Consider the following 57,340-nt stretch of genomic DNA (forward strand, 5'->3'; position numbering starts at 1 on the left):
ACAGCCATGCTGGCAGTCAGTTTGTCGCACGTATGATGACCACCGTTACCAGCTTAAAGGCTCAGAAACGCTCGATCTTTGACTTCCTGACCGATGCGTTAAAAGCCTCTCGACATGGTTCTCCTGCACCTTCATTGATCCCTGAAGGAGACTGACCCCCCTGAATCTTTACCAAAACCCTGAGCTACTTCTTTTGCCAGCTTGCCCTGCATCGCTAACTCATCCAACCCATCAAAAATCACCAGCAACCTCAGTGTTTGATCATCGGGGTCAATCGGGTTTTCCTTTAGGTATTCGTCATAGCGAACAAACTCCCCCACCGCTTTGACCAAATCCCCCGTGGGGTCAAACTGATGCAGCGGAATAAACAAAACAGGAAAGCTACCATGGTGAGCCTGATGGTCAGCAAAAATCTTCGCAAATGAGGACTTTCCCGATCCTGGCCCACCACTGATCACCCGAATCGCATCTTTGTTGTCAGCTGCACGCACCCACCGCTCTAGTTCTGTTTTTAGATCAACGACAACCCGTTCCAACTTATCGCTGTGATCGCTAGCCCCTGTGGTGGTGAAATTTTCGTCGCTGTCTTTACCTGCTTTCTTGCGCTTAAAATAAGCCCGCAGTGGTATGTAAATATCTTCTAGCCCAAATGCCTCGAACATCATGGGCTCTTGAATCTGTTTTTGTAGCCAGGAATTATAGAGTCGCCAACCCTGCTCCCGTTCAGCTGCCTGGGTAAACGGTGTGTTTACTTGAGTAGCCATGCGGCCATAGTCCTGGGGTCGCTGCCGCCATTCATGGTTGAGGGCAAATACAAAATAGGTGGGTAGCCGAGCACTGAGGGTTTCTGCTTGAAACGATGTCAGTCCAAAGCCCTCAAACCATTGCTTCAACGGTATTTGAATTTCTTGCAGCAGTGGCAGCTGCGCTGGATGCTCAAAGAATCTATCGGTAATTTCCAGTTCGCTATTTTCTAACGATAGATCCAGCGTATTAGCCAATTCGTTTATATTTTGATCCACATACCGAATCAAGAACTCGCTGGCTGCCATCAGGTCTGCAATGGCTTTGGTCAAGGCGTTATAGATCAGCGTCCAGACTAATTCAGCTGGTTCATTACTATCTAATCCGATGGCGGCCAGGGCATCCACAGCATCTTTGCCCAAGCCAATCCACTGCCCCGTGGCCCCGTCAACGCCAGCTTTGCCCAAGGCTTTAAAAAATTCCTTAAAGTTTGTTTTGAGTGGCTTATTCCAAACAGCAATGGGCTTCTTGACGGACAGACCAGATTCAGGAGGCATAAACGCTAGCGTTCAATACGTTTTATTGACTCCTAGTGTGGTCAGAGTTGTATATTACGTGGCATAAACCTCTGAATATCTTCAGAATTCTTAATTGTCCCCGTAGGGACATCCCCTAGTCAGTAGGGCGGGCATTGCCCACCGACACTTTTGCAGATTTCCAAACCGTCTGGTCATCAATCTTTTCAGCCATTCATTGTGTAAATGCGCTCATACGCACAGCTGCTGTGCGTATGAGCGCATCACCTTCAGTTCTTGTAACACATGATCTGACTAAGCGTTCGATATTACATTAAACTAGTGGTCCGTCAAGACTAAGATTTGGGATCGATGAGAGTCGCTTACAACGTGCCTGAACCTTATCAGAACTGATGATTAACGATTTATGACTCACCGAGTCAATCCTAATTTTTAGCTTTGACGCTGCACTAGCCGCAATAATCGTGACTACACATTTATCCTGCTTCTCAGCAGCTAATGATTCATAATCCTCAACTAGCGTGAGATAGTGCTGAGCGATGGGTTCATCTGAAAAGCATGCAATAAAGCCAACACTATTATCTGTAATAGTTCCACCAAGACCAATAGCAACGGCTCTAGCTTCTTGTAGTTCAGTCATTAAACTTGATTGCAAAGGGGAATAACATCGTTCCTTCAGATACTAATTGTCCCATGCTCTAGGTAACCGTGAAAAACGAGGTTTATACTGGCTATTATCGTTAATGGTTACAGCTAGAAGTGGTTATGGCTGCATTGTCAGATCATCCCAAAGACTTACATCGATATATTTTGCAAGATCAGCAACCTGTCGTCTGTAATGATGAATTAACCTGGCGAACCTTCATGAATGACGGTGGCAACCTATTAGTTGCAAATGATCCAGCCGGTATGTTTCAAGTAATCACCGTATTTTTAGGCTTTAATTACGGCACCACTGAGCGACCAAAATTTTTCCAAACCACCTGCTTGGGGGCAGATAGCGAAAACAATCCCCACTACTCAGCAACCTGGCAAAAAGCCATCCTACGCCACCGATGCTCCATCAAATGCGGTGAAATTTTAACTAATTTTGAAGCAGAACGAGCAGCAGGGATTGATCGATCTTGGGAGTTTATCGATTGCAATATTGTTCCAGGTGAGATGCAATTCATTCTTAAATCAGAGGCTGATGCATTAAAAGCGATGCCCCAAGACAAGAAACACTGGAAGCGCCGAGGACGAGTGATAGTATTTTGCTTTGATGTGTAGTCTAACCAGGCAGCAGACAGTAAAGCCAAGTAATGCAAGCGCTACCCACAGAAACGTTTGCTTGAGAATTTATTGCGTTTTTACAATCTATACTCGCTGTAGTGAAATGCATTATCCCAAAGATAATCGAGGACTTCTGCCGCTGCTTGCAAGGGTAGGACACGACACGGCGCTATGGGCAGCGATTAAATTGAAACGCCGCCCTCTACAACTATGAACTCAACCTGGCCTGAAAGAGTTAGAAAAGCCTTTCAGACTAACACATAATCATTTTTGCAAGAGGTCTATTGCTATCCTTGGGAAAACGTCCCGCTTTGAGTTGGTACCCGAATGTACTTTTGTTTGGCGGCGAGTCTGCCAACGAGCGCATGGCGAAGCGATTATGGAAAGGGTCTTTCCTTCTGCCCTGAGGATTTGTTTTGCAGCGATTGTATGGGCTTGAAGGGCGATTCGATATGTTAGTAGACATCTACGCTGTCGCTCAATGCATAGTTGTCTCCCCCCTTTTCTATGGCCATCTCCCCATAAATTTGTTCAAGCCGACCCCGCATCGTTGCGTCGGCCACGTGCCTGCGCTACGCTAGCACGCGTCCGCCATCCGGCTGCGGGCGGCTCTCAGGCGTTAGAACGCATCTCTCTAGCGGGCATTGCCCGTGTGACCCAGGTCTCTGAGCAATCGAGTGATTCAACAATACTTTGAGACAACGGATGTCTCGATTAGTCCGAAAAACCTTGTCCTTCTCAAAATCGGTGGAGAATCACATTGGTGCGATCTGGTATTTCATCTAGCATTGCAATGCGCCATTACTTGTCTAGCACTACCTGTGAGACTTCACCCTAGCCCCTCGCCAACTCCGTCGGTGCCATTAGCTGTAACTGCTCCTGACTAACCCAGCGGCTCTGTTGCCCCTGGGCAACTTTGCAGAGGTAATAGTTACCATCATTCAGCAACACCTCCACCGCTTGCACCGACCACTGTTGGTCGAGATAGCGGACGGTGTCCCCCACGGCGGGCACCCAACTGGGTGTGGCCAGGGCGGGTTTGCGAGCTAACAGATAGTCTATGTCTTGCCACAGACGGACCAGGGCTCTTTGCAGTAGCGGGGTAACGGCATCGGCGCTGGCGGCCAGGACTAGGGTGCTGAGGATCATCAAGGGAAGTGCGATCGCACTGCCTACCAGCAATTCCAAATTCGGAACGAGTTTGCCTCATTTCAGACGATGAAGCCTCCTCTATAGAGCTTGATCTGAACGAGAAATCAATGGTTTCAGGTGTTTGTAAGTTTGAATTTGAAATTGCTGCGCCTACTGCCTAATCTCTCAAGACGCTCCATAACCTGCTGGCTTCTCAAGAGAGAGCCTGTTTTTCAACGGGGCCTCGTCCATCTACAAGGGGATGTTTTCGGATAAAACCATCCCCTTGACAATTTTGGATATTTCGATAATTATCAAAATATGACAGGCCACCACCCTAGATCCGTTAAAGAAATCGCCGCTACATTTGCAGCCCTTGGGCAGCCCTCACGACTCAGCATCGTTCGGCTCCTCTTATCGGCCTATCCCAAAGGCCTACCCGCAGGAGAAATTCAGCGCGAGCTCGGCATTACGGCATCTACCCTGTCCCACCACCTAGACAAACTTCGTCAAGTAGGTGTTGTCCAGGCAGTAAAGGACCGCCAGTGGATTTGGTACAGTGTCCAGTCTGATACCCTAAAGCATCTGATTGACTTCCTCTTTGAGGAATGCTGTACCCGCAACCAGGTTGTTAACCCCGAAATGTATGAGTTAACTGACATCCCTGCCCCGATCCCCTGCCAAAATTGTCCTGATTAACTCGAAATACAGAAATGTCCCATGGCTGTCTCTTTAACACTCATTGCCATATCCTTTATTTTGATTATTCTCGAAATACCGAAGGACTTCTACCATGATCTCAGCTGGTTTAACTTACAGTGTGTTGTTTTAGGAGAACTTTGCCGTGCATCCCATCCGTGTTTTACCCAATGTCGAACTGCAGTCCGGGGATCCAATTGCTGAGCAATGTATTCAGCGAGGGTTAACGACATTCCACCAGGCGTGTCAATGGGTTAAGGATTTGCCCTATGGTGCCAACTCCAGCAGTGAGGACTCGGTGATTTTATTTGAAGAGGGGTATGGTAACTGCACCACTAAGCATGGTGCGATCGCACGCCTCGCCGCCGCCCATAATCTCCCCATCTCCAAACATCTAGGCTTCTACCGTCTCAACGACGACATCGTCACTGGTGTGAGCGCCATCCTCCAACCCCACGGTCTCGACTTTATCCCCCAGAGCCATTGTTTTTTGGTTTATGGAGATTACTGGGTAGACCTCACCGAGGGCAACTGCAACGGTAAAAACAAAACTATCGAAGACTATGACTTTGTTGCCCAAGTACAACCTGATCTCACCGAAGCTGAGCATGAAGCCATCTATCGTGAGTATCTGAGACATTACTACAGTATCCAACCCCAGTTGGCGACCCTAGGAGAAGACATGATATTTGATCTACTGATTAGCTGCGACCAACAACTCAGTTACCAATGCTCCATCATGGCTAGTTCCCTGGCCAAGGCCAATACCCTGGTAACGGGTTAAACGCGATGTCGGCCCAGCGCTCCAATCAAAATCGCATGGGAACGGGCCCAGCGCTCCCACAAACGGCGTAGTCATTCAAACGGCGGCGGTCAACCGGTATGGCAACTGGAACTATGGCGGTCGCTTAGGCTAACGCATCAGGCTCCGGTCGCAACAACTTTCTGGCCATCGGAGAACCGATAGGGACCGTCAAAGTCTCCGACAAAGATGGTGTGGGAAACCAGGGTGTCATTGGCCCACACATGAAACTGGTAGGCGGGAGGCTCCATGGTAAATAAACTTGTGGACTCGCGGTCAAACACCAGTTTTCCCTGGTGCACCAAACTTGGCTGGGCACTGGCGATGGTGCCCGCCCATCGCCGGTACATATTCCGGTGGAGATGGCCACAGCTCACCCGTTCCACCTGGGAATGTTGGCCAATCAGGTCTGCCAAAGCCTCTCGTCCCTCCATTTCATTTTTATCCAGCCTGGGAATTCCCGTCTTAAACGGGGGATGGTGCATAAAAATCAGAGTGGGGGTATGGGGTGCAGCGGTCAGTTGTGCATCCAGCCAGCTCAACCGCTCCCCGTCTATTCTGCCTCCGCCCTGCCCAGGAATGGTGGTGTCTAGCATAAGCATCCGTACGGGGTAGCTATCCACCCCATAGCTCAGGTGGCCAGTGGTCGTCGGTAGATAGGCATGATCCGCCAAGATCTGGCGCAGGTTCTCCCGGTTATCATGGTTTCCCGGCATCACATAAACAGGGCAAGGGAGGGCCGCCAGCATTTCCTTGAGGATGATGTATTCTTCTGCTGTTCCCCGCTGAACCAAATCCCCAGAGGCGACCACCACATCGGGGGATGGTGAAAAATTAGCGAGATGATTAAACGCTTTTTGCACTAGGGGATGGGTGTCCACCACACCGTAGGCCAGTTGCCCAGCAGCCTGGACGTGGAGGTCGGAGATTTGGGCAATGATGGTCATGGAGGGTGAAGGGTAGGGGGCATGGTTAAAAGAGCCGTCGGTCATGGGCGCAAGACATTATGGGGCTAGTCCTGGAGACTGGGGCATCTAAATGACACAAAGATACGGTTGTCTGTCAGTTTAAATGAAACAAAGATGAAACTAAAGATACGGTGTCTGTCAGTTTAATGGAGAACTCAAGGGAGAACTTCGTTCCCACAAGCATCCAGCAAAATGGGCAAGAAGTGATCGAGATCGGGGGTTTTGAGCTCGGCAACTTTCGCCAAATCATCCCAGCGGCGAAGTTCCACCGCATCTTCGGCATAGGACTGTTGAATAAAGGCCTTGGCCGCCTCTGGCGTAAAAACCCCTCCCTGTAGTTCAAGGCTCCGCTTGGACGCATGGGACAGGGATGCCCAGTAGCTGTCCTCCACGGCGCAAAGATAGCGTTTAGCGGCCACGTGGAGCCGAATGGGCGTGGTCACCGCCGCCGGAAACAGGGTTTCTAACACAGGCACGGCGCGATCTTCATGACGATCGTCAATCCCTTGCAGGGCGGGCTCCTCACCCAGATGGTGAACCAAATGGCCTAGGTCGTGGAGTAGGCTAGCGGCAATTAGCGAAGAGGATTTGCCTGCTTCTTCGGCCAGGGTAGCGCATTGGAGGGCATGCTCTAGCTGGCTGACGGCTTCGCCACCATATTGGGATTGGCCACGGTTTCGATAGAGATCGATAATTTCAGTGAGGGTAATCATGGTGTTGTCAGTGGGTAGGGAATAGGAAATTGTTCAGGGAGCTGCTAAAAGATAAAGTCTCTGAATTGGGTGGGTAAAAGGTAAGGGAAAAAGAAAAAGATCTGTGGTATTTTGGTTATCTTCAAGCCCCGAATAGAAGAAAATCTCTAAAAATCTCTTAGATGGAGCTGGGGCAGATGGAGCGGTGGCCGGGAAAGGGCATGGGAAATGGTTTAATTTAACAACTACGAACTATCAACGGATGCCTTGGCGGTTTTTACATCGTTTGGCTAACCCGTTGGCCCTTGATGAAAATACTACGAATCGCGCTGGGTAAGTTATTGTCAGTGGCTATTAGCAAACAATCTGCATCATAGCCGGGGGCAATTTTACCTTTTTTATCTCCGATCCGGGCCGCATGGGCGGGATATTCGGACACACATTTCCAAGCCTGTTCAAAGGGCATTAATCCTTTATTGGCTAACAGAAAAGGCGCATGGAATAGGGACGGATAGTGGTAGTCGGAACAGAGACAGTCCAAGACTCCCGCTTGGGCCGCTTCCGCTACCCCCATATAGCCCACATGGGAACCGCCCCGCACTAGATTGGGAGCCCCCATGAGCACAGCGGCACCATAGGCTCGAGATTGTTCCGCTAGGGGAATGGCGGCGGGAAATTCTGCGATCGCAACTCCCCGTTCCTGACTCTTTGCCACATCCTCCTCCGTTTCATCATCATGGGAGGCCAACGGAGTTCCCAATTGATGACACCGTTCCACCAGCACCTCGAATTGTGAGAGACCGATGGCTTGGCGATCCCAGGCAGATTCGATCAGGGCTCGGATGGCCGTTTCCGATAGTTTGATGCGCTGGCGCAGACCTTTGGTATAGCGCTGCAGGGTTTCATCATCCAGGGTAGGCGGCAGATGATTATTCAACGACAGTAACGTAACTTGGCGGGTCTCTAGCCAGTCGCACAGCTCATCAAAGTTGTCTGTGTTCGCCTGCTCATGGCGAATATGAACCCGACTATCCACGGTCAGGGAATGCTTGTTGCCATCGTTTAGTCGGGATACCAACCTGCGGGCTATCTCCCGACTGCGTAGTCCCGGCTCAAAGGAGTCCGTAATCGAGTAGAAGAAAGTGGTGATGCCTGCGGCCAACAGCGCCCTGTCGTTTTCCACCAGGGCCATCTCCAATGGCAATGAAATCCCAGGGCGGGGGCAAATCATCCGCTCAAAGGCATCACCGTGGATATCCACCATGCCGGGCAGCAGCTGCAGTCCCCTGACTGCTAAAATCCCATATCCTGGAGGCACGGTATCTTGATTAACCGCCACAAACTGACCGTCTTCAATCAGTACCGTGGCGTCCGCTAACCATCCCCCAGGAGTGAGTACCGTGGCACCCTGGAGAGCGTATTTGTGAGGGGTGGGGAGAGACATAACAATTCACCTAGGCGATGCGCTTACCCTGGTTGTACACAGCGGTGAGTTTGGGCACAACACCATCGTGGTGCAGGGTGAGGATATCCGCCCGCTTGCCCACTTCTAGACTGCCGCGGTCGATATCTAAACCGATGGCCTTGGCCGGATTAATGGTAAATAACTTCATTGCCTGGTGCAGGGGTGTCTCTCGCCCTTCAGCAATCACGAACATTGCCTGCACAAGACTTTGGGGCACATAATCCGACGAGATAATATCCACCAGATCATGTTCCACCAATGCCATGGCGGACACATTGCCAGAGTGGGATTTACCCAGGATCAGGTTGGGGGCCCCCATGAGCACCTGCAAACCATGGGTATGGGCTTCTTTGGCCGCATCGAGGGTGGTGGGAAATTCTGCAATTTTAGCGCCGTCAGCCAACGCTTCCTGTACATGTTCAGGGGTGGCATCATCATGACTGGCCAGACAAATATCATGGTTTCGGGCCATGTTCACCAATTGGCGACGATTATCTTCGGCATGTTGGTGTTGGGCTGCGATGCGATGGCGGATGAAATCTTCCATCTCCCCTTCACTGACGCCGTGCTTGCCCTGGTAGTATTCCTTGTACTTTTCGATTTTGACAAACTGTCGCTGGCCGGGGGTGTGGTCCATCAAAGAAATCAGCGACAGCATAGGGTGGTTGGCATAGGGTTCAGTGGTCTCGTGGACTTTGTCGTACCCTAGCTCACACCTCAGGTGTAGCCGATGATCCACCGTAAAACGACCGGCCATTTTCCCCTGGTATAGGGTATCGATCATGGGGCTAAACTGGGTCATGCGCATGGAGTTGGGGGTGATGTCCCCAATGGAGATGGCATCGCACACCGTCGTAATGCCTGCCGCCGCCAAATCCCGATCGTGATAGACCGCCGCCGCATCCAGGGGCCAGTTCACCTTAGGGCGAGGAGACATGCGTTGCTCTAGATTATCGGTGTGGAGTTCCACCAACCCCGGCAACAAATAATCTCCATCGCCGTTGTGTCCCTGGTTCACAATTCCGGGTTGAATATCGGCAATTTTGCCATCTTGAACCACTAGGGTGCCCACCAACTCCCCATCCGGTAGCTGCAGGCGATAATTGGTAAAAACGTGTTCTTTCATCGTTCAAATGTGGGTAGAGGTTGTGGGAAGGTTAAAGCACGATTACAGACCCGTTCTCGCACTTCATCGTCATGAAAAATGCCCACCATGGCACATCCCTGGGCTTTACGATCGGCAATCAGCTGCATCACCACCTCCCGATTCGCTGCGTCCAGGGCCGATGTGGGTTCATCCAGCAACAAAATGGGGTAGTCCACAGAAAACGCCCGGGCAATGTTAACTCGCTGTTTCTCTCCACCGGAAAAGGTGGTGGGGGACAGATCCCACAGTCTCTCCGGTAAATTTAAGCGGCTGAACAAATCCCGAATTTTGTTGTAGGCGATTTCAGGGTCCACCCCTAACTCCATCAGAGGTTCCGCCGCTACCTCCAGAGCGGGCACCCGGGGAATTACCCGCAGAAACTGACTCACGTACCCCAAGGTGTGCCGCCGCAGGTCCATGACCTGGTGGGGCTGAAGTTGGGGCAGGTTGACCCATGTCCCTTGGTGCCGTAGCCAAATGTCTCCTTGATCAATGCGATAGTTGGCATAGAGCGCCCGCATGAAGGTGGACTTGCCAGAGCCGGAGGGTCCCTGGAGGGCTACACATTCCCCCGGCTCAAGGGTGAGGGATACCCCCTCTAACACCGATAACTGGACACCTCCTTGGTGATGGAGGACGAAGCTTTTATGGAGCTGATGGGCGTGGACAACGGCTCGAGTATCTGTGGGCGCGATGGAAGAGAGGGGGAAATGGGTTGAGGTGCTCATGCCAGACATATGCTAAGGGATTTGCTAAGGGGTCTGCAAACGGTAACGTCGCCGAATTTGGCAGGAGAAAGAGCAGGGGATCGAAGTAGGCCATATCCTGCGGACAAGCCTCCGGATTGGCGGCAAAATCATCGCGACAATCCGGAGGACAAAATCCAACGGTGTGTCCCTGATCGGTGGTCAACAAATCTGACTGCACCGGCTTGCCGGAGCGGGGGCAAAACTTGTTCAGGAAGGGTTGAACCAGTTTGATTACTTGGGGTTATGGGATGGAATAACATACTCTTTCCAAAATAAATTCATTAGGGAATTAATGTGGCATTTACTAACTGCTGGGTATAGGGATGGTGGGGGTCGTCCAACACCTGATCCGTCAGTCCCGCCTCCACCACCTGACCGTTTTGCATCACCATCAGTCGATGGGCCAGCAGTCTCACCACCCCAATATCATGGGTGACGAGAATGACGCTGAGGTTAAGGGTCCGCACCAAAGAGCGCATGAGATCCAACAGCCGAGCCTGCACCGACACATCCAGACCGCCCGTGGGTTCATCCATCAGCACCAACCGGGGACGGGTGACCAAAATGCGGGCAAGCTGTAAGCGCTGCTGCATGCCGCCGGAAAAGGTGGTGGGAAAGTGGTCGATGCGATCCCCAGGAATTTCCACTTCCTTGAGCCATGCCAACGCTTCATGGCGAATATGGCCGTAGTGGCGATCGCCAATATCTAACAACCGTTCACCAATGTTTGCCCCGGCGGTGACGGTCATCCGCAGCCCATCCCGAGGATTCTGTTGGACAAAGCCCCATTCGGTTTTCATCAACCGACGACGGCGGGGCTCTGCTAGGGTGCGTAGGTCAATGCATCGATCCTCCCGATCCCGATAGGTAATCTCTCCCCCATCCAGGGGCACATGGCTTACCAATCCATGGAGCAGGGTACTTTTACCCGATCCGGATTCACCGATGATGCCCAGCACCTGCCCCGGATACAGGTCAAAGGAAATGCGATCGCAAGCCCGCAAATCCCCATAATATTTTGTTAACTGATGAACCGTTAATAATGGCTCCATCCCATGTCACCTCCCTATTCACCTAGCTTTTGTGTCATCCCCAACTGCGATTTTTGTCGCTGTTTACAGCTTTTGTATCGTCCCCGACTGCGATTTTTGTCGCTGTTCGCAATAGTCCGTATCCGAACAAATCCACAGGCGCCCCCCCTGATCGTCCATCACCACCTCGTCTAAATAGCTGTCGGTGGCCCCACAAAACCCACAGGCATGCTCCCAGTTCTCCACGGAAAAGGGATGATCCTCAAAATCCAAACTCTTCACCTTGGTGTAGGGGGGAATCGCATAAATCCGTTTCTCCCGCCCTGCCCCAAACAGCTGAAGGGCTGGATTCATATGCATTTTAGGATTGTCAAACCGGGGGATGGGACTGGGATTCATCAGGTGCCGATCGTTCACCATCACCGGATAGTCATAGGCCAAAGAGATCCGACCAAACCGGGTGATGTCCTCATAGAGCTTGACGTACATGGGGCCATACTCTTCTAGGGCATGCATTTTGTTGGCTTCGGTGAGGGAGGGTTCTATAAAATATAGTGGCTCCGGCATGGGCACCTGATATACAAATATCTGGCCTTCCTGCAGCGGGGTTTCTGGAATCCGGTGACGGGTTTGGATGAGGGTGGCGGCTTCTGTTTTTTCCGTCGTATCCACACCACAAACCTTTTTGAAAAAGCGCCGAATATTGACAGCGTTGGTGGTATCGTCCGCCCCCTGGTCAATGACCTTGAGGACATCATCTTGGCCGATCACCGAGGCGGTAACCTGGATTCCCCCCGTCCCCCAACCGTAGGACATGGGCATTTCTCGGGAGCTAAAGGGAATCTGGTGGCCAGGAATCGCCACCGCTTTGAGGAGGGCACGGCGGATGGATCGCTTGGTTTGTTCATCTAGGTAGGCAAAATTAAACCCCGACTCAGGAGAACTTTCCGAGGAATTTGGTGGAGAAGAATTTGGAGCAGGGGACGTTTGGAGGGGCATGATGGCAATTGGTGAGGAGGGTTATGTAATGTTTTTAATGTCGCCAACAGGTAGTCGCAGGCGGTGTTAATTTCAACCGAGGGGGCTGCGGCACAAACCAGTTGGCACAAACCAGTTGACACAAACAAAATTTTCACGACATTCCCCCCCTGGCAACGTCATGGGCCAAGGCATTAGGTGATTTATCTTGAAGACTTGACGGAGAGTGTTCTCGGTCCCCAGCAGATGCACCGTTTGTCCCCACCGTCTCCGCTGGAGAAGTCTGAATGCCGTGGGCTCGATCATAATCCTGACGCAGTTTGCGAATCAGGTTAAGCTCCGCCTGGAAGTCAATGTAGTGGGGCAACTTCAGGTGCTGGACAAACCCTTGAGCCTCAATGTTATCGGAGTGATACAGCACAAATTCTTCATCCTGGGCAGGGCCATCGACGGATTCTCCCAAATCCTTTGCTTGCAATGCCCGATCTACGAGGGCCATGGCCATGGCCTTGCGTTCGTTGTAGCCAAAGGTTAAGCCATAGCCCTTCGTGAATTGGGGCGGCATCTCTTTGCTACCCTTGAACTGGTTTACCATCTGTACTTCCGTGACGGTGATGTCGGCGATGGAGATTTCAAATCCGAGCTCTTCTGGACAAATCACCATCTCCACATCCCCCATGCGGATCTCGCCAGCAAAGGGATGGTTCTTACCGTAACCCCGCTGGGTGGAGTAGGCCATGGACAACAAAAAGCCTTCGTCTCCTCGGGCTAGAGTCTGCAATCGGGCATCGCGTTCCGTAGGGGTTGTCAACGATTGGCGGGTAATGTCGAAGGGAGGTGTCGACGGCGAGGAAGAGGGGCGAGTCTCCCCAGGAAATGGTAAGGGAGCATTGGTCGGAATTGCTGTCGCCGACAGATCATGATCAGGGCGAGGCGCCTTTCCCGATACATCGTTGGGGGCAAGGTCAGAAGACACCGACATTAGCCCCTCCCGTTGCAGCAGTGCCATCACCCGAGGCACCCATTCGTTTGGGCTGCCCGCCTCATGGGAGGGGGCTTTAAACTGGTTGTTTTCCGCTGCCAGATTAAAGTCCAACAACCGATGAATATAGTCAAAGGTGGGGCCGAGCTTTTGACCACCAGGGGCTTCTTTGAAAACGGCAGAAATGCGTCGCTGTAGCTGAATTCGGCCAGTGTCCAATGGTTCGCTATAGTACAGCCGGGGTAGGGTGGTGCGATAGGCCCGCACTAAAAAAGCAGCCTCCACCAGATCTCCCCAGGATTGTTTAATGGCAAGGGCCGCCAGGTCCGGATCATAAAGGCTACCCTCCGCCATCACCCGATTCACCGCCAGCTGCATTTGTTGCTTAATCTGTTCTAGGGACAGTTCTGGCACATTCAGATCTCCTCGCCGTTTCGCCTTTAATAGGGCTTCGGCGTTTTGAATGGCCTGTTCTCCACCTTTAACGGCTACATAGGGCATGGATGTTTATCTCTCTACTCTTGAGGAACGCAATAAAAATTCAACAATTCAAAAAAAACTAAAACTCAACTCGATAGCTATAGCCGTGTTTCTCAAACCCCAAGGACTCGTAAAACCCATGGGCTGCTTTGCGGCGCAAATTTGTAGAGAGGGTGAGTTTGTAACAGCCTGCTGCGCGACAGGTTGCGATCGCAAATTCCATCATCCGCCGACCAATTCCCTGCCCCTGGAGGTGAGGCGTCACCGCCACCCCTTCCACTACCCCTGCGGGACTGCAGTGGTGGACCAAGTTATCCACCATCAGCAACGAAAACGTGCCCACAATCACCCCAGCCCCCTCTATGGCTTGAGAAGAGTTCTGACCTATTCGATCCCCTAGGGCATCTACAGCTACCCATAGTTTGTAGTTAGGATAGAGCTGGATTGTTTGGAACCATTGCTCAGCCTCCTGCAACGCGGGAGCCGCACCTTGGTCCAATCCAGACTCTTCGTAGAGAGCCACCACGGCGGGAAGATCCGCTAGAGTACCGGGGCGAATGGTTAAGGCCATGACCATTGTTCTATCCCATCCCAGCTAACGTTCGAGGTGGTGTCGAGACAATCTGGGCCGTACGGGGCAGTCCCACCACTCGGTTCCCAGCAAAACACCAACAATCCAACCCGAGGGGATAGTCCAGGGAAATGTCCTGCCACTGTGACCAGAATGTATGGGAGAGGGGAAGACTCACCGATATCTCATCTAAAATGCCAGGCCCCCGCAGGGAAACCTCCTCTCCCCCCTCCAGGCTAGGCACCTGAATGAGTAAAGAGGTGGATGCCTCGGGATACTCTGATGTGCCGAGACTAAATGTCGCCAAATCAGGCGCCCTGGACACATCCCAAATCACCGCGAAGTCAGCAGCCTGGGGATCTTCGGTGAAGTAACACCCCGCATGGAAAACTAGCCAGTCCCTCACTTCTTCTGGAAACCCTGGCTGGAGCCATACGGTAGTCTCTAAATCCAGTAAGGTCAGGCACGCTGCCCCACATGCCCCATTCAACCCGTCCGGTGGGGTGACGTCAGCCGTTACCTGGGGAATGCCCGGTCGGCTCAAGCTATTCAACAACCCTCGAAAGGTTTTCTGGGCCGCCTGCACCGGATTTTCAAAACCCGCCAGTTGGGTCAACATTAGACTAACTCTCCCCCCGCCGCATCGTAAAGAAATTCACCCGAGTCGCCTCCACTTCCGCCGCGTTTTGTTCCCGCCGCCGTTGGGCCAGGTCTTTCAATGGGCCAAGCACCTGGGTATGCACCCGATCATGCCAGCGGGCATCCTGCAGCAGGGCATCACACACCGCCGCCAACTCCGCATGGCGCTGAGACCGCCCCGCCACGTAGCCAAATCCAGCTAAGGGCTTTTCATGCTCGGCCAGACCGTCTTGATTTCCTAACTGGATAACACAGCGAGTGATCGTCATCTCACCCAAATTAAACGGTTGGCCGGAGCCCTCCGCCCGTCCTCGCACCATGGCCAACCCAATTTCCGGAGAACGGAGAAATTGATACTTCGGCAGATCTCCCAGGGCCGCGACCTGCTCCTCTAAAACCGTGGGGACCGCCTTGGATAACAACGCCATCCATTGCTGTCGAGCTGACTGATCGAGCACATTCGCCCCTTGTTCTGAACCAGATTTAAATTGGCCATTCATGATCGTCACGATTAATTACCGAATTCACCAGCCTTTAATCCTTCTTTAAGGAGATATTAACTTAATATAGATGTCTAGACAAATTATGGAGTAGTTTCATGATAAAAACAACCCTATCTTTGTAAGCCGCTATACTTTCCCTAGAAGAATATGGAGTGGTGGTCTTGTGCACTATATATGGTGATAGGCCCGTGGTTTTGAGCTATCATCCCTCTCCCTCCCCCCAAGTTAACCACCAAACCCTTAGCATTTTTATAGGTTCCCCACGGCCCATGTCCTCAGAGTCATCCGAATCGTTGCCTCTCTATCTACAAATTGCAGCTAAACTGCGACAGAATATCCAGGAAGCGGTGTTTCAAGTGGGGGATCAGCTCCCCACGGAGATGGAACTCAGCGCTCAGTTTGAGGTTAATCGCCACACCCTGCGACGGGCGATGGAGGTCTTGCGTCAAGAAGGGGTAGTCGGGGTGGAACGGGGGCGCGGCACCTTTGTCATGGCGGCCTCGATTGCAGTTCCCATCGGTAAACGCGTACGTTATAACGAAGCCCTCAAAGCCCAATCCATCACCCCCCGATGGAAGTTGTTGCGGGTGATGGAGCTAAAGGCAGACTCCAAGTTATCGAAACACCTAGAAATCGATCTGGGGGATTCGGTGGTGTTGTTTGAGCGGGTAAGTCTCACAGAGGATATTCCCATTAGTTTATCCAGCAGCTATTTTCCGGGTCACCGATTCCCTGAGCTGGCCAACCATTGCCAAACCTATCGCTCCGTCTCAGCCATGCTGTTCCAGGAATATGGCTGTGATCACATTCGCCGTAGTACCCGTATCTCTGCCCGCAGTGCTCGCCCGAGGGATGCCCGTCTCTTGCGAATGCCCGCTACGGTCCCTATCTTGTTGTCGGAATCCATCAATGTTGATCAAACTGGAGCGGTGATCGAATACGGTGTGGCTCGGTTTCGAGGAGACCGCATGGAACTGGTGATGGACAATACTTCAGACTAGTTCAGCCCAGTTAAGTCGGGTTGCCGGATCAATTGGGTAGGTTGTCGTTGCAGAACGTAGACGTTGTCTTCCCGTAGAGTGACTCAATTGGGGCAGCTCAGTTAGGTTAAGACGGATCAATTCCACGGAAAAGCTTGTCCAACAGAAATTTCAACCAAATCGGAGACGTAAAAAGCGAGCTATTTTTTAACCTCCAGACAACAAAACTTTAATCTTCTGTGGGTCACCCCTTAAGCTTTCTCTAGAATTATAAGGTCACGTCCTGGGTCTTAGATTTGTCTAGACATCTATCCACTATGGATGGCTGGACATGCTCTCAGATGGTCCGGCTATCGCTAACGTTCCCGCAAGGGCAGGAGTTCTATCCTTAATGGCAGAAACAGCATTGTTAGAGTCATCATTGACCCAACCCGCCGTTCAGGTAAATGGTCTTTTCAAAGCATTCAAGGGGCAACCCGCCCTGAAGAATGTGGAGATGACGATTCAGACGGGTGAAATGGTGGCTCTAGTGGGGGCTTCCGGGTCCGGAAAGTCCACGCTGTTGCGCAACCTCAATGGCTTGCAACAGGCCGATCAGGGGCGAGTGGAAATCTTCGGGAATGTCCTGCAGTCCGATGGTAAATTCCACTCTAAGGTGCGTTACCTGCGCAGTCAGATGGGGTTTATCTTCCAGCAGTTCAACCTGGTAAACCGCCTAACCGCCCTGGAAAATGTGCTGGTGGGAAATCTTTCCCGCATGTCTCCTTGGCGCTCCTTGATCCGCAACTTTAGTCAGGAGGAGAAGCTGAGGGCCTTAGCAGCTCTAGAGCGGGTGGGCATTCTAGAGCAGGCCTATAAACGGGCTTCGGCGTTGTCTGGTGGGCAACAACAGCGAGTCGCCATCGCCCGCTGCTTGATGCAGGGGGCGAAGATTATCCTGGCGGACGAACCCATTGCCTCTTTAGACCCGGACTCTGCCCGCAAGGTAATGGAATTGCTCACCACATTGAACCAAGAACAGGGCATCACCATTGCCACTTCCCTCCACCAGGTGCAAGTGGTGCGGCGTTATTTTACCCGTTCCGTTGCCCTACGACAGGGGGAAGTTTGCTTCGATGGTCATACGGCGGACCTTGATGACTCTCGCCTTGATCACATCTATGGTTCGGCCGCTGAAGAATTGGTCTTGAGGGGACATGCTGAGCTGTTTGCCAGCTAGTTTTTCCCGAGGTCAATGGTTTCCCACACACAACCTCCCATACAGAAAACACAGGTAAAATCACGAGGAACGCGATTATGTCGAACTTTTCCTGGCGTCGGTTATCTTCTTTGATGACAGTATCTGCCCTAACCCTTTCCACATTGGTCGCTTGCAGCGGCGTCCCCACCGCAGATACCGCAGCAGATACCGCCACAGACACCACTGCTGAAAGCGCTGACGCTGATGCGACCACAGAAGGGGGTGTCTGCGCCCCCGAAATTACAGAAATTGAATTTGGTATTCTTTCTACGGAGTCCGCCGAAAACCTTAAGCCCCAATGGGAACCCCTCTTGGCTGACATGACCGAGGCGGTGGGACGTCCTGTCAAGGGGTTCTACGCCACTGACTATGCCGCTGTCATCGAAGGCATGGGCGCTGGTAAAGTTCAGGTTGCTTGGTATGGCGGCAAGTCTTACGTTGAAGCCGCTGAGCGTTCTGACGCTGAAGCCTTTGCCCAGACCGTGGCGTTAGATGGTTCTAAGGGGTACTATGCTTATCTCATCACGAATAAGGAAAACCCCATTGTTGCTAACATTGATCTGGAAAAGGGGAACGGCGACAAGTACATTGTTGAAAACGCGGGTAACCTGACTTTTGCCTTCAACGACCCCAACTCCACCTCTGGTTTCTTGGTGCCCACTTACTACGTATTTTCTCAGCAGGGTGTCAATGCGGACAAGATTTTTAAAGAGCTTGTTTTTGCTGGTAGCCATGAAGCTACTGCACTGGCGGTCGCTGAGAACCAGGTAGACGTTGCCACGAACAACAGCGAGAACCTAGCTAGCCTTAAGGAATCGGCTCCCGATGCCTTAGAGAAAATTCAAATCATCTGGACTTCCCCTGAGATTCCTAGCGATCCCATAGCCTATCGTAAGGATTTGCCCGAGTGCTTGAAAACTTCCGTCAAGGATTTCTTCGTTGGCTATGACAACAAAGAGATTATGGAGGGCTTACAGTGGTCCGGTCTTGATCCGGCAAAGGATGAGGATTGGAATACCATCCGTGAGCTAGAAATTGCGAATAGTATGCTTGAAGTTCAAAACGACAAGAACCTCAGCGATGCTGATAAGCAGAAGCAGCTGGATGAGCTAAACAAGGCGCTAGAAGCGTTCAAGTAGAAAGCTTCTGGCCATTTCACCTGCGATTTCAGGATATTGGCGACGATGGTGTTGCCAATATCCTTTCTTGGTTTAGTGAATGGTGAATAGCTGGTCATTTTCTTCTCACTATTCACGATTGACCCTGTACCTCAAACAGCTACCCTAGCCACTTCCCTGTTTTTTCTTTTTCCCTTGTGCCATGCCTAAGTCTACGGTTGACCTATCCTATGCTCCGACTGATTCTTTGAATGAATCAGTATCCCCTGAGGTGCGCGATCTCCTGGCCCAGGAGAAGCCAGTCATGACGCCACTGCGAATTTTTTCTGGGGTGGTTGCGATCGCAATCCTGATCTACGCCGGACAAAAAAGCGACTTGAGCTTTGTGGAATTGATCCAGGGTAGCGGCAACATGGCGGAATACATCAGTCGTTACTTTCCTCCGGATTTTACAGATTGGAAATTTTATCTCTCAGATATTCTTGAAACCATTGGCATGGGCCTCTGGGGAACTCTGATGGCCGCCATTGTGGCCGTTCCCCTATCAATTGTGGCAGCAGAGAATGTGGCCCCCGTTTGGCTCGTGTTTATCACCCGTCGGTTCCTGGACGGCATGCGGGCCATCAACGAAGTGGTCTTCGCCCTAATTTTTGTGGTGGCGGTGGGGTTAGGTCCCTTTGCCGGTGTTTTGGCGTTGTTTGTTCACACCGCTGGCACCCTAGCTAAATTGTTCTCTGAAGCCATTGAAGCCATCGAACCGGGGCCGGTGGAAGGCATTCGTTCCACCGGCGCGTCTAAACTACAGGAAGTTATTTTTGGTGTCATTCCCCAGGTGATTCCCCTATGGACCTCCTTTACCCTCTACCGCTTTGAGGCCAACGTGCGGGCGGCGTCGGTGCTCGGCATCGTCGGAGCCGGTGGGATCGGGGTTTCTCTATATCAAAGCTTTCGGTCCTTCCAATACGGCAAGGTGGCCGCTATTTTGATTATCCTCATCGTATCGGTCTCCATCATTGATACGGTGTCTGCGAAGATTCGCCAGCGGCTAGTCTAGGACTTCCACAGGATCTGTTAGGCCTATGGGTTGTTGGCTTCGAAGATGAGTTTAGTGCCCAGTAATGACAGGATGGTGCCGGCGGTGCGATCCAACCATTTTTTGGAAGCGAGATAGCGAGCGCGGGGTGCGGTGGCAGAAAGGGCCAAGGCAACAAGGGAATACCAGCCAGTTTCGACCATGAATACAACAATGGGAAGGACAATAATGGCGAACGTTGGCACGTCGCTGGGGAGCAGTGAGGCAAAGACACTGGTATAGACAACGGCGGTTTTGGGGTTACTGATTTGGGTGGTGAGCCCTAGAAAGAATGAGTGCCAGACAGGGGTGGTGGAAGTTTGTGCTTGGGTGGAGCTGAGGGAAATGGGCTGGGCGGCTCCTTGCCAAATTTGGTAACCCAGGTAAAGGAGGTAGGCACCGCCTAGGACTTTGAGTGAAATGTAGAGCATGGGAACGGCGGTGAGGAGGGTTAACAGGCCGAGGAGGGCAATGGCAGAGAACAGTACACCGCCCACTCCCATGCCGATAGCGGCAGCAAGACCATCTTTGCGGGAGAGGGCTAGGGCAGTACGGGCTACCATGACAAAGCTGGGACCTGGACTCATGGCTCCGATGGTGAGGGCAACGGCGATGCTAACAATTGCGGCGAATAGTTCCATGGTGGGCTCCGTAGGTTAGCTGGTAGATTATCACAGCCTTGTGAAGTGTGCGATTGAAGCGCTTGGACACGGACTTATTGCTGACGCTGGCATCATTTTGTGCGGGGGAATGTCAAAAACGATCACACAAGAATTTCAGACGACAAAATAGCATCCCCCTGGAACGACCCAATCGCCATGCCCACATAGGCAGACATCAACCTAAAGTGATTGGCAATCTCCACCCCAATAAATGTCTTACTAAACAAAATCACCGCAAACCACTCATTGGACGGCAACATCCCCCCAAACCCCACCACCGACTTCAACCGATAGGGCTCCACAAACTCTTTCTGTGCCGGTATATAGGGACTCTTTAAAACAGTGGGAATGTGAAACACATTAAACGCCCGCTGGGGCGGTCCCCCCGCCACAGAAGTATTGGACTTCAGTACTGTAGTGATCGGGAGACCAAACTGCTGAATCATCTGGGCAATCATCGGAGCACCCTGCACAAACTCTGGATCGATCAAAGGAATCGCCTGATGGTGCCGAGACTCTTGCCTCACATTCCAATGGGGGTCATCCCCCATGGTGGCCAACAACAGTAAACACCGGGTGCTAGGGGAAATGTACCGCCCCGGCACCATGGCTTGAGCCTCGGCCTGTAAACGTCGATTCAGATCCTGGTAGGGATGGGTTTTGAAAAAACGTACCAGGGCCAATTCCCGTTGGCCTGTGCGGGGGGTCAAAAAATTTTCATAGAAATAGCGGACCATCCGATTCGCCGCTTGCTCCATGGTGTGGGACTGATGCTCAACATTCCGCAGGGCAATCGAACAATGGTAAAGATCGGCCTTGGTGAAGGTTTCAAGACTGTACATGCTTGAATTCAGGTGATTCCTCAAAAATGCTAGACCGCCCCAGGCATTGCTCCAGAATGCCTACAATGCCTACTTGGATCCCAGCCCCATTTCCGGATCAGGGACCTGGATGATAGGTCTTTTCTTCACGTGACATATCCTTAGGTAAAAGTTTCGAATACATTTCCCTTGGGTTCATGGAGTCCAGCTTCCATGGTGGTCCTGGAGTCATGCGGAGTCATTTGACCCCATAGACCATGACCCTCTTTTTAGAGTGGATTAGAGAGTGGATTAGGTTGTGTTGCTTGAGAGTGATCGCTTAAAGTGTCCAGGATAAAAAGCCCGCCACCTGACTCGCCAAGGTAGTGGGGTCAAACGGTTTCGTAATTACCCCCGAAGCCCCTGCTTCGTATAGACGACGGCGATCGGCGGCTTGGGCTTTGGCGGTGAGAAAAATAACGGGCACCTGGGATGTTGCTTCATTTTTTTGTAGGGCTGCGAGGGTGGCTAACCCATCCATTCCCGGCATGGCCACATCCAATAAAACCGCATCGGGGGGGGTAGCGATCGCAACTTCCAAACCCGCCTCCCCCGAATTGGCCGTCGTAATCACCCAGTCCGTACTCAAGGTCAGACCAATTTTAATCACGGTCTGAATATCCGTTTCATCATCAATTAATAAAATCTGTCGACGGGAGATCATGGCTCGTCATGGCTAGGCGTTTTGGGCAGCGTAAAACAGAAGGTACTGCCCTGGCCATGGGTACTCCTCACCCAGATGCGTCCTTCATGGCGTTGAACAATTTCGCGACAGATGGCCAGTCCCAAACCCGTCCCCCCATGTTTACGAGTGTCGGAAGCATCCACCTGCTGAAACCGTTCAAAAATGGTTTCTAGCTTATCTTCCGGTATACCCCGACCATGGTCAATCACCTTAAACAAAACCTGATGGGGCTGATCCACCGCCTTCAGCACCACCGTTTCCCCTCGAGGGGAAAACTTGATGGCATTACTCAACAGGTTCGTCAGCGTTTGTTCCACATGGTCCGGGTCAGCATAAATGTGGGTATCTACCGGCACCACCTTTATGGTGACCCCCTCGGATTGGGCCATGGACATCATGGCCTGGGCCGCCTGATGCAACACTTGGGCTACCTGACAACGCACCTTGATCATCTTGACCCGGCCGGATTCGATCCGTTCTAAATCGAGCACATCATTCACTAACCGGGTGAGACGCTTTGTATTATTCAGGGCAATTTCCAGCAGTTCCTGGCCTTGGGGGTTCAGGTGACCCAATTGGCCCGTGGTGATCAGCTTCAGGGCACCGTGGATGGAGGTGAGGGGGGTGCGTAGCTCATGGCTCACCACCGAGACAAATTCATGTTTAATCTGGTCAGTGGCTTTGCGATCGCTAATGTCCTGGGTCAAGGCAAAACACCCCCGCACCTGTCCCTCTTGGATGTCGGGCAGATAGCTCACACTCACCCAGCGGTAGGGCAAAACACCGCTGGGAAATTCCACCTCAAAGGTGACCGTCTCCCCCTTGAGGGCCTGGTGCAAATAGGGTTGGATGGTGTGATAAATATCTGGCCCCAGGGCCTGTTCCAGAGACTGACCCTTCAGGGTTTCATAGGGTACCCCCAGCCATTCTTCGTAGGCCCGATTATTAAACTGGTAGCGTTCATCGGCATCGATATAGGCAATCAGCACCGGCAGCGCATTGGTGGTGGTGCGCAGCTGGGCCTCACTGCGCCGAATGGCCGTTTCCGCCTGGATGCGTTCCGTCACATCCTGGAGCATGACCGTGTACCAGAGGCCGTCCTTGGTAGTGCTTTTAGAAATGGACGCCGCCGCCGGGAAAATCTCACCATTTTTTCGCCGCCCGCTCACCTGGCCGGGACGCTGTCCCATATGGCGCGAAGTGACCGAAGACCGGCCAAATTGTTCAACATGCTGCCGGTGAATCGCCTGCAATGCCTCGGGCAATAGTAAGTCTAGGGAGCGGCCCACCACTTCGGCGGCACCGTAGCCAAAAATCCTTTCCGCCGTCTGGTTAAATAACCGAATGTGCTGGCGCTGATCGATACAAATAATCGCCTCCCCCGCCAGGTCAAAGATGCTGGCTAGGGTTTGTTGGCTATAGTGCAGGGCAATTTCCTTCTGCTTGTTGACATTTAAGACATTAATGGTGTCTAGGACCGCTTTCGAAAAATCCCGCTCCTGGCTCAGGGCATGTTCCGCCTGCTTTTGGGCCGTAATGTCGGTGGCGGTGGCGTAGATCAGACCGGTTAGATTACCCTGGTCGTCCGCTCCAGACTGGGCGGTCTGGTCTGGGACGCTCGTCTGGGCTGGCGCGATCCCATGCCACACCAGGTCTCGATAACCGCCATTGATACAGCGATAGCGGTTTTCAAAACTGACGGTACCCCCCTTCTCCCTTAAGGACTCTAGACTCTGCTGGGAGCCACGGCGATCCTCTGGATGCACAAAGTCTAAAAAAGGCTGACCGAGCAGGGGGGCCATGTCATAGCCCAAAATTTTAAGGAACTGAACATTTACCCGCTGAAAACACCCCTCCCGATCCAGGACGCACAGCAGATTAGGAGCAACGGCAAAAAATAACTCTAGGTCTTGCCGAAGCAGGGGTGAGGTCGCTGAGGGGGGCTCAAGGTTGGGCTCAAAACTGACCATAGATAAGGCATTCGCGCCATTGTATAACTTACTGCTTTACAAGCTGTTACAGACCATGGAGGAAACTCTATTCCTTGAGGAAAGTCTATTCATCCTGTAAATCCTCACATTTTCTTCAGATTCTTAGTCTACTGTGTAGAGGAGGTCTAGGAGGCCCTGTCCATGCAATATCTCTACAGTTTCGCCAACGTTAGTCTAACCCTGAGGGTCATGGATCGCTTATCCAGTATGAGCAATCTCCCCTTACAGTCCTTGACGGTGATTTATCTCGTCGATCGCTGGGTGATGCACCTAAGTTTTAGGAACTCCTTGGGAAGTGCCGCCGAAGGCGATCTACTCGCCTTCCTCAACGAAAATGGCATGCCCCACACCCCGTCTAAGCAATTAATTACCACACTCCAGGCCCTATCCCAGGGGCAAACCCCCACCCAAGTGATGAACAAGCACCAGGTGGTGGTGGTGTCCCACGGGGTGCCCGATCCGCGAGAACTGCAAGAGTTTTGCGCTCGGTTTGTGGAAGGGTTGGGATACTATCCCCCTAGTCTAGTGTGAGCATTCGCTGACAGTCAGGGGCGCCCTTGTGAGGGCTAGTTAACAGATGGATTGGCAGGCGGATTGCCCAGCAGACTGACGGGTGGACTGCCCTGCGGAGGCTTGATCTGATTGAGAATGCGCACAGCCAATTCGGAGGCCGCCACGGACTTGTTAATAAAATCGTCGGCCCCAAAGCGAAAGGCACGACCTCGGGTGGTTTCGGCTTCATGCACCGTGAGAAATATAATCGGCAACGTGTGCCAGCGCGGATCGGCCCGCAGCAGCTGACAAATTTCAAACCCCGTGATTCCTGGCATGGTGACATCGAGCACCAGAGCATCGGGTTCAATCGTTTCTAGGGCGGCCCAAAGTTGTTGGCCCTCGGTCAGGGGGGTAATGTCAAAATTCCAGGGCTCTAGGCTCATCTGGAGCACCTGTAAAATCTGTGGATCGTCATCCACAATAATTATTTTCACCGGGCTGGTGCGCATCATCCGGCGGGCGTCTCTGATCAGCTGCGGGATGGGACTACTCCGCTTGAGTAGCTGACTGGCCCCCTGCTGCACTAATTGCAAACGGGCCTGGGCCGGTAGCGTTGGCAGTAGCACTAAAAACGGCCCAGTAAATCGCTGGGTAAAGGTGGCCATATCCTCCAGTAGCCGCTCTGGCAATGGGGCATTGGGCGGGGTGCCTAACAACGCCCCAGGGAGATCAAACATCACCAGCTGGGGTTTGATCTGGGACAACAATTGCAAGGCATGGTTCAACGTATTGGCCTGACGCACCCGCAGGGACTGTTGCGTGGCCTCCAGACTGAGGCCCTCGATCAGGTTACCATCGGAGCCAATCAGCAACAGTAGCGGAGCCCCAGCCGTGAGGGTTTCCGTGGCCGCTTCCACCGAGGTTGCGTCCACTTCCTGGCGCAGCTGCCGCACTAACTGGTTAAACTGGACCGAGGGAATATCCTGGACGGGCGAGGTTTTCAGTAGCTTTTCCAGCTGTTGGGCCAGGGTAGATCCCAGGGGAAAACCAAAGCTGCCCAAGGCCCCCACCAGCTTGTGGGCCGTCGTTTGGCTGGTGTGGCATAGGTCCGGGTCCAGGTTTCCTTGGGTAAGTGCGATCGCAGCCTGTTCCAAAACCGCTACCCGTTCCTGCATCACCCACTGATATTTTTTCCAAGCCTGCTCCACCGCCACTGTCATGCTGGAAGGGAGGGCGCTTGAGGACATAGTGTTGCCAGAGGAGCGGGGAGCGGCCGCCTTCGTCTTGTCTCCACTGTCCACATTCAGGAGAGTGGCCGCATGTTCCGCCTCGTCCCCACTGCCCACATTCAGCCGATAACCCAACCCATAGACCGTTTTAATCAAATCCTTGGGGGCACCCACCGCACTGAGCTTCTGCCGTAGTCCCTTAATGTGGGTGCGCACCGCATCCTCACTGGGGGCATTTTCCAAGGGCCATAGATCATCAATGATGGCATCCAGGCTATAGACCCGGCTAGGGCGACGCAAAAATAACTCCAGCAGGGCAAATTCTTTGGGGGTGAGATGCACCGGCTGACCCTCGTAGCTGGTTTCACAGGTACTGGGGTCCAGGTTCATCCCCCCCAACTGCAGCACCGTAGGTAACCCCACCTGCTCCCGTCGTAGCAAGGCCCGAATCCGCGCACCTAGCTCAGCCAAGTCAAAGGGTTTAACCACATAGTCATCGGCTCCCGCATCTAGCGCCCTGACCTTTTGAGCTGGGGTACTCGTCGCCGACAGCACCAAAATAGGTTGTTCATATCCGCCACTGCGAAAGGCCTGGCAAAAATCAATCCCACTGCCATCGGGCAGATTGAGATCGAGCACCACCAAGTCATAGCTAAACATGTCCAGGTATTCCCGGGCATTGTGACCATCGGTGGTAATGTCCACGGCATAACGTTGATGTATCAGATGATTCGCCAATGTATCCATGAGCGCTTCATCATCGTCTACCAGCAGTATACGCATTGTTCCACGATAGGAATCTATCGATGGGTATCTACCCATCTATGTAAGTCGGAAAAGCTCTAAATGAACAGGCTTTATATGTAAAGTTATTTATTTTGAGAAAAATAAATAACTGTTGGAGGGTTCCTTTGATTGGATTTTGACCCCTTTTGAAGGCTGCAGGGATCTAAAAAAGTATCAAAGCCCACGGTAAATAAAAATAAATACCCTATAAGAGAATTAGTATAGCTTGAGGCTGGGTGCTTCTATCTTGTTATGAAAAACTTTACTAATCAGTTGTTTGGTCTATTTCAAAAATCCTGGTGGCTGGAGATCTCGACGGTGTCCCCCAGTTGTGAATATTATTTTGGACCGTTTGGTTCAGAAAATGAGGCGCTCCAAGAGCAGCCCGGCTATATGGAAGATATAGAACAGGAGGGAAGTAAAGTCCAAAAAGTGCTAGTTACCCATCGGAAAACTCCAGCGCAGCTAACGGTTGAATATCCCCAAGCCAGCTAGGGTAAGCACACATTGGGAAATTACTTCTTCCTAGTCTGCTTTAGCTTTTGTTTTAACAGTAGTTTAAAGAACGGCATATCTTCCAATAGATAGCGCTTCCAAAGACGTTTGGGCTCAGATAACAGGCGATATAGCCATTCAATGCCCAAGTCACTCCAAAACTGGGGGGCCCTAGGTTTGTTGCCTGCCTCAAAGTCTAGGGCCGCTCCCACCGCCATAAATATTTTCACCCCTGGCATGTGGTTGCGGTATTTCGCAATCCACAGTTCCTGCTTAGGGGCACCGACACCCACGGCTAAAACTGTGGCCTCGGAACCATTAATCATGTCGATAATTGCCTGACATTCAGCTTCGTCTTTTTCAAACCCAAAAGAGGGGGAATGGGCTGCAATCACTATGTCTCGTCCGGTGTTGGCATTAATGTTAATTTGGGCCTGTTTCGCCACGCCCTCTGCCCCGCCTAACAAAAACATCGTAATAGTCGGGTTGTTTCGATGGTAGTCACAAAATAGGGGCAGTAGGTCAGAACCGGAGATTTTTGCCTTTAGGGGTTTGCCCAACAACTTGGATGCATACATCAAAATTTGACTGTCGCATACCTTATAGTCGGCCTGGCGATAGGCCGCTTGAAATTCAACATCTTCCTGCAGTTTCATTAAATGGTCCACATTGGGGGTGAAAATGACTCCCTTGGTGAGTTCTGATAAAAACTCACGCTGGGAGAGATTATCAATCTCCACGCCTAAGATTTCCACCTGTTCCCGTAACCTTGCCCGCTGGCGCTCCAGCATGCCAGCGGCGGTGGAGGTTAAAACGGCAACGCGAAACAGACGCTTATATTCAGAAGGACTGGGCCTATTTGTAACCTGTTGAGTCATGGGAAATGAGGGAAGATGTCTGCATCAAATGTTCCCTTGTCCCAGGCAAATGTCACTGGATAGGTTGAATCAGTCATGGGGGCCTAAGGATAAAATGGCCGATTTCCTTGGGTATAAAACTGTTGCGCCATGACCGTAAATTTCAGGATTTCAAAAAAGCATGGATCGGTCGGAATAAGTCCCCATAGTCAAAAGGCCCCAGCTAATGCCAGGGCCTTTCGGTTGAAATTATTCAATAGAACAAACTAAGGGGCAAATGGAGCAAACAAACCCTTTGGGGCATTGCTTGCTGCTCGTTTACCAGAACGATTACCGGCGAATTGCTTTAAATGACACATAGGCATTTTCGGCATGGTATAGGTGGCATTGGTCAACAATGTTGCTCATAAAGTTCCAGGTGAACTTTTCTTCGCGAATGCGTACCCGTTCACCCCAATTTTCTTTGAGACTGCGGTGGGCCATGCGTAGATTATAGGAGGGAATGCCGGTGGAAATGTGATGGGGCACATGGACACTAATGTCATGGCACAGCACTTCAACCCATTTGGGATAGTCACAGTGGACTGTACCCCCTAGCTGAGACTCCACTTCATTCCAGGTTGCAGCCGGACGAAACTGGATGTCGGGAGCGGTGTGGTGCACTAGGGTGAAGGTACTCATCCAAAAGTGGTAGCCCAGCCAAGGCATGAGCCAAAACTTGACCCAGCCCCATAGGCCCATGGTGGCAATCATGGTGGGAAATACTATAGCTGCGAAGAGAACAACCACAGCAATGGATACTTTAGCCTTATCTTTATCGCGCTGATCAAAATTATTTAGATCAAAGTGAATGCCGGCCCAGTGCACCACAGAGGCCAACCACCATACCCGTCCCCGCATGAGCCAGTAGGCCGCTTGGATCAGTTTATTTTCTGAAACAAATTCCTCGACATACCAAGGGTGCCACGCATTGTCTACTTCCTGCTTGTTGGTATGACGATGATGGTGGTCATGGAGCAACCGCCAGGGGTGAAATGGATAGATCAGGGGTAAAAAGGCGATGTGGCCCACCAGATTATTGACCCAACGTTTTTTGGCAAATGAACGGTGGCCACAGTCATGGCCAACGACAAACCAGCCCGTTAAAGCGGTACCCGCTAAAAACCAGGCAAAGGGTAGTAAAAACCAAGGAGATAGTGCGATCGCAACATACCCCACAATCGCCATCACAATACTCAGAACTACCTGTTGCCATGCCTTGCGAGAATTTTTCTCGAAACATTCCTGAGGTAGGCTCTTAATCACATCCTTTAGGGTTACCCCAGCCAACGGACCATTTGATAGCCGACTGGCCGATACCCTATCAACTGTTGCGGTCATAAATCTTTCCACACTCCGAAATTGACAAAATCGTCGTTGTTTTAAATCAAGGTGCCCATTGTTATGAGCACCTTTGAATCGCAGCCCGGTAATTGATGGCATACGTCCGCCTATAGGGATGTCACCTGTCCCGGACAACGTTAGTGAATAACGCCGATGGGCTAGGCCATGAAAAAACGCACTCAAGCCATAAGCGGCCTATCATGCGCCAGACTAAATCCCTAGGGAAGACACAGACCTAGTAAATCTTGATAAAGAATTATTAGAGCTGCTTAACAAATTGTTTCGATTCTACTATGACATGGGCTACGTTCTGCCATGAATTGATATGGACTGATGGTCTAAGGTCTAGATTTAGTCCGTTAGGCAGTCCTTTTACGGGGTTAAGCTCCCCTTAGTCTGAGGCGGGGCATTACTCTGGTCCCACTCTGGTCCCACTCTGGCCCCACTCTGGCCCCACTCCCGCAGCAATCTGAGCTGGCACTAAAAAACAGGGGTAACATCCCGTTACCCCTGTTTCCAATGCCGCCATGGGCCGCTATCAAACTCTGCAGGTTAGCACTCAATCATGGCTGGCTTAAAGCTGCTGTTCCAATTCAGGTGTCTCTACCGCTGCCTCAGTGCCAGGCTCAAGGATCGCCTGCTGCCGTCGATGAAAGTCCGCGGTGGCCTGATCAATGTTGCGATCGGTTTTCCGACTAAATTCATCCGAACTCAGACCATTCGCCCGGCGAGCATTGCTCATTAAGTCGGTGAGGCTAAGGCCGCTGCCATTAAATACTTCATTATTGTCAGCTTCGCCGCTGAGGTCATCAAACCCGCCAGTGGACTGGGCCAAGGCTGGAACAGCGGCCAAACCTAGGGCCAAACCTAGGCCCGTGATAGACGTAAGTGGGTTTTTAAGGATACGTGCCATGGTGAAGGTCGTTGAGTTGTAAAGATAATCTAATTAGCAATGCCCACAGTTTAGCAAGACTGTTGAGAGTTGATACACCATAGCCATCAGTTTTTGAACTGGTTGTCAAATGGATCTATCCATCTGGCTCTATCCATCGATGGATTCATGATCTGACAGGCTGAAAATTGGCAGCATCAGCCCCCAAATAATCGCAGCGAGCCTCAGGCCAGCCACCACCACCATCCCCAGCAAGGCAGCCCAGGTTTGGGCCAAGCCTAAACTCTGGGCCATCAAATACACCCCAATACCCACAATGGCCGCGGTGGCATAGATGCGGCTACGGGTAAATATTACCGGAATATCTGCCAGCAATACATCCCGCAATAGCCCGCCAGCGGTACCGGTAATTGTCCCCATCACCACAATTAGTAGATGGCTCAAATCAACCTGTTCGGCAATTTGAGCACCGCTCATGGAAAATAGTGCCAAGCCAAAGGCGTCTGCCACTAACAAGGCCCGATGGGGCGGTTTGAAGAATTTGGCGTAGAGCACCGTCAGCAAAACTGAGCCCAAAATAATGTACAGATAAATGGGCCGCTCAATCCAAAAGACGGGATGACGGTCTAATAAAACATCCCGTAGGGTGCCACCGCCTGCAGCTGAGACGGCAGCCACCACCACTACCCCAAGCAAATCCAGATGCTTGCGCCCGGCGGCTAAGGCACCACTAATGGCAGATACCGAAACACCGAGCAATTCTAGACTATGAATAATCAATGGCTAAAACCCAGATTTAAGCGATGCGTCGATTAATCAGGGGATAGGTTAGGGCCAAGGCCCCACCACAGAAACCGCCCAGCAGCAGCAGGGACATGCCCATGGAGACATCCCCCCAGGGGCCTACCATGACAATGCTGCCCAAGTTCCAGGCGCTATGCAAATAGAGATAGCGAATGGGTTCAATGGCGTAACTGAGGGGGTTCAAGCTGGCAATGGTGCTCAGCCAGCGGGGCATAAAGGACAGGGGCACCAAGGCCGTGCTGGCAAACAGCAGGGGTAAGTTGGTGACAAAAATAACGGCGATCAGTTCAATGTGTCCCGGTAGGGCAAAGGCCAACCCTAGGCTAAAGGCGGTCACCCCCAGCACCAGCATTAAAATAATTGCCCCCATCAGACCCAGACCCGTGAGGCTGGGTAACCCCGCCCCCAGCAGAGCACTCAAGGCCACAATGGCGGCGGTCTGTACCAGGCTCATGGCCGCGATAAAGAGGGCCGAGGCGATGACGATGGAAAACCGGGAGACGAGGGGGGCCACCAGCAATCGGTTTAAAAAGCCAAATTCCCGGTCAAACATTACCGGTAGTCCAGCATTTAATGCGCCCCCAAAGGCGGTGAATACGATAATGCCTGCGCCGATAAACTGGCCGTAGTTGACGCTATCGCCAAATAGGCCCTGGGGTACGTTTTGGAACAGCGCCCCAAATAAAATTAACCACATCAAGGGCTGGACAATACCAGCGGCCAGGGTGGAGGGACGGCGCTGCAGCTGGATGAATAGCCGCTTGGTGAGGGCCAGGGTTTCTTGGATGAATTCGCTGAATCCGGGGGATGCGATCGCATCATCTTTCCACTGTTGCAGCTGGTTATTTTGAATGCTGGAACTGCTCATCGCTATAAATTATGAATGATTATGAATGCTGAGTTTTGAGTTCTGAATTGACGGTTGTTGACGGTTGGAGAGCGCTGGCCAAGTACCAGGTTGGTCCCTTTACGATAACGCTCCAGCTACTTCCCTAGGACCAGGGCATGGGAGCAAAATCATAGTCAGGTTTTAGGGTATCGTCTGGGTTATTTTCAGCATCCTGCTCCATAAAACGTGCTCTCTTTGCCAGTAGTTTTGCTAGTCAGCGCCCCCAAAACCTCAAACCGACTGAATTAGCGTTTCATATTCTGCTGTTTCATTTCTTTTTTCATATCCCGCTGACTCGCCGCCGCCACTTCCGCGTCCATAATTGTGCGTCCCGTAGCCGCCAAATACACATCGTCCAGGCTAGGCTGCGACTGGGCAATGCCAAAGGTGGGTAGCCCCGACTCTTTGAGCGCTGTTTGCACCGTCATCAAAGCTTCGGCCTCGGCCTCCACCACCAGGTTTAGGGAGTTACCCTGGGCACTGTTGACGATCACCTCTTGCACCACGGGTAATGCCTGCAGCATTTTGCTAACCTGCTGGGCCTCATGCAGCGGAGTAAACTCACGGATTCGTAAGGTAATGCGTTCGCCACCGACGTTCGCTTTAAGTTCAGCCGGAGTACCGGCACTGATCACTTTCCCCTGGTCGATGATGGCCACCCGACTAGCCAGGGCATCCACTTCCTCTAAATAGTGACTGGTAATCAGAATCGTTGTCCCAGCCGCCTGGAGCTGGCGTAAAAATCGCCACACCGCCGAGCGGCTCTCGATATCTAGACCCACCGTGGGCTCATCCAACACCAGTAAATCGGGTTGATGCAGCAGGCCCGCCGCCAAGTCCAGACGCTTCTTGAGACCACCAGAATAGGTGCCCGTTTTTTTATCTGCCCAGTCGGTGAGTTCCAACAGCTCGATCATTTGCTCGATGCGAGCCTTGGCCAATTTACCTGGCAGATGATAAATCGCCGCCTGTAGCTCCAGCAGCTCCCGCCCGGTGAGGACCTTATCCAAGGCCACTTCCTGGGCAATGTAACCCAGTCGCTGCCGCACCTGGCGCGGATTGGCCACAACAGATACCCCCATCACCTCCAGTTTGCCTGCATCGGGCAGGGTGAGGGTACAAAGACAGCGAATGGCCGTCGTTTTGCCTGCGCCATTAGGGCCGAGTAAACCAAAAATTTCGCCAGCTTCAATTTGTAATGAAACATCCTTCAGCGCTTGCACATCGCCATAGCGTTTCTGAAGACCTTCGATTACAACGGCGGGCTGCTGTGACATCCTGACTCTCTGAAAAATCCTTGACGGGCACAATTGACTATTTCACACAATGACCATTGTAGCCGTCAATCCGAAGCCCAAAGTGAGGGAGCCAATAAGGTCGAGGTTTAGGCGCAGGGAGACGGGTAGAGGGGGCGTCGTGAGAGGGGGATGTGGAGGATAAACGTAGCGGATTAGTCTTGCAGTTTTTCCCGTACCAACGGATGCCGAGCTAATTGCTGGCCTAAGGCGGCGGCCCCGGTTTGGTTGAGATGGCTGGGATCGGCAAAAAAGGTATTTTGCCCCATCCATTGGGACAATAGGTCAATGACGCCAAAGCCTTGGCGCTGACTTTGGGCTTGTAAAAACTGTTGAAACCTTTGCTCAAGGGGAAGGCGATAGTCGTCTAGGTAGTCGCCACTGAGGGGCAAATTGACATAGATCAAGTCGACATTATGGCTTTTGAGATAGGCCACTAGCGATCGCAACGCCCCCTCCTGGGTCCCCGCTAAGGAAAACTGACTATAAAACGCATCATAGCGGCCATTCACTCGGGGGGAGGTCTGGTAATAGACCGCTGGGTCAAACGCCTCGGTGACGGGTAAAAAGCCATAGGCGTTAATGGCACTGGGGGGCCGAGGAGTTCTCCGGGGCTCTTCCTGCTCGGTAAACTGGGGTTTTTCTGTCGCTACGATGGCCTGATACCCGGGCGAGCCTAAAATGCGGGCAAAGGTAGCATCGCTACGGCCACTGTTAAAGGCCCGTGACCCATCGCCCCAAATCACTAGCTTGGGTAGCTGCTCCGGGGTGAGTAATTGTTGCAACATAAAATCCACCACCTGGGCGGTGGCTCCATTCACCCCCAGGTTAAATACCCGCGCCGGGGTCCCCTGATCGCCCAGGGTGGTTTCTAAAAACTGGGGATTCAGGCCCTGGAGCACCCGGGAACTGCCCACAATTAAAATCTCCGGTGGTCCCATTGCGGCCAGGTAGCTGAGGTAAAGCCGCAGCTGATCATCCAGGACGGCACTGCCGAGGCTCGGGAATACGTCGGGGCCACTCAGCTGCAAGGCCCGCTGCTGGGCCGCGGCCAATTGGGTTAAATATTCCTGCTGTTTGCGTTGGACAAAGAAGCGCTCTGGGCTTTGGGCGGGGATAGTTTGGAGGGCTGCGATCGCATCCGTCCAGGCCGTCGCGACCCCATCCCACTGGTCCGCTGAGGTGGCGGTTTTGGCCAGTTCCTTAGCCCGCTCGGCCTGGTTAAAACCAGACTGTAGTGCAGCGGCGGGGCCTCGCATGGGCCATGCCTTAACTGCCAGGGCCGAACCGACACCCTGTTTACTGCCCTGGGATAGCCAAAAGCTGAGGACCAGAAGCATGGTCAACCCACCTAGCACCATCGACATCCAGCGCCGTTTGTCTAACCCCCTCATCCTGCTCTGTGCCCCTCGTTAGTTCACTAGCGATATAACCATAGCGCGGTGGCAACCAAGCTGAAATGGCAGAAACGGTTGGCTGAAATAAATTGTCAGAAAAATAATTGTCAGAAAAATCTTTGAAAAAATGTGGAGCTGGGCGAGTTAAACCTTGTCTAACTCGAAACCTGGAGTTTCCCTCACCCTAAATCCCTCTCCCTTGCCCTCACCCTAAATCCCTCTCCCATCGGGAGAGGGACTTTGAGGCTTTTCTGGCGCTCCGTCTCTAGAGGAGACGGGGCGCCAGAAAAGCCCTCCGGGAAGAGGGGCTGGGGGGTGTAGCTTGCTTACCGCAGGGTGGGGCAGAACTAGGGTGCTCGACCTGGACTTGGTTTAATTGCGGCATGGTGCAAAAACTAGGGGTTTGAGGTTATACTTCCACGACGAAATAAACCATCCATTGACGATGGCTGGGCTGGCATGATGAAGACATTTGGATTAGGCCTGTTGGCAGTGATCAATCCGAGCAGTTCTAAGCAATGGGGATGGCTTTGACCCGTCATCAATTCTGTTGGCATCTTGCCCACTCGCTCCTCACAATCACTGCGCATCAACTGACGATGCTTCAAAAAGAATTGCAAAAGGTTGAGAGAGTCAGGCCCGAGTTGTTTCTTGGCCCCCTATGGACACGCCGGTCCATAGGGCCGATTCGACCTTTAGCAAGCGTCTGCAGTGTTACCCTCTTTTGCGCCGAGCCGTATGAATCTTATAAACTTACCGTAAACTTCCCATTTCAATTTAATTTATAAGTAACTACTCAGCCTATAGCAAAATCCCTTTAAACCCTAGTCAGAAAGGATTTTAGCCAATTCCATAGAAAAGGAGATTCTCAATTAGAGTCAAAAATTGGCTCCTTATTGCAAAAGCTAATTTTTCTATGTTTTCTAAGCAAATCGTCATCTACTACATATAGTAGTGTTTTGAGGGTGTTGTTGTCTGATATGTAGAGCCTGAGTAGTTACATTTATAATCATTTAATAATATAAGTCTTATGCCTCTAGCGTGTCCTGAACCGTCGTTCTTTAGAGAGCCCCTAAACTATATCCAACAAGATAAACGCCTGGGAGTCCTCCAACGAAAACCCTACAGTTCTGGATGGGGACGGGGAGTATGGCAATTCATCGGGGGTTTACTGCTATGGTCAGCCCTATTCCTGGTGTGTTGTCCCCAACCCGCTTGGGCCCATCGGCCCCATGACGTGGTCACCCAGGTCAAGCTGTCTCCTACCTACAGCCAAGACCAAACGGCCTATATTCTGGTTAGGGACAACCTATTCAAGTCGACGGATGGAGGCGATCATTGGCAACGGCTGTTCCAGGGACTGGATAATCGCGTTTCCTTCTCGACCCTCTCCATCGATGCCCAGTCGGGTCGAGTCATGGCGGTAGCCACCCGAGGCAGCGGGGTGTATCGGTCCGAGGATGGTGGCCAGGCTTGGAGGAGCACTAACCAGGGCCTGAATAGCTTAGATATCGCCCTCGTTTACCTGTCACCAAGCGATGCCAACTTCATGCTGGCAGCGGGGGCTGAAGGTAACCTTGCCCGGACGGTAGACGGTGGCAAAACCTGGACCCAGGTACTGGATTCAAAGTATGTTGTATCGGCCTTAGCCTATGGCGACGATACCCTATTTGCTGGAGAGGCTTCGGGTCAACTGTTACGCTCCGACGATCAAGGAAAAACCTGGCAGCCGCTGGTATCGGTTGAGGGCAATGTCACCGCCCTGGAAGCGTCGGTGGACTATGCCAAAGACGCCATCCTCTATGTCGGGACTGAATCCTCCGGCATTTTTGCCCTTAATACCGCTACCCAGGCTATCACTGCGCTCAATCAGGGCCTGGCTGATCTACGGATTCAAGACATTCAGACGGTGCCGGGAGATCCTAACCAGCTGATTCTTTCCAGCTGGGATAGGGGGATCTCCATTTCAATAGATGGGGGGCAAACCTGGACCGATTATCCAGACGGTCTGGTTAAAGACAAAATGGCCGATGACGATGAAGTCACCCACTTTTCCGAGATCGCCCTTTCTAATAATTTTCAAGCAGATAAAACGGCCTTTGTCGGCGGGTTTAATGGGCTTTATAAATCCACGGATCTGGGCCACACCTGGCAGGAGCTGGAAACCCTGTCCACGGAAACTGTGATTTCGATGGATGTATCGCCAAACTATGGCGATGACGGCACCCTTGCGATCGCAACCTATGTCGGCAAGATTATGCTGAGTCAAGACCAGGGGCAAACCTGGCGGTTGGCCATGGAAGGTGTCGACATTCCACGTCTTAATGGTAATTTTGAAACCCCCTACCAAGACCCCCGACGGTTTTTTGACATCGCCTTTTCACCCAGCTACGCCAGCGACCAAACCCTCTTTACTACTACCCTCTGGACTAAGTTTCTGCGCTCGACCAACCAGGGACAGTCCTGGTCACTCCATTCCCTCGATCAGGAAGCACGGGGGTTGACCCTCTTGCTATCACCTAATTTTGAGGCCGATAAAACCATGTTTATCGGTAACCAAAAAGGTAGTGTCTTACGCTCGACAGACGCCGGCAAACGTTTTAAGGAAGTAGCGAAACTGCCTTGGTCGCGGGGGAATGATAGCCCCTCCATGGCAATTTCACCCAATTTTGCCACTGATCGGACGCTCTACATGGTGGCCGAAACTGGAGTTTACAAGTCAACGGATGCAGGCCAGAACTGGCAGTCCACCACCGCCGACCAGCCCTTGGCTGAACTGGGTAGCTTACAGATTGTAATTTCACCCGACTACACCCAAGACCAGACAATCTTTGTCGGTAGCTCTACCGGCTTGTTTAAGAGCACAGATGCGGGAGCCAGTTGGCAGCCGGTTGCGATCGCAGATTTTACCCCAGCCCAGAGCCTGGTAGAGGGCGTTGCCCTATCCCCAAACTATGGCCAGGACGGTACGATTCTGGTCAGTTTACGGGGGTATGGGTTATTTAAGAGTCGCGATCGCGCCCAAACGTTTTCTCCCATTGGCGATTCTCGCCTAGCCTTTGCGCGGCTGCCCAAGTTGCCCTGCGCAGGGCGGCCTATCCAGTTTTCACCCAACTACGCCGAAGACCAGACAATCTTTGGCTTTGGTGCCGCCACCCCCACCGATGTCTTTCGCTCCACCGATGGGGGTGAAACCTGGACCGTACTGACCATACCAGAGGTGGAATCCAGCACTAAACTTGGATTCGCCAAGTCTCTAGGGATTGCCACAGACATTTATCGCAAACGCCTGATTGTGTTTGGCTGCCTGGGGGTATTGGCTGCAGCCGGTTACGCCCTGTTCAGACGGATTCCATTTGAGCGCATGGGCTCGCGTCAGATACGTCTGCTCATTTGCCTTACTGGTGTGATGGCAGCAATTAGCTGGGTTGCTTTTGAACGGTTAGTTGCCCCCCAACAATCTGCCGAAAATGGCTTCTTGATCTGCCTAAGCTTTGCTGCCTTGTCCTGGATATTGACCAGCACCTGGTTCTTCCGCCAGTTTGTCGGTGAAGCCACCGCCGAATCCCTGGGCGCAATTCGCATTGTCACCTGCGGCACCCTGGTGCTCATGACCCTGTGGATGGAAGATCTCCCCAGCAGTGCGCTACTGCCGGTTGAGATTCGCCATTCCATGGGAGTGATCGACTACTTCTACGCTATTCCTGGTTTTGAAGCCTTTACCCGTAGCCAGCCCAGCCTACAGTTGTTTGAATGGCTAACCGCCCTGGTGCTGATTCTGGGCACCATTGGCTTCAGGACTCGCTGGATGATACCCTTAGGAGCATTTTTCTATCTCATCCTGGGGGGCATTTTACGGCAGTACACCTGGTTTTACCACACGGGGTTGTTGCCAGTTTATTTACTGCTGGTGCTGTCGTTTAGCCCCTGTAACGATGGCCTATCTGTGGATCGGTGGCTGAAGCAACGTCGCGGGCAACCAGTGCCTGTGGCCGATCAGCCCACTGCCATTTATGGCTGGACTCGCTATGCTTGCTGGGTAATATTGGGAGCGTCTTACCTCCAGGCAGGGCTGAGCAAAATCTACTACTCCGGCTTCTATTGGTGGGCTCCTGAAAATCTTAAATCCAAGCTCCTGTCCACGACACTGGAGCCCCTGCAAACCAACTGGGAAGTCTCCCTGCATTTGGTCAATGCCCCCGATATTATTTTTGCAATTTTGGGGATTTTGGGCATCTATGGTGAACTTGCCTACGGATTAGTGCTCTTCTCCCGGTGGGCCAGACTGATCATGCCAGCGGCAATGGCAGCAATGCACCTCGGCATTATTTTCCTGCAGAATATTGTCTTTTTTGATCTGATTTTAGTTCAGCTCATATTCTACGATTACACTACTATTCGGCGCTGGGTAGAGAGGCGTGGATGGTTCAAGTTTCTTCATCCCTCTGCCAGTTCTACGGAACCGGGACCGCAGCGGTCATATTTCTATCCAATTGTGGTTTCGGTGCTGATTGTGAGTATGTCGTTCATTTGGTTGAAACATCGCGAGTACTACCCGTTAACCAGCCTGCAGATGTTCTCTGGCAATAATACGTCAGGTGTAATTGGCTATAACAAGCTGGTGGCTAATTATGACTCTGGCGAAAGTGCTCAAATCTTTCCAGATAAGATTATCTATTCACCGATGAACACCCGCTATCGTCTAACCTTTCGGGATTGCCAGTCTGACCAGCCTGACAAACTGAATAAGTGTAATAAGCTGCTGGAGGCACTGGGCACAGTGCACAACCAAAAGGCTAAAACAGGCCCACAGATTGAGTCCTTGGAGGTACAGACGTGGGAATGGGACTATAAACAACAACCCAATGATGAAGACTATGGTGAGTTGAAGATCAGCCATTCCCTCAAGATATTAGATGACACATCAGCCGATATACAAGGAAAGCCCTGAGGCAATCAGGCATGGTGCAAAAACTGGGGGGTTGAGGTTACACTTCCACGACGGAATAAACCATCCATTGACGATGGCTTGGCTGGCATGATGAAAACATTGGGATTAGGCCTGTTGGCAGCGCTCAAATCCGAGCAGTTCTAACCAATGGGGATGGCTTTGGCTCGTCATCAATTCTGTGCAGGCCTGAAATAGCGATCAAAAGTATTGCCCTCTTTTGCTCCGAGCCTTAATTGCTCCCTAGGCAGTGGCGATGGACCAACTCCCCAGATCGCTTTAACTGGTTATACAGGTCTGACGGGCAGTCCTTCAAGGTTTGAGTCCAGGTGGCATCGTATCCTTCCTTCAGCCGCCAGGTCTCCCATACTTGCTGGCCAAAGCGCCAGGTAGAAACGTTGAGTACGGCTAGGCCGTCTTCGCTGTAGTAGGAGTCAACGGAGCAGTAAAAGGGTACGAGCCAACCCAGATGACGGGAGCGGAGGGTATTTAGGGTTTGACGAGGGGATAGGCGGTGCTTAGTCATGGTCGTCAATATCAGGAACTCTTGGTGATTCCTGTATTCACCAAATACACTGCCTAATCATGAAAGCTGGTATAAAAGTTAACCCTGATTAATCATTGATAAATCTCAACCACCTATTCTTAAATGGGGTATCAACCTAAGCCGGAAAATCCTGACTAGGTGGGGAATCAGGGGCCAGAAGCCAGAAGTCAGTGAGGCCCTGATTCCTGATTCCTGACTTCTGAATACTATCCTTGGGAGAACGCCCCGCTTTGAATTGTTACCTCGCTCTACCTTGGACTGTAGTTGTCTCAGGTAGAGCGTCAACAGCCGATTTAGGGTTATGAATATATTCAATCCATGCGCTGAGCTTATACCCCTAGATCATTAAGATCAAAGGCTTTGGACTAGAATTGGACTACTTTTCTAACAATGTGTCGCCGATCCATTTCTCTGGTGAACAATCCAGGGCTAAAGTCCCCATGCTGCCGTTGAGTAGTTGCTCACCACAGCAACTCTCGAATAGGGCTAACGTTGGAGTTAAGCCGCGTGCCGTAGGCACGTCGGCTTGAACGACTGGTTAGGCCCCACTCGGCGCGCGTACGCCGTGTTCGGCCCAGATTTCTGCCAGCTGCATGCTCTTGAGCCTGGCCAGTTCTTCGAATGCAATCTTCTTCTTCATTCGCATCGTGGCGAACGCGATTGCGAGAATTCTCGGCAGAGTGGTGAGCCAAGTCCCGACCAGTTTCAAGTGACCGATGCCAGACAGGACCTTTCGATGCTCAATGCTGGCTACGGCTTTGTGCATTTCGGCGATCTTGGCAGTGGTACCTAGCGCCATCCAGACGTGGGCCGCTATCTCGTCTTGCACTGACGTACCAAGACCGAAGATGACATGTACAGCGTCGTGCTGTTCGAAAGCCTGCGCTGCCACTGAGTTCATGGATTCGGTAACGGCTCCGTCGGGGTCGTCGGCCCTGCGCAAAAGTTCAATGGCTTCACTCAGTTTGAGCGAAGGTTGTGAGTACACAGGGATCGACATGACGGTTCTCCTGGTTGTGAAATTCAGAGGTGACGGCGTTTGTCTGGGGCCTAATGGCTGCGTTGACCGGGCGGCGACTAACCAACATTGATTTCAAAATTCGCGTGAACCGCCGCTCCGTGTCCAACGTTTTGTTCTGTTGCGATTTTAGTCAGGAGTGGATGTACTACGGTAGGCAACGATCGACCGTTCGCGGTCAACCCCAACCGTGGTTCCTGATTTGCGATACCATTCGGCAATGCCGTGTCGTTCAATTTCACCAGGCAGACCTTCTAACCATTCTGGTGCAGAGACGTCACTCTTCTGGACATTTGCGGGAACCCAATCGTCTATTTCTGTTTCCGGAACTACAGCGATCAATTGGATGTCCCAATCCGATGGAGCCGGAACCATTCCGCCGCCATTGTTTTGGTACATGATGTCATAATCCAGTTTTTCATATGTGCGTCTGAATGTGACATACTTTTCAATGAACTGAATCCGGTCAGTCAATTCCGCACGTGCGACACTGGTTTCCGTGACCGATGCTGGCCCTGATTGTGAGCTTGAGCAACCCATCAACACAATGGACGTCAGCAACGGAACGAGCATTCTTCTCACAGTTTGATTCATAAGCGAATGACTTTTTAGCAACAGAACGTTGAGCGTCACCGGCGGTAGATTATATTGAAATTAGGCCAGAGGTTACCAGATCGCAATCTCTTGTAGGTTGGGTTGAGCGCACGAAACCCAACATGCGTAAAGCTTTACGTCGATCAATCGCCTCCCCGCAAACCATCATAACACCAACCCCTACTACCCCATTTTTCAACCCATCCATTATTTCACATCGCAAATTGCCTACCCTAATACCCAACCCACTAGGCAACTCTCATGCAATATCGCCGCGCCACCACCCCCGGTGCCACCTACTTCTTCACAGTGGTAACCTACAACCGCCAACGCTTATTTGCCACCGATGAAACCATTCAGCTTCTCCGCTACGCCTTTCATCGGGTCAAACAAAGCCATCCCTTCGACATTGATGCAATTGTCATCTTGCCCGATCATCTCCATTGCCTATGGACAATGCCCGATGGCGATGCCGATTTCTCGACTCGCTGGCGATTGATCAAGACTGATTTCTCTCGTCATTGCCCTGAATTATACAAACGCAGACGTTCTTTGTCACGCTATCAAAAAAAGGAACAAGCCATTTGGCAACGACGTTTTTGGGAGCATCAAATCCGGGACGAGCGCGATTTTGTGCGACATGTCGATTACATTCATTACAATCCAGTCAGCCATAGGCTAGTCAGCGCTCCTTGTGATTGGCCTTATTCGAGCTTTCATCGTTATGTTGAGCAAGGGGTATATTCAAAGGATTGGGGTGCTAGCGAAGACCTAGACTTGGCGGATGGGATTGGAGAGGAGTAAGATGAACATGGTTTTGTTGAGAAAAAGAGCGGGTATGATAATTGATTTAGCCTGAGCAAGAGTGTTCTAGGTACATCGATTTGCCCGGCGCAATTGTCTGCAGTGTTGGGTTTCGCTCGCTCAACCCAACCTACGAAGAGATCGCGATCGCTCTGCAAATGTAAGTAAAGCGATACTTAGCCAAATCAATAAGACTCACCACTTCTTTGAAATATTCTTCAGCTTGATGATCCTAAAACTAGGAGCGGTGAACAAACGAAACTCCGATATTGGGACCTTGCTCAATATTTACATTATCAAATTGAATTACTCTTCCTCTAGTTTCGACATCGAACTTCGAGACGATTTGTGGGCGTATCACAGTATTTGAGAATTTTACGCTAAGCTTTAAGCCTTGAATTATCACCCCATTTACTATTAATTGGCTCTCTTCAAAATCAACTTCCCCTTCTGCTTCGTAGTGATAAACTCCTGCAGGAAGGTTACCTGTAGGCTCTCTTGTAAGGCGCTCTTCCATAATTGATTGACCTTCCTTATCAACATAAGGCAAAAAATCTAGAAATTCCCCGTCAAGTTCTACTGATAGGCTACGAGGATCTAGCTTGAGTAGATCATTTGAGCCCAAGCTGTTTGACCTAAAGAACATATCGATGTGTTCGATTTTAGGAACAATGAAGTGAAAGTTCGCCAGTGCAGAAGGCAAGGACAGAATTTCACTAGCTATAACCAACTCAATTCTTGGGTCAATCTTGGCTTGAGCACTGGCATATTTTCCAAAACTTGTTGCAACAAAATAACCCTTTTGCGCTTTAATAATCTTAATCTTTTCTGAGAACACTATAATTTCGTTTTTTCCAATTGGGTCTTTCCAATTCTTACATTCAAAAATGAAAATAGATTTGTAACCATGTCCTAAATCTATTTCAACATAGAGGTCTATTTCATGTTTTATGTTATCAACAACAATAACTTTCTTGGTTTCGATTGTAAAAATTGACTTCTCAAGTGAAGGATTTGTTTCTAGAATAAATCGCTCTATTAACTCAACAGCTTTCTCTAGCTTGTCACCTTTTTTTATGGCGGTTTCTACCATGCCTTAATAATCTCCTTATAAAAGTCGATTCCCATACTAGGTGATCCCACCATGTTTCTGCCTAACGACCAAGATAAGCGGCAGCAGACAAATTTGACAGCCTCACCGAGATCTCTTAACCGTTCGCTTCATCGACTTGTTAGCTGGTGACCGCTCACATGCAGAAAAGTTAGGAGACGACTGCTTTATGAAGATACTTCTGAACATGCTCAACCATGTCCCATATGAAGTCATCCTCAATAACAAGATAGTGTATCGGAGATAATGACATTACAGTTATTCCATTAATACAAGAATATTCATCCTCCTCATTGCTTGGGATATCACCACCGTGATGTATGAGTCGATTGCGTACTTTACGGAGAGAATCAATTCTATCTCGGCTATCCTCCACACTAGTCAGATCAATGCCAGCATATTCGGTTAAATATTTATGATATCTATCAAAGTCATTTTCTGGTTTGTTAACAGCCTGGTATTTTTTATAGGTTTTATCTAACTTCTTCTTCCCTCTTTGAAACTCGCAGATCTTCCTTAACCACCACTCTAATAGGCTGTAGGTATTGATTACCATATCAGGGATGATGAGATGGGAAAATCCATGATAAGCCGCTTGTGACTCATCTGCATCTGCATCCTCCACCACAACTAGTGCAGTCCTTTCCTCATCAAGTGCTACTTTCATTAAGTCGAACTTTTTACAGAAGTAATTTCTGAGACATTTGCAATCCCGATCAATTGCTTTTGTAAGCTTCATAGCATTTGAGGTTAAAATTTTTGATCAAAGTAATGGCAGCCTGGATAAGCCAGCTAACGTTCGCAATCACCGGACTCAAGCAACTCTTACTATCAATCAGCACACTTCAAAGTTCCGGTGCATTGCGGTTGTTAGAGTGCGTAAACTTAGACAAATATTTTCTGCAAATGCGTTCTCAGCTCGTCAATACTGTTCCATTTCTTCATCAAGTTGGGACTCTCTAACGACTTTGCTTTTGTATCATACCAGCCCCATTCAGCTTGCATAACATCTTGGTCAGCAGGCATCATATCAACATTGCTAAAATCTGCGGCCCAACAAATTTTTGCCCAGCGAACTATGCCCCATGGCCCTAAATCCCATTGGGGTTTATCTTCATGATGTTCATTGCACAGCTCAACAACGTGAGTAAGATATCGCTTACTTTGCTTCGGAGGCTTCTGAGAAAGGATAATCAGAGAGCCTTTCGGCAAGTTGGAGGCATGAGCTTCTACGCCATCACCTCTCTTAAAATTTAGGGGGAAGTAAGAACAAACTGGATATTCTTTATATGCCCAATCCGTCTCATCATTAATATTTTTGATATATGCCAAACGAGCAAAGTCCATGATTCCACCTGATCAATTGAGAGAAGTGAATACTAAAAGTCAGCCTAAAACAGTAACAATCTTAATCTTGCCAGAATTCAAATCCAACAAGCTAATCCATAACGAAAATCTAGCACTCTAACGTTCCTGGTCAGCGGTTGCAGATACCTTTGCAACATCACAAGCGGCTTTGGTCAATCCGCTGCACCAGGGTTGTTAGACTGCGCCACAATAGGAGAATCGATTACCCCTCATCTCTCTCGGAAATTACAACAACATAGCTCGGCGATTGCACCGCTCAACCTATCTTTTAGTCATCAGTCACCATTTGGTCTGGGAGCTAGCCGATTACCAGCATCGTCTCTGGGATTTGAAAGAGGAGTGACTTGAGTGCGAGTAAGAAAGGATAGCAATGCAGCAGTGAAGGCATATAAAGCCCCTAGCTGACTCTCCTGCAATTGAAGAACGCCAAACGCCACTAGCAAAGGAAAGAGTGCTTGAATAAGCCCCTGAAATAAGACTGGCTCTTGCCTTATCTGCTTGAATAACCCCATGACAAAACCTCAATATTTTAAATTCAATCCTCAACTACACAACACGTTGAAGTGTCTGCTAAAGGGGCAACAGCATCTGCGTGTGTAGCCAAACTCACAACACTTGCAAATGGTACTGACTCAATTGGTGACAAAACTAAGCTCTTAAACTTGTCCCAAGGAAATTTTGTTCCCGGATCAGTACGGCGATTTGGATCGAGTTTTGCGTGAGACACTACATGATGCAAATTCGGATATTTAGCCCAACAATAACGAACAATATCAGCCGTTGCTTTGACTTGCCAATCTGAGAAAGGGTCATTTATTTGAGTGTTGACAACTTCAATGCCAAGAGACCAATGATTGACTCTAGTTTTTCCACTATTGACATCAGGATGAGACTTATCGTTTCTGACATGCCATGCAGCAAGCGTTTCTGGGGCACATGCCCAAACTAAGCTACCGTGCTGAGGTTCATTTTCATCTGGAACAAGCCAGTGAAAACTAGCTTTGCCATCTTTCATAACCGAAACTGCACCTTCGGAACTAGCACCTGCCGTTGCGTGAATTATGACAGCTCTGATGCCATTAATTGGGTGTACGTCGCGCTGGCTCGTACATCCTTCCCAATATGCTTTTATGCCAGGATACCAAGTTTCAGGAATTGAAACATCGGTCGGGCGACCATCAGACGGAAGATCAAATTGGTATGTTTTTGGTTCAGTCATTTATCGTTCCTTTCATGGAAAATACTTTGAGAATTCAACACGGACAGAAAAGCCTGAAGTACATCTCGACCGAGATCTAGCGGTCTAACAACTTATTATACTGAAACTTTCCGTATATCTACCCCACACAAGGTAAATACCCCGAAACTTTCCATGTATCTACCCCATAGAGCAGATTATACCGAAAGTTTCCGTATAATATCCCGCTCAGGTGTGTTACCCCGAAACTTTCCGTATAAATTCAGCATCCTATACGGAGATTGCCGTGTGATATTAAGGACATTCCTGAAATCCGTTACTTGATTTGTCATGTCCTCTCAACCCAAATTGCTTGATCAAGTTCGGGACGTGCTGCGGTTGAGGCACTATTCTTACGAAACGGAAAAAAGTTATATCCATTGGGTCAAGCGCTTCATTGGCTTTCATCAAATGAAACCGCCTCGGGAGATGGGCGCTGCTGAAGTGGAAGCATTTTTGACTCATTTAGCAGTGCAGAAAAATGTCGCGCCTTCAACCCAAAATCAAGCGCTGAGCGCTTTGATATTTTTGTACCGTGAGGTCGATCAGCGTGATACCGCTTGGGGCTTGAACGCGGTTCGAGCCAAAACCACTGAAGTGAATTGATTGGTCAGTTGGATCGAGATGGAGAACTCTACACTCAAGAGCCCATTGAGGGGTTTGACCATGATTGGGCAACGCTGGCAACCGGGGTGGCCATTCCCCACGGGTTATACGACATGACCGCTAACGTGGGCTACATCCAGATTGGCATCAGCCGCGATACCAGCGAGTTTGCCTGCGATTCGATTCGCTATTCGTGGAACACCTATGGCAAGATTCGTTATCCCCTGGCTGACTCGATTTTGCTCTTGTGTGACGGTGCCGGCAGCAATCGCTCACGCTATTACATCTTCAAGCAGGACTTACAGGCGTTGGTCAACGAGTTAGGCATCGAAATTCGCATCGCTCACTATCCGCCCTACACCTCCAAGTACAATCCCATTGAGCATCGCTTGTTTCCTCATCGCGCGCGCGGGTGTCAGGGAGTAATTTTTGATAGTGTCCAGACCGTACAACAACTAATGGCAACGGCAACCACGCGCACAGGACTGAATGTGTTTACGACCATCCTCGATAAGACCTATCAAACGGGGCGAAAAGTGGCTGAAGGCTTCAAATCCAACATGAAAATTGTCTTTGATGATTTCTTGCCCCAATGGAATTACACCGCAAAACCAGAATTACAGGTTATTTAATCCACGATCCTTAGTGACATCGTCTTCAGCGTCAATCAGCTCATTTCGCAAATAGAAGCTTAATTTTTAACCAGCCCTAACTTGAAGCAAACTGACCCATAAAAAAGCGTAGCTGCTGTTGGGTTTGCCAAATATAATCGGTGGGGTTCCACAATTCTCGCAGACCAAAGTCGATCAGCTGGGCGGGCACTAAATGGTCGCGTCGTTCCACCTGCATCATTTGTTCTAGGACCCAAGGATCGCGAGAATATTCAGGATGACCTGAGAAAACCAAAATATGGCTGCCCAGTATCCAACCTAAATGTTCCGTGACGCCACTAGTACCCAAGGATATAGCCCCAGGCGGCAGTTTAGTCACCCCATCATTGTGGTGAACATGGATGTTGTAGGCCGAACGCTCTGTCCTAAAATACTCTTGTGCTGACGGGGTGAGCTGTAGGGTAACAACAGATAATTCGGTGCCGGTGGGACTCTTCTCCACGTTACCCCCCAAGGCTTGGGCAACAATTTGAGGAGCAAAGGAGAAACCCGATAAACGGATCTGTTGTTGGTGATAGGTTTGAATCACATCCCGGAGATGCACCACCCAGTCATCCAAATCGTAGGCGGCATTCGCAGAACCCGAGATAACAATGCCATCTAGCTCCGATAGTTCCCCTGCACTAGGGTAATGAAATTTGCGAGGCTCATATTTGACCAGCTCTACGCCGTCCAGCTCCACTCCCCCTAAGTCTTCTGGCAGACTTTTATCCCGGACATCCGCAAACAGCTGCTGATGCATGTCATAAAAACCGTCGGGGTAGCGGTCTAAAATTTGGGGCGCCCACCAGCGGAGATCGTCGGTGCCGACATCAAAGCTGGCTAGGCGCAGGGTACGGGATGGCATAATGCTTTAAGCCAAGGCATCTGAACAATAGTCGGCTAAAAATGGGGTACGGTAGCCATTTTGGGACCACAGAATGGGGTAATAACTTTCATCCAGGTCTAAACTGTCTTGGCGGCGATAGCGTTCGAAGATATACCCTTGGCCTACCCCAGGCAGTTGAAATTTGGTATGGCCAGCTAGGGAGCTAATGGCCAGACTCCGACGGGTTTTGGTTTGGCTGGGATTGTGCCCAGACCCACGCCAGAGATTGCCATGGAGAAAAACAGCACTGCCCGGCGGTAAGACGATGGGGACAATCTGGGGAGATTCTACCCCCGCTTCACTGGCCGCTTGCCACAGGGGGGCACGGTAGTCCTCTGGGGGGGCGTGGAGAAAACGCATCTGATCGGTAGAGTCCCAGAAGTGAGAACCCGGCACGATTTCTAAGGAGCCAGTCTTGAGGGCAACATCACTGAGGGCAATCCAGCAGGTGACAATGGCCGGTGGGGCCAGGCTGGAGGTGTAGGTATTGTTGCGATGGAAGTATACTGGCGGAGCATCGGGGGGTTTGATCCAACAGGTGTCCAGCCCATAGCGGGCTGAGGTCCAGCCCATGAGGGTGGCGTTGATTTGGGCGATTTTGGCAGAGAGGGTGAAGCTGGCTAGGGTGCGATCGCAACGCCACAATCCTGTCATCTGCTGGGTGGCATTGGGCTGACTCAGCCCCGGACGACCGTACCACTCATCGGGGTAAATGCCCGTTTCAAACTGGGTGTTAAACAGGGGGTCAAAGCGGTCGCTAATGAGGTCAATTTGCTCAGGCGTCAACAGATTGTCAACGATCAAATAGCCATGCTGGTGAAACAGTTGGACTTGGTCTGGAGTAATGTCTAGGGCAGACAGTTGGGCTAGGGTAGCTGGTCCGACAGATGAGTTTTTCATGGTGTGTGGTCCAAAAAGGGAGTACGGTAGCCGTCTTCGCGCCAGACAATAGGAAAAAAGCTTTCGTCCATGGTGTTGTCACCCTGGCGGCGATACTTGCCTGCAATATAGCCACCGGGCACATAGGAACCACAGGGTTGAAATTCTGCATTGGCCGGAACGTAAGCCAGTACCATGCTACGGCGGACGACATCCATCGTGTTTTTGCCAGAACCGTGCCAGGTATTGCCATGGTGAAAAACACCACCACCAGGCGGAATATTCAGCTGGACAACATCCGGCTGGTCGACGCCAACGGCCTGGGCTGCCTGCTCCATTTCGGAACGATAACTTTTGTTCTGGTTATGAAATTCAGGGACGGCGGTCGACAGTTCCCATTGGTGGGAGCCCCGCGCATATTCGATGGTGCTAGCTCCGGCCACGGCATGGCTGAGGGCAATCCAACAGGTGACCACACTGGGGGGGGTGTGGTAGTTGATGTACATGGAGTCTTGGTGCAGGGTGGTTTCCTTGGCCCCACCGGGCTTTTGCCAAATGCCGTCGGCGAGCAGGCGGGCGCCATGCCAGCCCTCCAGGGTGGCGGCCATGTGGCCAATGGCGGGGGACATCATGGCGGAGAAGAGGGTGCGATCGCACTTCCACACCCCGGTCATTTGACCAGCGGCCCCCGGCTTACCCAAATAGGGATTCCAATGCCACTCATCGGGATATATCCCCGTCTCAAAGTCTCCGGCAAACAGCGGATCAAATCGGGCCACTAAACGCTCCACCAAATCAGGGGGCAGAAGATCCTCCACCACCAGAAACCCATCCCTGTGAAACTGTTCAATTTGCCCAGTAGTCAAGGGCTCTTTTGCTATTGTCTGCATCAAAGCCTCCTTTGAGGAGCGACAATTCAACTCGATACTAATACATAAATCGCTAAACTACCTTCCCGTTGCCCTGGCAACGGAGGGAGACGCTACCCACAAATCCACTCCATCGATATTTAAAAGTACAAACTAATACCCTATCCCAGGAGGGGAGAGGCAACGGGGTGGGTTAACCGAATTTAACTAATAGATCTCCAAATACTCGGCCACTTCCCAATTCGTAATATGGTCATGGAATCGAGCTAGCTCAAACGCTTTCACCGTTGAGAACAGCTGACAAAATTCTTCTCCCAATAAAGCTTGCATGGCTCCATCTGCCGCCAGGGCATCCAGGGCAGCATCCAGGGTCTTGGGGAAAGGCTTTAGACTTGGATCATCTTCACTGGGTCCATCCACCATGGGTTGTAGTACCAGATTGTCCTTCAGGCCTAACAAGCCTGCGGCTAGGGTCGCCGCCGCACTCAGGTAAGGATTACTCAACCCCGAAGCGGCCCGCATTTCCAGGTGGGTTTGATCATCCTTGGTGGCCTTCATGCGGACCATCGCAGTGCGGTCTTCAATGCCCCAGCTGATGTTAGAGGGGGCAAAGGTGTGGGGCTTTAACCGGCGGTAACAGTTGGGGGTGGGGCCAATCAGGGGCAACATGGCGGGTGCATGGGTCAAAATACCTTGGGTAAAGGACTTGGCCACCGCAGACAGGCCATCGACATCGCTGGGGTCAAGAAAGGCATTGGTGCCGTCAGGATGCCAAAGACTAATGTGAAAATGGCAGCAACAGCCCGCCATGCCAGCAAAGGGTTTGGACATAAAACTGGCTTGGTAGCCCAGATGATGGGCAATCTCTTTGACTGCGTTTTTAAAGGTGAAGGCCTTATCCGCCCCCTTAATCCCCATACCGGGGCCAAAATTAATTTCAAACTGGGACGGGGCATATTCACAGTTATGGGTAATCACATCAATCCCCGCTGCCTGCAGGTAATCCAGCATTTGGGTGACTTCGGGGACGTACTGATTACGAATGTGGTTAAAAATATGGAGACCGTCGAAAAGGGGCTGATGGGTTTCGGCATCTAGCAGATAGAACTCAAATTCGTGGCCCATCATGACCTCAAATCCCATTTGTTGGGCTAGGTCCAACAGGGATTGAAGCACATAGCGGGGGGCTCCCTGAATCGGCTCGGTCGCGCTCCAGTAGGCGTCGCATACGACTTTGACGGTGCTGTCCATCCAGGGCACTGGGGTACAGCTCTCGATGTCAGGAAACAACGTCATATCACAGTACTTACGTTCTTCGTGATAGCCGGAGCCGGAGACAACGGAAGATGCGGTGTCGAGGGCGAGGGTACCACCGTAGAAGTTGAGGCCTTTGCGGGCGTAGCCTTCGACCTTGTTGATGGGGATGACTTTTAGGCGGGAGACGCCGTGCAGGTCGGGGAGTTCGAAGCGGACGTATTTGACGCCTTGTTCTTGTAGGGTTTTGACCCAGGCGGAGACGGCTTCAGAACTAGGGGGAATGTGGCTCATGAAGAGGGCTCCTAACATTTTTGTTCTTTATAATGTCGCGAAGATGGGAATTAGGTGCTGTATATGGGAGGACAGAATTAGATTTGGGCAGGTAATTATTGCGCTGTTTATCTTGCGACATCTACCGGAGAGCCATTATCCCAGCCAGAAATCTTAAACCCATTTTGGCTCACGACTTGTTCCACATCAGAACGAAATTCTGCCCTTAAAAATAGGGCTAACCCTCCCTGGGTAGTTTGCTGGGGCCGATGCAGCGACTGACTTAGGGCGTCCGGTGGTTGAAAATGTAATCCCTGCCAGCCAAATTGGGGATAGGTGTCGAGGAGGGTATAGAGGGTGTTGGCATTTTGCTGCACGGCTCCGATCAGCAGGTTAAAATGGCCGACGCTCCAGTCGGTGGTTGGGCTAGATATTGGTTTTGATTGTAAATAGGAAATCAGGGTGTGGGGTGTGGGGTTAGTGCCCCAAAAATAGCTGGTGTGGGAATTGAGGAGGGGGATGGCCTGCCAGGTGGGATAGCCGTGGCAGAGGCTCCATAGGGTGGATAGACCATCTTGCCAGGTGGATAGTTGGGGCGGAGATAGTTGTAGGGGGATCAGGCAGAATTTTTCTTGGCTTAAGGTTTGGGTGGCGTGGATGAGACCGGTGATGGCGGTGCCGCAGCTAGAAGGATCGGCCTGGGTGGGGATTTGGTCATAGTGGGGACCTTGGAGAGAGTGGGCGTTTGGGGGTAGCCACTCCCTCGGGTTGCCTTGATTGGGGAGAGTGGTTGAGGCTGCGATCGCAACCTCAACAGCGGTCACCGTCAACCCACCATAGGCTTGTAGCAGTAGGGATATCCAATAGGGACCACAGAGATTATCCGGCTGTTGATTGTTCCCCTGGTGAACCCTTAATAGGGGATCCAGATAGGGCAATAGGGTGAAGCTGATGGGTATGGTTGAACCTGGGGGGAATGTCATCGTAATTATAGAAAAAAGCACTGTCCTCCTAAAGAAGCACAGTGCTTGGACTACCTGTCCAGTATGTTGCAGAAGCTGAGTCTGAGACCCTAGCGCTGATGAGGGCCAAAATTACGGTAAGACCGCTTTCGGCGTTGGGATTTTCCCCGGCGTAAGTTGGGCAAACCAATGCCGGTCATCCCCAATAGAGCCAAGGGCAAAGCCTGTCTAGACGACTCGGCTAGCCTTGTTTTAGGAGTTTCTTCGGCAGATTGTCTGCTCTGGTTGGTGTGCTGCAGCTGATCAGCCGCCACCCACGACAGCAATCCAATCACAATAAAACTGCTCAAACGGTTGAGAGATTTGTCCACGGTCGGTAATTCATGGTGCTTCGAATAGGTGGCGAAAAGAAACCAGAAAAAGAGACCGACAGAGACCAATAGGGCAATGGCATTGATAGCTGGGGTGTGGGCAAAAGTATAAATTGCCCCTCCCGTAGGACCATCAACCGCACCATTAAACTCTTCTATCGTTGAAAATGGACTTGGCATGGAGACTCCTTACATCAGTGGTCTTGCTTGCGGTACGGAGATGGCAGGCTCTGGTGTATGGCCATTTTGTTCAGGCAGAATCGGATATTCTGGATAGCCCTCTAGACCAAAGTCCGAAAGATCTAGACCCACAATTTCTTCTTCAGGAGAAATCCGTAGCATACCCAGTTTCTTCAGCACAAAGCTGACACCATATCCGGGGATAAAGCCAAGGATGACGGTGCAAATAAAGGTGCCCACCAGCTGGGCAAAAAATCCAGTTAGGGGAATACCATCACCTTGGGGATAGCCAGAGGCCATAATCCCCACTGTCATTGCGCCAAGCATACCGCAGTAGCCATGGACAGCAAACGCACCCACTGCATCGTCAATACCTGCTTTTTCAACGGCAGCACCCACAAAGGGCATGGTGTAAGCACCAATAAAGGCGATCAAAATGATGATGGCGGGACTATACAGATCCATCCCTGCACCCACGGAGATAATTCCCGCTAGACCACCTGAGATGGTATAGAACGGATCGGCCTTAGAACCAATGTAGGCACCCACAATACCAGAACACAGGGCCAAGGTTGTATTCACACCGATGGAGGCCAGGGTCATGGGCGTACCATAAATGGTAATCTCCATGGTTTGACCTGGAACAAAGATGACGCAGGCGGCTAAAAACGCATAGAAGCCTACGAAAATCAACATCAGGCCCACCATGGTCAGGGGCAAGTTGTGGGGCAGGATTGCTCTCGGTTTGCCGTTGGCGTCAAACTTACCAATGCGAGGACCTAGGTTGATTAGGACACCCAGGGCAAAGAAACCAGAGACACCGTGTAGTACTGCCGAACAGCCAAAGTCATGGTAACCAAGGTTAGTGAAAAACCAACCGTAGGGATTCCAACCCCAAGCCGCTGCGACCACCCAGGTGAACGATCCTAGGATCACGGCCAAAATGGAATAGGCACCTACTTTAATCCGCTCAATTACAGCACCGGAAAGAATAGATGCGGTGGTCATGGAAAATAGGGCAAAGGCAAACCAGAAGACACCGGTGAGGTTATCGGCAATGTTGGGACCCATGGCGGGCGACCAGGGGTAGGAAGCTTGCACCAAGCCCAGTACAGACCCAACAGTTCCTTCAGACGCTGGATCGGTCCAGGGGCCAACAATCCCTCCCGTCACTGGGAACAGCGGGAAGGCATTGTATACCCACCAGCCAAAGAAGAAGAAGGTAAGACCGACAATTGATAGGGTAAGCAGGTTCTTGACCATGGTGGCCAGAACATTCTTGGCACGCGAGGCACCACCTTCGTAGGCTAAAAAGCCCGCGTGGATCAGTAGCATAAAAACGGAGGCCCAATAGTAATAGGACTCCGACACGAAAGTTGCGAGAAACTCTTGTGATTCAGGAGACATACGCGGCTCCAGTATGAGATCAACGACAAATGGTCAACAATAACTGGACGATGGGTCGGTTAGTCAGAGTATGAGAAGTAGCCCACACAAACTGTTCAAGTATTCACAGAAACAGTTAATAAACTAGAGGCATTCAAGGAACCTAATATCTCATAATTACTTGTTCTGACTGACCCAACTAAATTGACTGGATTGGTACAACTTAGATCGGCTTGTTATATCAAGAGTATGCAACGCAAATCTTAGCAAGGCTGTATTAATTACTACTGAAAAGCACCCGTGATCCCCGTTTTTACAATTCTCCTTATTCCGGTCTGTTGGCTACAGACATGGGCCATGGTTGAGCTTCTGCCCTAGGGTCTCCAGATCTTTATGGGCTAGATGCAGTTCTAGGGTGGGTTTACCCTGGGTTGGATGGTGCCAAATCAGGATCGGCATACCGGCGAATTGGGCGGGCACCGCCTGATGGTTAGGGATATGATCTAGCCGGTGAGGGGGTCTGACGGTGGCTTGAGCCATGATTGTTGGCAGCTCGGAAATGGGTAGACATAGGCTGCCTAGCCAGTCAAATTGGGTGAGCCAGATGGCGGGCTGGGGCTGGGAAATGAGTTGGGCCAGATCCCCTGCATAGACAATGCGAAAGTTGCGATCGCACAACCGTAACACCGAACAGTCTTTGCCCTGTAATACGGTCTCCATGGACTGAAACGGGGCCAAATACCCCACATCATTGCCAAACAGCTGCATGGCCACCTTTAACCCATCCACCCCGGCCAAGTCCCAAAGGGAGTGGTGCCGGGAGTGGTGCATGGCTGTATCCGGATGGGACTGCGGCTGGGGGGGATGCATGACCATGATGGTTATATCCGTACCCGACTTTTGGTGGGATCAAAGGCGGCTAAGGGACCCACCGTGGCGACTAGGCGACGCTTAAGGCCATCCAAGAGACCCACCTCCACCCGAGTGCCGGAGTCTGCATATTCAGGGACAATCTGGGCCATGGCGATGCTCCGATTCAGCACCGGCGAGAACGTAGCGCTGGTAATCTGACCGATGCGCCAGCGTTCACCCTGGGCATAGATATTTTGGCCATGGGTGGCCACTTCATTACCGTCCAATACCAGGCCAACGGCCACCCTAGATGGATGCTGGCGAATCTTTTCCAAAGCCCCCTGGCCCATAAAGTTTGGTTTCTTCAGGGCCACGGTCCAACCGATGCCTGCCTGGTAGGGAGAGGTTAAATCATCAAACTCATAGCCCGATGCCAACAGACCCGCTTCAATTCTGGCTCGGTCCAGGGCCTGCATCCCCAGGGGTAATAGGCCAAAGCTTTGGCCTGCCTGGAGCAATCGGGTCCAAAGTCGGGTGCCATACTCAGGGTGAACAAACAGCTCATAGCCCAGTTCACCGGTATACCCCGTGCGGGAAAGCACCAGGGGAATATCTCCCACCTTAACCGCCGCAAATTGAAAATAGCCCAGGGTGTCTAGGGTGATGGTCGGCTCCGCAAAAGAGACCAATGGCCTCAGAATATCGCGAGATTTGGGCCCTTGGAGCGCTAGGTTGTGGATGCGATCGCTCACTGCCTCAATCTCCACAGTCCATCCCTGACCCTCGGCAATGCGCCGGAGCCAGTCCCCATCCGTATCGCAGTTACCCACATAGCGATAGTGGGTGGGACTCAAGCAGAAGACAATACCATCGTCCACAATGCCGCCATGGGGATTGAGCAAGCACCCATAGGCAGATTGGCCCGGAGTGATTTTCTCCAAGTTACGAGAAAAAGCATATTGCAACAGGGCAAAGGCATCGGCCCCCGTGACCTCAAATTTTCTCAAGGCGGAGAGATCCATCAGGGCGGCCCGTTGGCGGAGGGCCCAATATTCCGCCTGGTCACCCTGGTGGGCAAAACTTTTGGGCACCCAAAACCCGTTGTATTCCACCAGGTCATCAGTCAGTTGCCGAATACAGGGGGTAAAGGCACTGTCTTGGGTGAGGCGCAGGGGAAAATCTGCCGCCACCCGTCGACCAATGGCTCGGGAAAATGTCGGATTAGCCGATTGCTCAGCCCCATAAATCCGCACATGGATCGGTGTGGGCTGCCAGCCATTGGCCGGATCAATGTCGTCGGGACAGGCGGAGCTAGCGCACAGCAGATCTTGGTGCGCCTTAAGCAGGACGTAGTCCCCGGCTCGGGACCAGGACTCTTCCGAAAGAATGTTGCCGTGGCAGTCCACCTGGGTGTTGAAAAAAAAGTTAATGGCGGGCCAGCCGGATCGGTTGGCCAGGCCATGGGGGGCCAACGCCCGATTAAAATTATCGCTACAGCTGGGATGGCCTGGATAGCCCGCATCTTCATAATAGCGGGATGTGCAGGCCAGGAAAAAGCTGTCATGGCGGCCGCAGGTGTCTTGGATCACTTCCACCAGGGGCTCCATGGTCTGGGAGAAATATTTGCTGTGGAGTCCTGCCTGGGGATTGGTGACGCCGTTGAGGGTGCGGGTGACGGTGCTGTCGATTTCCTGGCTGTGGTTGTGGGCGTTGAAGGCGAGGAAGTCAGAGCATTGGGCCCCGGAGACATCGATAATTTGGATGTATTGCCCCTGGGTGACGGAGTAGGAAAGGGCGGTGCCGGGGGCAATGCGGTACTCGGCGACAACGGGGCCTAGGGGGCTAGGTATGTCTTGATCGGTGGGGGGCGATAGGACGGTAGAAAGCACCATGGGAACACAATTTTTATGGTAGATAAATTTTTATGGTAGATATACGTTTAACAGTCTCCTCCCCTTGAGCAGGCTACAGTCTGATTTATGGTGTGTACATAAGTCGGAAAGAGGCCTCTTGCAGAGTGGGC

The 57,340-nt window shown here is 51.3% G+C and carries 55 protein-coding genes and 1 pseudogene; 14 read left to right on the forward strand and 42 right to left on the reverse strand.

The genetic code is table 11. The features are described from left to right. Window positions 1-131: 131 nt before the first annotated feature. Window positions 132-1,301: a hypothetical protein gene (locus tag VB741_RS18850; protein WP_323366744.1), complete on the reverse strand. Its 1,170-nt coding sequence runs from the start codon at window positions 1,299-1,301 to the stop codon at window positions 132-134. 292 nt (window positions 1,302-1,593) lie between these two features. Then, entirely contained in the window at window positions 1,594-1,920 is a 327-nt protein-coding gene (locus VB741_RS18855) for a hypothetical protein (protein WP_323366745.1), read from the reverse strand. A 119-nt stretch (window positions 1,921-2,039) separates the two neighbouring features. Between VB741_RS18855 and VB741_RS18860 the strand changes: the two genes are divergently transcribed. Next, window positions 2,040-2,549 carry a hypothetical protein gene (locus VB741_RS18860; RefSeq protein ID WP_323366746.1) on the forward strand — a complete coding sequence of 170 codons (510 nt, stop codon included), beginning with the start codon at window positions 2,040-2,042 and terminating at the stop codon, window positions 2,547-2,549. 687 nt (window positions 2,550-3,236) lie between these two features. After that, window positions 3,237-3,338, forward strand: a pseudogene (locus VB741_RS18865) (IS1 family transposase); the annotation flags it as partial. A gap of 48 nt (window positions 3,339-3,386) precedes the next feature. Here the strand turns inward: VB741_RS18865 and VB741_RS18870 are convergent. Next, on the reverse strand, window positions 3,387-3,740 hold the full coding sequence (locus tag VB741_RS18870; RefSeq protein ID WP_323366747.1) for a hypothetical protein: 354 nt from the start codon (window positions 3,738-3,740) through the stop codon (window positions 3,387-3,389). A gap of 264 nt (window positions 3,741-4,004) precedes the next feature. On the opposite strand from VB741_RS18870, the gene VB741_RS18875 reads away from it, so the two are divergent. Next, entirely contained in the window at window positions 4,005-4,382 is a 378-nt protein-coding gene (locus tag VB741_RS18875) for an ArsR/SmtB family transcription factor (RefSeq protein ID WP_323366748.1), read from the forward strand. A gap of 145 nt (window positions 4,383-4,527) precedes the next feature. Beyond that, complete coding sequence (locus tag VB741_RS18880) at window positions 4,528-5,166, forward strand: hypothetical protein (protein WP_323366749.1); 639 nt, start codon at window positions 4,528-4,530, stop codon at window positions 5,164-5,166. A gap of 137 nt (window positions 5,167-5,303) precedes the next feature. On the opposite strand, the gene VB741_RS18885 is transcribed toward VB741_RS18880, so the two are convergent. The 11 genes from VB741_RS18885 to phnG all read right to left on the reverse strand — a co-directional run bounded on the left by VB741_RS18885 (window position 5,304) and on the right by phnG (window position 15,386). Next, window positions 5,304-6,176, reverse strand: a complete 873-nt coding sequence (locus VB741_RS18885; RefSeq protein ID WP_323366750.1) for a phosphodiesterase — start codon at window positions 6,174-6,176, stop codon at window positions 5,304-5,306. 131 nt (window positions 6,177-6,307) lie between these two features. Beyond that, window positions 6,308-6,865 (reverse strand): phosphonate degradation HD-domain oxygenase, encoded by a 558-nt coding sequence (locus VB741_RS18890; protein WP_323366751.1) that lies wholly within the window; start codon window positions 6,863-6,865, stop codon window positions 6,308-6,310. A gap of 256 nt (window positions 6,866-7,121) precedes the next feature. Further along, window positions 7,122-8,288: an alpha-D-ribose 1-methylphosphonate 5-triphosphate diphosphatase gene (locus tag VB741_RS18895; RefSeq protein WP_323366752.1), complete on the reverse strand. Its 1,167-nt coding sequence runs from the start codon at window positions 8,286-8,288 to the stop codon at window positions 7,122-7,124. 10 nt (window positions 8,289-8,298) lie between these two features. After that, window positions 8,299-9,435 (reverse strand): alpha-D-ribose 1-methylphosphonate 5-triphosphate diphosphatase, encoded by a 1,137-nt coding sequence (locus tag VB741_RS18900; protein WP_323366753.1) that lies wholly within the window; start codon window positions 9,433-9,435, stop codon window positions 8,299-8,301. Then, window positions 9,432-10,184 carry a phosphonate C-P lyase system protein PhnL gene (gene phnL, locus VB741_RS18905; protein WP_323366754.1) on the reverse strand — a complete coding sequence of 251 codons (753 nt, stop codon included), beginning with the start codon at window positions 10,182-10,184 and terminating at the stop codon, window positions 9,432-9,434. The genes VB741_RS18900 and phnL overlap by 4 nt, the downstream gene beginning before the upstream one ends. A gap of 302 nt (window positions 10,185-10,486) precedes the next feature. Next, window positions 10,487-11,257 carry a phosphonate C-P lyase system protein PhnK gene (gene phnK, locus VB741_RS18910; protein ID WP_323366755.1) on the reverse strand — a complete coding sequence of 257 codons (771 nt, stop codon included), beginning with the start codon at window positions 11,255-11,257 and terminating at the stop codon, window positions 10,487-10,489. Between the two features lie 63 nt (window positions 11,258-11,320). Further along, the gene (locus tag VB741_RS18915) at window positions 11,321-12,235 is read right to left on the reverse strand and encodes an alpha-D-ribose 1-methylphosphonate 5-phosphate C-P-lyase PhnJ (protein WP_323366756.1); all 915 of its coding nucleotides are present in this window, start codon (window positions 12,233-12,235) and stop codon (window positions 11,321-11,323) included. Window positions 12,236-12,368: 133 nt separating this feature from the next. Continuing rightward, entirely contained in the window at window positions 12,369-13,697 is a 1,329-nt protein-coding gene (locus tag VB741_RS18920) for a carbon-phosphorus lyase complex subunit PhnI (protein WP_323366757.1), read from the reverse strand. A gap of 58 nt (window positions 13,698-13,755) precedes the next feature. Beyond that, window positions 13,756-14,253 carry a GNAT family N-acetyltransferase gene (locus VB741_RS18925; protein ID WP_323366758.1) on the reverse strand — a complete coding sequence of 166 codons (498 nt, stop codon included), beginning with the start codon at window positions 14,251-14,253 and terminating at the stop codon, window positions 13,756-13,758. 4 nt (window positions 14,254-14,257) lie between these two features. Then, a complete protein-coding gene (gene phnH / locus VB741_RS18930) occupies window positions 14,258-14,866 on the reverse strand; it encodes a phosphonate C-P lyase system protein PhnH (protein WP_323366759.1) in 609 nt (202 codons plus the stop codon). A gap of 4 nt (window positions 14,867-14,870) precedes the next feature. Beyond that, complete coding sequence (gene phnG / locus VB741_RS18935; protein ID WP_323366760.1) at window positions 14,871-15,386, reverse strand: phosphonate C-P lyase system protein PhnG; 516 nt, start codon at window positions 15,384-15,386, stop codon at window positions 14,871-14,873. A 272-nt stretch (window positions 15,387-15,658) separates the two neighbouring features. Between phnG and phnF the strand changes: the two genes are divergently transcribed. From phnF to phnE, 4 genes are all read left to right on the forward strand, one after another. Beyond that, the gene (phnF, locus tag VB741_RS18940) at window positions 15,659-16,390 is read left to right on the forward strand and encodes a phosphonate metabolism transcriptional regulator PhnF (protein ID WP_323366761.1); all 732 of its coding nucleotides are present in this window, start codon (window positions 15,659-15,661) and stop codon (window positions 16,388-16,390) included. Between the two features lie 370 nt (window positions 16,391-16,760). Further along, window positions 16,761-17,588 (forward strand): phosphonate ABC transporter ATP-binding protein, encoded by an 828-nt coding sequence (gene phnC / locus VB741_RS18945; RefSeq protein ID WP_323366762.1) that lies wholly within the window; start codon window positions 16,761-16,763, stop codon window positions 17,586-17,588. A 77-nt stretch (window positions 17,589-17,665) separates the two neighbouring features. Next, complete coding sequence (phnD, locus tag VB741_RS18950) at window positions 17,666-18,748, forward strand: phosphonate ABC transporter substrate-binding protein (protein WP_323366763.1); 1,083 nt, start codon at window positions 17,666-17,668, stop codon at window positions 18,746-18,748. A gap of 181 nt (window positions 18,749-18,929) precedes the next feature. Then, window positions 18,930-19,781 (forward strand): phosphonate ABC transporter, permease protein PhnE, encoded by an 852-nt coding sequence (gene phnE, locus VB741_RS18955; protein WP_323366764.1) that lies wholly within the window; start codon window positions 18,930-18,932, stop codon window positions 19,779-19,781. Between the two features lie 23 nt (window positions 19,782-19,804). On the opposite strand, the gene VB741_RS18960 is transcribed toward phnE, so the two are convergent. The 4 genes from VB741_RS18960 to VB741_RS18975 all read right to left on the reverse strand — a co-directional run bounded on the left by VB741_RS18960 (window position 19,805) and on the right by VB741_RS18975 (window position 23,976). Beyond that, window positions 19,805-20,440, reverse strand: coding sequence for a LysE family translocator (locus VB741_RS18960; protein WP_323366765.1), 636 nt, complete (start codon window positions 20,438-20,440; stop codon window positions 19,805-19,807). Between the two features lie 122 nt (window positions 20,441-20,562). Further along, window positions 20,563-21,303, reverse strand: a complete 741-nt coding sequence (locus VB741_RS18965; RefSeq protein WP_323366766.1) for a hypothetical protein — start codon at window positions 21,301-21,303, stop codon at window positions 20,563-20,565. Between the two features lie 298 nt (window positions 21,304-21,601). After that, complete coding sequence (locus VB741_RS18970) at window positions 21,602-21,985, reverse strand: response regulator (protein ID WP_323366767.1); 384 nt, start codon at window positions 21,983-21,985, stop codon at window positions 21,602-21,604. Further along, a complete protein-coding gene (locus tag VB741_RS18975) occupies window positions 21,982-23,976 on the reverse strand; it encodes a PAS domain-containing sensor histidine kinase (RefSeq protein ID WP_323366768.1) in 1,995 nt (664 codons plus the stop codon). Before VB741_RS18975 ends, VB741_RS18970 begins: the two co-directional genes overlap by 4 nt. A gap of 162 nt (window positions 23,977-24,138) precedes the next feature. Between VB741_RS18975 and VB741_RS18980 the strand changes: the two genes are divergently transcribed. Further along, complete coding sequence (locus VB741_RS18980) at window positions 24,139-24,528, forward strand: hypothetical protein (RefSeq protein WP_323366769.1); 390 nt, start codon at window positions 24,139-24,141, stop codon at window positions 24,526-24,528. A gap of 35 nt (window positions 24,529-24,563) precedes the next feature. On the opposite strand, the gene VB741_RS18985 is transcribed toward VB741_RS18980, so the two are convergent. Continuing rightward, window positions 24,564-26,504 carry a response regulator gene (locus tag VB741_RS18985; RefSeq protein ID WP_323366770.1) on the reverse strand — a complete coding sequence of 647 codons (1,941 nt, stop codon included), beginning with the start codon at window positions 26,502-26,504 and terminating at the stop codon, window positions 24,564-24,566. A gap of 255 nt (window positions 26,505-26,759) precedes the next feature. Between VB741_RS18985 and VB741_RS18990 the strand changes: the two genes are divergently transcribed. Further along, on the forward strand, window positions 26,760-27,002 hold the full coding sequence (locus VB741_RS18990) for a DUF1816 domain-containing protein (protein WP_323366771.1): 243 nt from the start codon (window positions 26,760-26,762) through the stop codon (window positions 27,000-27,002). 20 nt (window positions 27,003-27,022) lie between these two features. On the opposite strand, the gene VB741_RS18995 is transcribed toward VB741_RS18990, so the two are convergent. The 7 genes from VB741_RS18995 to VB741_RS19025 form a co-directional block, all read right to left on the reverse strand. Next, entirely contained in the window at window positions 27,023-27,880 is an 858-nt protein-coding gene (locus tag VB741_RS18995) for a WecB/TagA/CpsF family glycosyltransferase (protein ID WP_323366772.1), read from the reverse strand. Window positions 27,881-28,189: 309 nt separating this feature from the next. After that, a complete protein-coding gene (locus tag VB741_RS19000; RefSeq protein ID WP_323366773.1) occupies window positions 28,190-29,239 on the reverse strand; it encodes a fatty acid desaturase in 1,050 nt (349 codons plus the stop codon). Window positions 29,240-29,816: 577 nt separating this feature from the next. Further along, complete coding sequence (locus VB741_RS19005) at window positions 29,817-30,155, reverse strand: hypothetical protein (RefSeq protein ID WP_323366774.1); 339 nt, start codon at window positions 30,153-30,155, stop codon at window positions 29,817-29,819. Window positions 30,156-30,284: 129 nt separating this feature from the next. After that, window positions 30,285-30,893 carry a trimeric intracellular cation channel family protein gene (locus tag VB741_RS19010; protein ID WP_323366775.1) on the reverse strand — a complete coding sequence of 203 codons (609 nt, stop codon included), beginning with the start codon at window positions 30,891-30,893 and terminating at the stop codon, window positions 30,285-30,287. A gap of 37 nt (window positions 30,894-30,930) precedes the next feature. Continuing rightward, window positions 30,931-31,806 (reverse strand): ABC transporter permease, encoded by an 876-nt coding sequence (locus VB741_RS19015; protein WP_323366776.1) that lies wholly within the window; start codon window positions 31,804-31,806, stop codon window positions 30,931-30,933. A gap of 266 nt (window positions 31,807-32,072) precedes the next feature. Continuing rightward, window positions 32,073-33,104, reverse strand: a complete 1,032-nt coding sequence (locus tag VB741_RS19020) for an ABC transporter ATP-binding protein (RefSeq protein ID WP_323366777.1) — start codon at window positions 33,102-33,104, stop codon at window positions 32,073-32,075. A 173-nt stretch (window positions 33,105-33,277) separates the two neighbouring features. Then, window positions 33,278-34,462 (reverse strand): D-alanyl-lipoteichoic acid biosynthesis protein DltD, encoded by a 1,185-nt coding sequence (locus VB741_RS19025; RefSeq protein ID WP_323366778.1) that lies wholly within the window; start codon window positions 34,460-34,462, stop codon window positions 33,278-33,280. A gap of 1,087 nt (window positions 34,463-35,549) precedes the next feature. Here VB741_RS19025 and VB741_RS19030 point away from each other — a divergent pair. Further along, window positions 35,550-39,470: a YCF48-related protein gene (locus tag VB741_RS19030; RefSeq protein ID WP_323366779.1), complete on the forward strand. Its 3,921-nt coding sequence runs from the start codon at window positions 35,550-35,552 to the stop codon at window positions 39,468-39,470. Window positions 39,471-39,699: 229 nt separating this feature from the next. Here VB741_RS19030 and VB741_RS19035 read toward each other — a convergent pair whose 3' ends face one another. From VB741_RS19035 to VB741_RS19045, 3 genes are all read right to left on the reverse strand, one after another. Beyond that, window positions 39,700-39,993, reverse strand: a complete 294-nt coding sequence (locus tag VB741_RS19035; RefSeq protein WP_323366780.1) for a hypothetical protein — start codon at window positions 39,991-39,993, stop codon at window positions 39,700-39,702. 559 nt (window positions 39,994-40,552) lie between these two features. Next, a complete protein-coding gene (locus tag VB741_RS19040) occupies window positions 40,553-41,014 on the reverse strand; it encodes a hypothetical protein (protein ID WP_323366781.1) in 462 nt (153 codons plus the stop codon). Window positions 41,015-41,161: 147 nt separating this feature from the next. Beyond that, window positions 41,162-41,665, reverse strand: a complete 504-nt coding sequence (locus tag VB741_RS19045) for a hypothetical protein (RefSeq protein WP_323366782.1) — start codon at window positions 41,663-41,665, stop codon at window positions 41,162-41,164. A gap of 222 nt (window positions 41,666-41,887) precedes the next feature. On the opposite strand from VB741_RS19045, the gene VB741_RS19050 reads away from it, so the two are divergent. Then, window positions 41,888-42,430 carry an REP-associated tyrosine transposase gene (locus tag VB741_RS19050; RefSeq protein ID WP_323366783.1) on the forward strand — a complete coding sequence of 181 codons (543 nt, stop codon included), beginning with the start codon at window positions 41,888-41,890 and terminating at the stop codon, window positions 42,428-42,430. A gap of 238 nt (window positions 42,431-42,668) precedes the next feature. Here the strand turns inward: VB741_RS19050 and VB741_RS19055 are convergent, their stop codons facing one another. From VB741_RS19055 to VB741_RS19070, 4 genes are all read right to left on the reverse strand, one after another. After that, window positions 42,669-43,523 (reverse strand): restriction endonuclease, encoded by an 855-nt coding sequence (locus VB741_RS19055; RefSeq protein WP_323366784.1) that lies wholly within the window; start codon window positions 43,521-43,523, stop codon window positions 42,669-42,671. 169 nt (window positions 43,524-43,692) lie between these two features. Then, complete coding sequence (locus VB741_RS19060; RefSeq protein ID WP_323366785.1) at window positions 43,693-44,280, reverse strand: hypothetical protein; 588 nt, start codon at window positions 44,278-44,280, stop codon at window positions 43,693-43,695. Between the two features lie 146 nt (window positions 44,281-44,426). Continuing rightward, window positions 44,427-44,888 carry a hypothetical protein gene (locus VB741_RS19065; RefSeq protein ID WP_323366786.1) on the reverse strand — a complete coding sequence of 154 codons (462 nt, stop codon included), beginning with the start codon at window positions 44,886-44,888 and terminating at the stop codon, window positions 44,427-44,429. Window positions 44,889-45,444: 556 nt separating this feature from the next. After that, window positions 45,445-46,128, reverse strand: coding sequence for an N-acetylmuramoyl-L-alanine amidase (locus tag VB741_RS19070; protein WP_323366787.1), 684 nt, complete (start codon window positions 46,126-46,128; stop codon window positions 45,445-45,447). Between the two features lie 309 nt (window positions 46,129-46,437). Between VB741_RS19070 and VB741_RS19075 the strand changes: the two genes are divergently transcribed. Next, on the forward strand, window positions 46,438-46,752 hold the full coding sequence (locus VB741_RS19075; RefSeq protein WP_323366788.1) for a phage integrase N-terminal SAM-like domain-containing protein: 315 nt from the start codon (window positions 46,438-46,440) through the stop codon (window positions 46,750-46,752). Next, window positions 46,749-47,384 carry an ISAzo13 family transposase gene (locus VB741_RS19080; protein ID WP_323366789.1) on the forward strand — a complete coding sequence of 212 codons (636 nt, stop codon included), beginning with the start codon at window positions 46,749-46,751 and terminating at the stop codon, window positions 47,382-47,384. Before VB741_RS19075 ends, VB741_RS19080 begins: the two co-directional genes overlap by 4 nt. A 76-nt stretch (window positions 47,385-47,460) precedes the next feature. Here VB741_RS19080 and VB741_RS19085 read toward each other — a convergent pair whose 3' ends face one another. The 9 genes from VB741_RS19085 to VB741_RS19125 all read right to left on the reverse strand — a co-directional run bounded on the left by VB741_RS19085 (window position 47,461) and on the right by VB741_RS19125 (window position 57,209). Beyond that, window positions 47,461-48,270 (reverse strand): hypothetical protein, encoded by an 810-nt coding sequence (locus tag VB741_RS19085; RefSeq protein WP_323366790.1) that lies wholly within the window; start codon window positions 48,268-48,270, stop codon window positions 47,461-47,463. 6 nt (window positions 48,271-48,276) lie between these two features. Continuing rightward, entirely contained in the window at window positions 48,277-49,191 is a 915-nt protein-coding gene (locus VB741_RS19090) for a phytanoyl-CoA dioxygenase family protein (RefSeq protein WP_323366791.1), read from the reverse strand. Then, entirely contained in the window at window positions 49,188-50,036 is an 849-nt protein-coding gene (locus VB741_RS19095; RefSeq protein ID WP_323366792.1) for a phytanoyl-CoA dioxygenase family protein, read from the reverse strand. Before VB741_RS19095 ends, VB741_RS19090 begins: the two co-directional genes overlap by 4 nt. 210 nt (window positions 50,037-50,246) lie before the next feature. After that, on the reverse strand, window positions 50,247-51,587 hold the full coding sequence (locus VB741_RS19100; RefSeq protein WP_323366793.1) for a glutamine synthetase family protein: 1,341 nt from the start codon (window positions 51,585-51,587) through the stop codon (window positions 50,247-50,249). A 107-nt stretch (window positions 51,588-51,694) separates the two neighbouring features. Next, window positions 51,695-52,549 (reverse strand): DUF6885 family protein, encoded by an 855-nt coding sequence (locus tag VB741_RS19105; RefSeq protein WP_323366794.1) that lies wholly within the window; start codon window positions 52,547-52,549, stop codon window positions 51,695-51,697. A gap of 89 nt (window positions 52,550-52,638) precedes the next feature. Beyond that, entirely contained in the window at window positions 52,639-53,079 is a 441-nt protein-coding gene (locus VB741_RS19110) for a hypothetical protein (protein ID WP_323366795.1), read from the reverse strand. A 9-nt stretch (window positions 53,080-53,088) separates the two neighbouring features. Then, a complete protein-coding gene (locus VB741_RS19115) occupies window positions 53,089-54,486 on the reverse strand; it encodes an ammonium transporter (protein WP_323366796.1) in 1,398 nt (465 codons plus the stop codon). Between the two features lie 321 nt (window positions 54,487-54,807). Beyond that, entirely contained in the window at window positions 54,808-55,341 is a 534-nt protein-coding gene (locus VB741_RS19120; RefSeq protein WP_323366797.1) for a hypothetical protein, read from the reverse strand. 5 nt (window positions 55,342-55,346) lie between these two features. Then, the gene (locus tag VB741_RS19125; RefSeq protein ID WP_323366798.1) at window positions 55,347-57,209 is read right to left on the reverse strand and encodes a DUF1989 domain-containing protein; all 1,863 of its coding nucleotides are present in this window, start codon (window positions 57,207-57,209) and stop codon (window positions 55,347-55,349) included. Window positions 57,210-57,340: the final 131 nt, after the last annotated feature.

Origin of the sequence: Leptothoe sp. PORK10 BA2, assembly GCF_034932105.1 — a bacterium.
Lineage (GTDB): Bacteria > Cyanobacteriota > Cyanobacteriia > Phormidesmidales > Phormidesmidaceae > Leptothoe.

What these genes read in the sequence shown, in the direction of transcription:
- VB741_RS18850 (WP_323366744.1), bottom strand. Translation starts at nt 1,301, where the DNA reads ATGCCTCCTGAATCTGGTCTGTCCGTCAAGAAGCCCATTGCTGTTTGG.
- VB741_RS18855 (WP_323366745.1), bottom strand. Translation starts at nt 1,920, where the DNA reads ATGACTGAACTACAAGAAGCTAGAGCCGTTGCTATTGGTCTTGGTGGA.
- VB741_RS18875 (WP_323366748.1), top strand. Translation starts at nt 4,005, where the DNA reads ATGACAGGCCACCACCCTAGATCCGTTAAAGAAATCGCCGCTACATTT.
- VB741_RS18885 (WP_323366750.1), bottom strand. Translation starts at nt 6,176, where the DNA reads ATGACCGACGGCTCTTTTAACCATGCCCCCTACCCTTCACCCTCCATG.
- VB741_RS18890 (WP_323366751.1), bottom strand. Translation starts at nt 6,865, where the DNA reads ATGATTACCCTCACTGAAATTATCGATCTCTATCGAAACCGTGGCCAA.
- VB741_RS18895 (WP_323366752.1), bottom strand. Translation starts at nt 8,288, where the DNA reads ATGTCTCTCCCCACCCCTCACAAATACGCTCTCCAGGGTGCCACGGTA.
- VB741_RS18900 (WP_323366753.1), bottom strand. Translation starts at nt 9,435, where the DNA reads ATGAAAGAACACGTTTTTACCAATTATCGCCTGCAGCTACCGGATGGG.
- phnL (WP_323366754.1), bottom strand. Translation starts at nt 10,184, where the DNA reads ATGAGCACCTCAACCCATTTCCCCCTCTCTTCCATCGCGCCCACAGAT.
- phnK (WP_323366755.1), bottom strand. Translation starts at nt 11,257, where the DNA reads ATGGAGCCATTATTAACGGTTCATCAGTTAACAAAATATTATGGGGAT.
- VB741_RS18915 (WP_323366756.1), bottom strand. Translation starts at nt 12,235, where the DNA reads ATGCCCCTCCAAACGTCCCCTGCTCCAAATTCTTCTCCACCAAATTCC.
- VB741_RS18920 (WP_323366757.1), bottom strand. Translation starts at nt 13,697, where the DNA reads ATGCCCTATGTAGCCGTTAAAGGTGGAGAACAGGCCATTCAAAACGCC.
- VB741_RS18925 (WP_323366758.1), bottom strand. Translation starts at nt 14,253, where the DNA reads ATGGTCATGGCCTTAACCATTCGCCCCGGTACTCTAGCGGATCTTCCC.
- phnH (WP_323366759.1), bottom strand. Translation starts at nt 14,866, where the DNA reads ATGTTGACCCAACTGGCGGGTTTTGAAAATCCGGTGCAGGCGGCCCAG.
- phnG (WP_323366760.1), bottom strand. Translation starts at nt 15,386, where the DNA reads ATGAATGGCCAATTTAAATCTGGTTCAGAACAAGGGGCGAATGTGCTC.
- phnF (WP_323366761.1), top strand. Translation starts at nt 15,659, where the DNA reads ATGTCCTCAGAGTCATCCGAATCGTTGCCTCTCTATCTACAAATTGCA.
- phnC (WP_323366762.1), top strand. Translation starts at nt 16,761, where the DNA reads ATGGCAGAAACAGCATTGTTAGAGTCATCATTGACCCAACCCGCCGTT.
- phnD (WP_323366763.1), top strand. Translation starts at nt 17,666, where the DNA reads ATGTCGAACTTTTCCTGGCGTCGGTTATCTTCTTTGATGACAGTATCT.
- phnE (WP_323366764.1), top strand. Translation starts at nt 18,930, where the DNA reads ATGCCTAAGTCTACGGTTGACCTATCCTATGCTCCGACTGATTCTTTG.
- VB741_RS18960 (WP_323366765.1), bottom strand. Translation starts at nt 20,440, where the DNA reads ATGGAACTATTCGCCGCAATTGTTAGCATCGCCGTTGCCCTCACCATC.
- VB741_RS18965 (WP_323366766.1), bottom strand. Translation starts at nt 21,303, where the DNA reads ATGTACAGTCTTGAAACCTTCACCAAGGCCGATCTTTACCATTGTTCG.
- VB741_RS18970 (WP_323366767.1), bottom strand. Translation starts at nt 21,985, where the DNA reads ATGATCTCCCGTCGACAGATTTTATTAATTGATGATGAAACGGATATT.
- VB741_RS18975 (WP_323366768.1), bottom strand. Translation starts at nt 23,976, where the DNA reads ATGGTCAGTTTTGAGCCCAACCTTGAGCCCCCCTCAGCGACCTCACCC.
- VB741_RS18980 (WP_323366769.1), top strand. Translation starts at nt 24,139, where the DNA reads ATGCAATATCTCTACAGTTTCGCCAACGTTAGTCTAACCCTGAGGGTC.
- VB741_RS18985 (WP_323366770.1), bottom strand. Translation starts at nt 26,504, where the DNA reads ATGCGTATACTGCTGGTAGACGATGATGAAGCGCTCATGGATACATTG.
- VB741_RS18990 (WP_323366771.1), top strand. Translation starts at nt 26,760, where the DNA reads ATGAAAAACTTTACTAATCAGTTGTTTGGTCTATTTCAAAAATCCTGG.
- VB741_RS18995 (WP_323366772.1), bottom strand. Translation starts at nt 27,880, where the DNA reads ATGACTCAACAGGTTACAAATAGGCCCAGTCCTTCTGAATATAAGCGT.
- VB741_RS19000 (WP_323366773.1), bottom strand. Translation starts at nt 29,239, where the DNA reads ATGACCGCAACAGTTGATAGGGTATCGGCCAGTCGGCTATCAAATGGT.
- VB741_RS19005 (WP_323366774.1), bottom strand. Translation starts at nt 30,155, where the DNA reads ATGGCACGTATCCTTAAAAACCCACTTACGTCTATCACGGGCCTAGGT.
- VB741_RS19015 (WP_323366776.1), bottom strand. Translation starts at nt 31,806, where the DNA reads ATGAGCAGTTCCAGCATTCAAAATAACCAGCTGCAACAGTGGAAAGAT.
- VB741_RS19020 (WP_323366777.1), bottom strand. Translation starts at nt 33,104, where the DNA reads ATGTCACAGCAGCCCGCCGTTGTAATCGAAGGTCTTCAGAAACGCTAT.
- VB741_RS19025 (WP_323366778.1), bottom strand. Translation starts at nt 34,462, where the DNA reads ATGCTTCTGGTCCTCAGCTTTTGGCTATCCCAGGGCAGTAAACAGGGT.
- VB741_RS19030 (WP_323366779.1), top strand. Translation starts at nt 35,550, where the DNA reads ATGCCTCTAGCGTGTCCTGAACCGTCGTTCTTTAGAGAGCCCCTAAAC.
- VB741_RS19035 (WP_323366780.1), bottom strand. Translation starts at nt 39,993, where the DNA reads ATGACTAAGCACCGCCTATCCCCTCGTCAAACCCTAAATACCCTCCGC.
- VB741_RS19040 (WP_323366781.1), bottom strand. Translation starts at nt 41,014, where the DNA reads ATGTCGATCCCTGTGTACTCACAACCTTCGCTCAAACTGAGTGAAGCC.
- VB741_RS19050 (WP_323366783.1), top strand. Translation starts at nt 41,888, where the DNA reads ATGCAATATCGCCGCGCCACCACCCCCGGTGCCACCTACTTCTTCACA.
- VB741_RS19055 (WP_323366784.1), bottom strand. Translation starts at nt 43,523, where the DNA reads ATGGTAGAAACCGCCATAAAAAAAGGTGACAAGCTAGAGAAAGCTGTT.
- VB741_RS19060 (WP_323366785.1), bottom strand. Translation starts at nt 44,280, where the DNA reads ATGAAGCTTACAAAAGCAATTGATCGGGATTGCAAATGTCTCAGAAAT.
- VB741_RS19065 (WP_323366786.1), bottom strand. Translation starts at nt 44,888, where the DNA reads ATGGACTTTGCTCGTTTGGCATATATCAAAAATATTAATGATGAGACG.
- VB741_RS19070 (WP_323366787.1), bottom strand. Translation starts at nt 46,128, where the DNA reads ATGACTGAACCAAAAACATACCAATTTGATCTTCCGTCTGATGGTCGC.
- VB741_RS19075 (WP_323366788.1), top strand. Translation starts at nt 46,438, where the DNA reads ATGTCCTCTCAACCCAAATTGCTTGATCAAGTTCGGGACGTGCTGCGG.
- VB741_RS19085 (WP_323366790.1), bottom strand. Translation starts at nt 48,270, where the DNA reads ATGCCATCCCGTACCCTGCGCCTAGCCAGCTTTGATGTCGGCACCGAC.
- VB741_RS19090 (WP_323366791.1), bottom strand. Translation starts at nt 49,191, where the DNA reads ATGAAAAACTCATCTGTCGGACCAGCTACCCTAGCCCAACTGTCTGCC.
- VB741_RS19100 (WP_323366793.1), bottom strand. Translation starts at nt 51,587, where the DNA reads ATGAGCCACATTCCCCCTAGTTCTGAAGCCGTCTCCGCCTGGGTCAAA.
- VB741_RS19105 (WP_323366794.1), bottom strand. Translation starts at nt 52,549, where the DNA reads ATGACATTCCCCCCAGGTTCAACCATACCCATCAGCTTCACCCTATTG.
- VB741_RS19110 (WP_323366795.1), bottom strand. Translation starts at nt 53,079, where the DNA reads ATGCCAAGTCCATTTTCAACGATAGAAGAGTTTAATGGTGCGGTTGAT.
- VB741_RS19115 (WP_323366796.1), bottom strand. Translation starts at nt 54,486, where the DNA reads ATGTCTCCTGAATCACAAGAGTTTCTCGCAACTTTCGTGTCGGAGTCC.
- VB741_RS19120 (WP_323366797.1), bottom strand. Translation starts at nt 55,341, where the DNA reads ATGGTCATGCATCCCCCCCAGCCGCAGTCCCATCCGGATACAGCCATG.
- VB741_RS19125 (WP_323366798.1), bottom strand. Translation starts at nt 57,209, where the DNA reads ATGGTGCTTTCTACCGTCCTATCGCCCCCCACCGATCAAGACATACCT.